The 57,671-nt window shown below is 63.1% G+C and carries 48 protein-coding genes and 1 riboswitch (1 of these 49 running past the window's edge); of the genes, 32 read left to right on the forward strand and 16 right to left on the reverse strand.

From position 1 onward, the window contains the following. The 5 genes from GKC28_RS16570 to GKC28_RS16590 form a co-directional block, all read right to left on the reverse strand. The coding region (locus tag GKC28_RS16570) for a transposase (protein WP_174148107.1) at positions 1–190 on the reverse strand (190 nt) is incomplete at its 3' end. A gap of 113 nt (positions 191–303) precedes the next feature. After that, positions 304–1,173 carry a glycoside hydrolase family 26 protein gene (locus GKC28_RS16575; protein ID WP_368041133.1) on the reverse strand — a complete coding sequence of 290 codons (870 nt, stop codon included), beginning with the start codon at positions 1,171–1,173 and terminating at the stop codon, positions 304–306. Between the two features lie 42 nt (positions 1,174–1,215). Further along, complete coding sequence (locus tag GKC28_RS16580) at positions 1,216–3,033, reverse strand: glycosyltransferase family 2 protein (RefSeq protein ID WP_254604276.1); 1,818 nt, start codon at positions 3,031–3,033, stop codon at positions 1,216–1,218. Next, positions 3,020–4,039, reverse strand: a complete 1,020-nt coding sequence (gene galE / locus GKC28_RS16585) for a UDP-glucose 4-epimerase GalE (protein ID WP_174148110.1) — start codon at positions 4,037–4,039, stop codon at positions 3,020–3,022. Before galE ends, GKC28_RS16580 begins: the two co-directional genes overlap by 14 nt. Then, on the reverse strand, positions 4,039–5,019 hold the full coding sequence (locus tag GKC28_RS16590; protein ID WP_254604281.1) for a UDP-glucuronic acid decarboxylase family protein: 981 nt from the start codon (positions 5,017–5,019) through the stop codon (positions 4,039–4,041). Before GKC28_RS16590 ends, galE begins: the two co-directional genes overlap by 1 nt. An 829-nt stretch (positions 5,020–5,848) precedes the next feature. Here GKC28_RS16590 and GKC28_RS16595 point away from each other — a divergent pair. Then, positions 5,849–6,097 (forward strand): hypothetical protein, encoded by a 249-nt coding sequence (locus tag GKC28_RS16595; protein ID WP_174148112.1) that lies wholly within the window; start codon positions 5,849–5,851, stop codon positions 6,095–6,097. Positions 6,098–6,105: 8 nt separating this feature from the next. Here GKC28_RS16595 and GKC28_RS16600 read toward each other — a convergent pair whose 3' ends face one another. Genes GKC28_RS16600 through GKC28_RS16615 form a run of 4 tightly spaced genes read right to left on the reverse strand, consistent with a single transcriptional unit; the run spans position 6,106 to position 9,806 of the window. Next, positions 6,106–7,443 (reverse strand): NnrS family protein, encoded by a 1,338-nt coding sequence (locus GKC28_RS16600; protein ID WP_174148113.1) that lies wholly within the window; start codon positions 7,441–7,443, stop codon positions 6,106–6,108. Next, a complete protein-coding gene (locus tag GKC28_RS16605) occupies positions 7,440–8,345 on the reverse strand; it encodes a U32 family peptidase (RefSeq protein ID WP_174148114.1) in 906 nt (301 codons plus the stop codon). The genes GKC28_RS16600 and GKC28_RS16605 overlap by 4 nt, the downstream gene beginning before the upstream one ends. Before the next feature lie 4 nt (positions 8,346–8,349). Next, positions 8,350–9,327, reverse strand: coding sequence for a peptidase U32 family protein (locus GKC28_RS16610; RefSeq protein ID WP_174148168.1), 978 nt, complete (start codon positions 9,325–9,327; stop codon positions 8,350–8,352). Continuing rightward, positions 9,327–9,806, reverse strand: coding sequence for an SCP2 domain-containing protein (locus tag GKC28_RS16615; RefSeq protein ID WP_368041134.1), 480 nt, complete (start codon positions 9,804–9,806; stop codon positions 9,327–9,329). The genes GKC28_RS16610 and GKC28_RS16615 overlap by 1 nt, the downstream gene beginning before the upstream one ends. Positions 9,807–10,005: 199 nt before the next feature. Here GKC28_RS16615 and GKC28_RS16620 point away from each other — a divergent pair, with 199 nt between their 5' ends. The 13 genes from GKC28_RS16620 (at position 10,006) to GKC28_RS16680 (ending at position 27,507) form a co-directional block, all read left to right on the forward strand. Continuing rightward, entirely contained in the window at positions 10,006–11,514 is a 1,509-nt protein-coding gene (locus GKC28_RS16620) for a UbiD family decarboxylase (RefSeq protein ID WP_174148170.1), read from the forward strand. Further along, positions 11,511–12,089: a UbiX family flavin prenyltransferase gene (locus tag GKC28_RS16625; RefSeq protein ID WP_174148115.1), complete on the forward strand. Its 579-nt coding sequence runs from the start codon at positions 11,511–11,513 to the stop codon at positions 12,087–12,089. The genes GKC28_RS16620 and GKC28_RS16625 overlap by 4 nt, the downstream gene beginning before the upstream one ends. 381 nt (positions 12,090–12,470) lie before the next feature. Continuing rightward, on the forward strand, positions 12,471–14,042 hold the full coding sequence (locus tag GKC28_RS16630; protein WP_174148116.1) for an SGNH/GDSL hydrolase family protein: 1,572 nt from the start codon (positions 12,471–12,473) through the stop codon (positions 14,040–14,042). Positions 14,043–14,805: 763 nt separating this feature from the next. Beyond that, positions 14,806–15,825 carry a putative 2-aminoethylphosphonate ABC transporter substrate-binding protein gene (locus GKC28_RS16635; RefSeq protein WP_174148117.1) on the forward strand — a complete coding sequence of 340 codons (1,020 nt, stop codon included), beginning with the start codon at positions 14,806–14,808 and terminating at the stop codon, positions 15,823–15,825. Positions 15,826–15,962: 137 nt separating this feature from the next. Next, positions 15,963–17,069: a putative 2-aminoethylphosphonate ABC transporter ATP-binding protein gene (locus GKC28_RS16640; RefSeq protein WP_174148118.1), complete on the forward strand. Its 1,107-nt coding sequence runs from the start codon at positions 15,963–15,965 to the stop codon at positions 17,067–17,069. A 5-nt stretch (positions 17,070–17,074) separates the two neighbouring features. After that, complete coding sequence (locus GKC28_RS16645) at positions 17,075–19,090, forward strand: putative 2-aminoethylphosphonate ABC transporter permease subunit (protein WP_174148119.1); 2,016 nt, start codon at positions 17,075–17,077, stop codon at positions 19,088–19,090. Between the two features lie 197 nt (positions 19,091–19,287). Continuing rightward, entirely contained in the window at positions 19,288–21,186 is a 1,899-nt protein-coding gene (locus GKC28_RS16650; RefSeq protein ID WP_174148120.1) for a PAS domain-containing methyl-accepting chemotaxis protein, read from the forward strand. A 27-nt stretch (positions 21,187–21,213) separates the two neighbouring features. Continuing rightward, a complete protein-coding gene (locus GKC28_RS16655; RefSeq protein ID WP_174148121.1) occupies positions 21,214–22,068 on the forward strand; it encodes a protein-glutamate O-methyltransferase CheR in 855 nt (284 codons plus the stop codon). Then, positions 22,059–22,550, forward strand: coding sequence for a chemotaxis protein CheD (locus tag GKC28_RS16660; protein WP_174148122.1), 492 nt, complete (start codon positions 22,059–22,061; stop codon positions 22,548–22,550). Before GKC28_RS16655 ends, GKC28_RS16660 begins: the two co-directional genes overlap by 10 nt. After that, entirely contained in the window at positions 22,547–24,160 is a 1,614-nt protein-coding gene (locus GKC28_RS16665; protein WP_174148123.1) for a chemotaxis protein CheW, read from the forward strand. Before GKC28_RS16660 ends, GKC28_RS16665 begins: the two co-directional genes overlap by 4 nt. A 198-nt stretch (positions 24,161–24,358) precedes the next feature. Beyond that, positions 24,359–24,551, forward strand: a riboswitch (cobalamin riboswitch). 141 nt (positions 24,552–24,692) lie between these two features. Further along, positions 24,693–25,703, forward strand: coding sequence for an ABC transporter substrate-binding protein (locus tag GKC28_RS16670; protein ID WP_174148124.1), 1,011 nt, complete (start codon positions 24,693–24,695; stop codon positions 25,701–25,703). After that, positions 25,700–26,749 (forward strand): iron ABC transporter permease, encoded by a 1,050-nt coding sequence (locus tag GKC28_RS16675; protein ID WP_174148125.1) that lies wholly within the window; start codon positions 25,700–25,702, stop codon positions 26,747–26,749. Before GKC28_RS16670 ends, GKC28_RS16675 begins: the two co-directional genes overlap by 4 nt. Further along, the gene (locus tag GKC28_RS16680) at positions 26,746–27,507 is read left to right on the forward strand and encodes an ABC transporter ATP-binding protein (RefSeq protein ID WP_174148126.1); all 762 of its coding nucleotides are present in this window, start codon (positions 26,746–26,748) and stop codon (positions 27,505–27,507) included. The genes GKC28_RS16675 and GKC28_RS16680 overlap by 4 nt, the downstream gene beginning before the upstream one ends. 50 nt (positions 27,508–27,557) lie before the next feature. Here the strand turns inward: GKC28_RS16680 and GKC28_RS16685 are convergent, their stop codons facing one another. Further along, the gene (locus GKC28_RS16685; protein ID WP_174148127.1) at positions 27,558–28,442 is read right to left on the reverse strand and encodes a LysR family transcriptional regulator; all 885 of its coding nucleotides are present in this window, start codon (positions 28,440–28,442) and stop codon (positions 27,558–27,560) included. A 104-nt stretch (positions 28,443–28,546) separates the two neighbouring features. Between GKC28_RS16685 and GKC28_RS16690 the strand changes: the two genes are divergently transcribed. From GKC28_RS16690 to GKC28_RS16715, 6 genes are all read left to right on the forward strand, one after another. Next, complete coding sequence (locus GKC28_RS16690; RefSeq protein WP_174148128.1) at positions 28,547–29,992, forward strand: aldehyde dehydrogenase family protein; 1,446 nt, start codon at positions 28,547–28,549, stop codon at positions 29,990–29,992. A gap of 137 nt (positions 29,993–30,129) precedes the next feature. Then, positions 30,130–31,113 carry a membrane dipeptidase gene (locus tag GKC28_RS16695; RefSeq protein WP_174148129.1) on the forward strand — a complete coding sequence of 328 codons (984 nt, stop codon included), beginning with the start codon at positions 30,130–30,132 and terminating at the stop codon, positions 31,111–31,113. 3 nt (positions 31,114–31,116) lie between these two features. Next, the gene (locus tag GKC28_RS16700; RefSeq protein WP_174148130.1) at positions 31,117–32,805 is read left to right on the forward strand and encodes a hypothetical protein; all 1,689 of its coding nucleotides are present in this window, start codon (positions 31,117–31,119) and stop codon (positions 32,803–32,805) included. Then, the gene (locus GKC28_RS16705; protein ID WP_174148131.1) at positions 32,802–33,431 is read left to right on the forward strand and encodes a DUF3726 domain-containing protein; all 630 of its coding nucleotides are present in this window, start codon (positions 32,802–32,804) and stop codon (positions 33,429–33,431) included. The genes GKC28_RS16700 and GKC28_RS16705 overlap by 4 nt, the downstream gene beginning before the upstream one ends. Before the next feature lie 13 nt (positions 33,432–33,444). Further along, positions 33,445–34,455 (forward strand): Ldh family oxidoreductase, encoded by a 1,011-nt coding sequence (locus GKC28_RS16710; RefSeq protein ID WP_174148132.1) that lies wholly within the window; start codon positions 33,445–33,447, stop codon positions 34,453–34,455. Between the two features lie 77 nt (positions 34,456–34,532). Further along, positions 34,533–36,356: a BCCT family transporter gene (locus GKC28_RS16715; protein ID WP_174148133.1), complete on the forward strand. Its 1,824-nt coding sequence runs from the start codon at positions 34,533–34,535 to the stop codon at positions 36,354–36,356. Between the two features lie 186 nt (positions 36,357–36,542). Here the strand turns inward: GKC28_RS16715 and katG are convergent, their stop codons facing one another. Then, positions 36,543–38,759: a catalase/peroxidase HPI gene (katG, locus tag GKC28_RS16720; protein ID WP_174148134.1), complete on the reverse strand. Its 2,217-nt coding sequence runs from the start codon at positions 38,757–38,759 to the stop codon at positions 36,543–36,545. A gap of 208 nt (positions 38,760–38,967) precedes the next feature. Between katG and GKC28_RS16725 the strand changes: the two genes are divergently transcribed. From GKC28_RS16725 to rpsD, 3 genes are all read left to right on the forward strand, one after another. After that, complete coding sequence (locus GKC28_RS16725) at positions 38,968–39,885, forward strand: LysR substrate-binding domain-containing protein (protein ID WP_174148135.1); 918 nt, start codon at positions 38,968–38,970, stop codon at positions 39,883–39,885. 201 nt (positions 39,886–40,086) lie between these two features. Next, positions 40,087–41,148 carry a Hint domain-containing protein gene (locus GKC28_RS16730; protein WP_174148136.1) on the forward strand — a complete coding sequence of 354 codons (1,062 nt, stop codon included), beginning with the start codon at positions 40,087–40,089 and terminating at the stop codon, positions 41,146–41,148. Positions 41,149–41,364: 216 nt separating this feature from the next. Beyond that, complete coding sequence (gene rpsD, locus GKC28_RS16735) at positions 41,365–41,985, forward strand: 30S ribosomal protein S4 (protein WP_174148137.1); 621 nt, start codon at positions 41,365–41,367, stop codon at positions 41,983–41,985. Between the two features lie 89 nt (positions 41,986–42,074). Here rpsD and GKC28_RS16740 read toward each other — a convergent pair whose 3' ends face one another. After that, entirely contained in the window at positions 42,075–42,479 is a 405-nt protein-coding gene (locus GKC28_RS16740; protein ID WP_174148138.1) for a hypothetical protein, read from the reverse strand. A gap of 193 nt (positions 42,480–42,672) precedes the next feature. On the opposite strand from GKC28_RS16740, the gene GKC28_RS16745 reads away from it, so the two are divergent. Further along, positions 42,673–43,242 carry a PA14 domain-containing protein gene (locus GKC28_RS16745; RefSeq protein ID WP_174148139.1) on the forward strand — a complete coding sequence of 190 codons (570 nt, stop codon included), beginning with the start codon at positions 42,673–42,675 and terminating at the stop codon, positions 43,240–43,242. A gap of 43 nt (positions 43,243–43,285) precedes the next feature. Here the strand turns inward: GKC28_RS16745 and GKC28_RS16750 are convergent, their stop codons facing one another. After that, positions 43,286–43,747 (reverse strand): Lrp/AsnC family transcriptional regulator, encoded by a 462-nt coding sequence (locus tag GKC28_RS16750; RefSeq protein WP_174148140.1) that lies wholly within the window; start codon positions 43,745–43,747, stop codon positions 43,286–43,288. Between the two features lie 104 nt (positions 43,748–43,851). Between GKC28_RS16750 and GKC28_RS16755 the strand changes: the two genes are divergently transcribed. From GKC28_RS16755 to GKC28_RS16775, 5 genes are all read left to right on the forward strand, one after another. Beyond that, complete coding sequence (locus GKC28_RS16755) at positions 43,852–45,276, forward strand: aminotransferase class V-fold PLP-dependent enzyme (RefSeq protein ID WP_174148141.1); 1,425 nt, start codon at positions 43,852–43,854, stop codon at positions 45,274–45,276. Between the two features lie 169 nt (positions 45,277–45,445). Beyond that, positions 45,446–47,092 (forward strand): peptidoglycan-binding protein, encoded by a 1,647-nt coding sequence (locus GKC28_RS16760; RefSeq protein ID WP_174148142.1) that lies wholly within the window; start codon positions 45,446–45,448, stop codon positions 47,090–47,092. 122 nt (positions 47,093–47,214) lie between these two features. Beyond that, positions 47,215–48,300 (forward strand): histidinol-phosphate transaminase, encoded by a 1,086-nt coding sequence (hisC, locus tag GKC28_RS16765; protein ID WP_174148143.1) that lies wholly within the window; start codon positions 47,215–47,217, stop codon positions 48,298–48,300. Next, a complete protein-coding gene (locus GKC28_RS16770) occupies positions 48,297–49,217 on the forward strand; it encodes a prephenate/arogenate dehydrogenase family protein (protein ID WP_174148144.1) in 921 nt (306 codons plus the stop codon). Before hisC ends, GKC28_RS16770 begins: the two co-directional genes overlap by 4 nt. Beyond that, the gene (locus GKC28_RS16775; RefSeq protein ID WP_174148145.1) at positions 49,214–50,032 is read left to right on the forward strand and encodes an extensin family protein; all 819 of its coding nucleotides are present in this window, start codon (positions 49,214–49,216) and stop codon (positions 50,030–50,032) included. The genes GKC28_RS16770 and GKC28_RS16775 overlap by 4 nt, the downstream gene beginning before the upstream one ends. 225 nt (positions 50,033–50,257) lie before the next feature. On the opposite strand, the gene GKC28_RS16780 is transcribed toward GKC28_RS16775, so the two are convergent. Further along, positions 50,258–51,256 carry a DUF2125 domain-containing protein gene (locus tag GKC28_RS16780; RefSeq protein WP_174148146.1) on the reverse strand — a complete coding sequence of 333 codons (999 nt, stop codon included), beginning with the start codon at positions 51,254–51,256 and terminating at the stop codon, positions 50,258–50,260. A 67-nt stretch (positions 51,257–51,323) separates the two neighbouring features. Between GKC28_RS16780 and GKC28_RS16785 the strand changes: the two genes are divergently transcribed. The 3 genes from GKC28_RS16785 to GKC28_RS16795 all read left to right on the forward strand — a co-directional run bounded on the left by GKC28_RS16785 (position 51,324) and on the right by GKC28_RS16795 (position 54,968). Beyond that, the gene (locus tag GKC28_RS16785) at positions 51,324–51,854 is read left to right on the forward strand and encodes a gamma-glutamylcyclotransferase (RefSeq protein ID WP_174148147.1); all 531 of its coding nucleotides are present in this window, start codon (positions 51,324–51,326) and stop codon (positions 51,852–51,854) included. A 78-nt stretch (positions 51,855–51,932) separates the two neighbouring features. Further along, a complete protein-coding gene (locus GKC28_RS16790) occupies positions 51,933–53,123 on the forward strand; it encodes a biopolymer transporter ExbB (protein ID WP_174148148.1) in 1,191 nt (396 codons plus the stop codon). 3 nt (positions 53,124–53,126) lie between these two features. After that, positions 53,127–54,968, forward strand: coding sequence for a peptidoglycan -binding protein (locus GKC28_RS16795; RefSeq protein WP_174148149.1), 1,842 nt, complete (start codon positions 53,127–53,129; stop codon positions 54,966–54,968). A gap of 311 nt (positions 54,969–55,279) precedes the next feature. Here the strand turns inward: GKC28_RS16795 and GKC28_RS16800 are convergent, their stop codons facing one another. Both GKC28_RS16800 and clpA read right to left on the reverse strand, forming a co-directional pair. Then, positions 55,280–56,251, reverse strand: coding sequence for a M23 family metallopeptidase (locus tag GKC28_RS16800; RefSeq protein ID WP_174148150.1), 972 nt, complete (start codon positions 56,249–56,251; stop codon positions 55,280–55,282). Beyond that, positions 56,251–57,671 carry the 3' portion of an ATP-dependent Clp protease ATP-binding subunit ClpA gene (gene clpA, locus GKC28_RS16805; protein ID WP_174148151.1) on the reverse strand. Its footprint extends 904 nt past the window's final position, so the window shows 1,421 of its 2,325 coding nt (coding positions 905–2,325); its start codon lies beyond the right edge, outside the window; the stop codon is at positions 56,251–56,253. Before clpA ends, GKC28_RS16800 begins: the two co-directional genes overlap by 1 nt.

A 57,671-nucleotide genomic window follows, 5' to 3' on the forward strand; every position in this document is an offset into this window, starting at 1 on the left:
ACTGCCGCCGCCAGGTGGTCAGCAGCGACCGGCAAATGCCATGCCGCCGCGCTGTGGCAGCCGCTTGTCGGTGGCCGATAAAGCTCTCCTCCACGATGCGCAGTTTATCATCATCTGACCAATACCGGCGGCGATCACCATCGGCAGCGGAAAGAACTTCGATTTGAGGGCGGTTATTGAAGTCGGACATAAGGCCGGACTTACCATCGGATCGATCCCGGGATCAGGCGGCCGCCGCCGGAGCCTTACAGTTCTCCGCGGGAAGCCGACTGTGCGGCAGTCAGAGAGTGCCACGCGGCAAGCCTAGTTTCCGGCCGTATCGATGCGCACTCTGTGTTCCACACGCCAGTCGGGCAGGCCGAATCCATCTGGCCACGGGTAAACTTCCTGCTGATTGAAATAGACGACTCCGGTCAGGGCCGGGTAACCGCTCTTGTCCTGGCGCACGTTCTGCTCCCAGCGCGCGACATAGGCTTCATCTCCGGAATAGCCCAGTTCAGCCACCATGACAGGCTTTCCGTAGTCTTTCACCCGTTCATACCGGGGGGCGAAAATATCATCGAAGCTCATCTCGCCGCCTCGGTAAATCTGCTCCCAGGGCTGGAGGCCGAAAACCGAAAGCCCGATGATATCGACGTAGTCGTCGCCAGGATAATAGTCCTGCAGGTTTTCATATCCCAAGGGTGACCACATGACTGCGATTTCCGGAGCCTTGTCCCGGCAGATGTCAATCATGCGCTTGAAGGCGTAGATATACGTCTCCGGCTGCCACTGAGCCCAGATGAACTGGCCGCTGTCATCGTCCATTTCCTGCGCCCAGCGGACAGTGACCTTGCTGTCGAACTCGTTCAGAACTTCACATATCGCGGCCATGTTACGGTCGTATGTTCCGTCCTGGATACCGCGGATCAGACGTTGCGGTGTGTTGCGGGCGTCGCGGGTCCATGTCCAGGGCTCGATCGTGACAAGCACTTCGCGGTTGCGTTCCTTGGCATATTTGTCGGCTTCTAGCAGTGATCCCAGGAACAAGTCTTCCCAAGGCAGGAAAAGATGCTCAATCTGGACATTCTGTTCGTCAGAGAAATCCCCATGCGGATCATAGACGCCAAAGGGGAAATCTCCCGGCGGCGGCGGGAAGGATTGCAGGGCAGTTCCGCTGAATGCTGCAGCCACTGCAGCGGTGATCAGGAGGTGCCTGTTTAGTAGGGGCATGGTCTACTCCGTCTTCTGCTGGAACAGGGTCTTTCCCGGCCATTCCAGGTTCATTTCGTAGGCAACTGTACCCGGCGGGCCGAGACCCGCGCCGGATACGATGTATTTGGGGGTGTAAGGTGTGAAAACGCCGCTTCCATAGGACAGCGCATACAGGCTGTGCGCGCCCTGGCCGCCAAGTGCGGCAGCAATGGCAGCGACAAGCGCCGCACTGGCTGACGCTTGAAAGGCTGAAGCAACCGGCCACTTGAACGGTGAAATGCGGTTCTCGCGCAGGTGCTGGATCGCGATCACGGTGAACAGCAGCGTGTAAACGGCGGCGTTCAACAGGCTCAGCACCACAAAGCCCGCCGCCTCTTTCAAGTCCTGCACGAAAAGCGGCGGCAGTGCTGCCCCCAGGGCCAGCAGCAGGTAGGGCAGCAGAACCCGCAGCGGCACGGGCGGGGTGGTGCCTCCGCCCTTTGGGGTTACGCGGAAGTCGACAAAGCCGCCGCGCAGCCGGTCGGCGATGGCCATGCTGCAGCCCAGCAGAACCCAGGGCCATTGCGCACAGGGAAACAGGGCGCGCTCCCAGCTGAGCACCTTGGCATCGTGGGGCCTGAGAGTGACCCGCGCCCGCATCAGATAGACAAACAGGATAACCGCAGCAGTCGCAGGCAGCGCGTGCAGAACAAAGCCGATGAAAGTCACTCCCGCGAACCTGATATCAAACAGCAGCGCGGCAATCGGGAACATGTACATCAAGGCCATGAACAGGGCGAACAGCGGATACCACAGCTGACACAGCAGGAACTGAAACCGGAGCCGCGGCGGCAATCCCTTCAGATAGCGGGGAGTATGGGTTAGCAGCAGCGTTGTCAGGCTGCGCGACCATTGGAATTCCTGGGTGGCAAGATCGGCCATGCAAGCCGGGCCGGCGCCATGTGCAATGGCATCCGCGACGTGTGTGCCGCGCCAGCCGGCGGAATTCATCAGCATCGTTGTGGAATGATCTTCCGCCAGCTCCGGTCCCAGACCGCCCGCCTGCCGCAGCGCGCGCGTGCGCACGGCGTAGTGCGACCCGATGCACATTGGCGCCCAGCCGGCGCTGTAACCCAATTGGATGCCTCCATGGAACGGCGCTTCGGCATATAGCCGCATGCGTGCAGCCCAGCTCTCGCTTGCATTGCTGCTGCAAATTGACGGGGCGCTGACATAGCCTGTTTCCGGGTCATCGAAGCCTTCCATGATGGCCTCCAGATACCCGGGCTGCGGCACATGATCGGCGTCAAGCTGGGACACGATGTCGTATGTTCCATAGCCGTAAAAGTCATAAAAATAGGCTAGGTTTCCTTCCTTGCACCGGGTCCTGCGCGGCCATTCTTTGCGGTGGTATGCGTCAATCCCCTTGCGGGTCGAGATCCTGACACCATGAGCCGCGCACCAGGCGCGGGTTTCCTCGTCCGGATCTTCATCGGCCAGCCACGTATCATGCGGCGGTCCTTGCGCCAGCATGGCCGCCAGGGTCTCTTTTAGCACCGCCAGCGGTTCTGCCGGTGTCTTGGTGGTGACCATCGCAACCCTCATTGGCCCTTGCAGCACAGACCGCGGACGTCGGCGGGTGCCGTTCAGGAAGAACAGCATGAAATAAGCCTGCAGGAAGTAGAGCCAAAAAATGGCCAGTGAAACAAAAACATAGCGCCCGGTGCCGATATTGTGGCCTGGCAGCAGCCACCAGTGCCAGAAATAGGCAGCGGCCAGCAGCCACAGGGCAAACACTGCAGCGGCAGCCCCGTCAAAGCCGCGCGTGCGGCGGGCTGAGGCCCGGTTATTCCGCGGCATGGCGCCCATCGCGTGCCTTTCTTGCGTCTGCCAATCCAAAGGACGGCGCGGCGTCGCTGATAATCTGTTCCAGCCCGGAACGTTCAGTGCGGAAGCCCAGCGTTTCTGACGCGAGGGTCGCGTCCGCCGTCAGTGAAGGCGGGTCGCCGGGGCGGCGCCGGGCCTGTTTATGCGGTACCGGTGCTCCGGTTACCCTTTGGATTGCCGCCAGCACTTCAAAGACCGTGTGGCCGGTGCCGCTGCCCAAGTTCAGGGCGGTGCTGGGGCCGCCCGCCGCCAGGTATCCTGCCGCCAGAACATGGCCGCGGGCCAAGTCGCTGACATGGATGTAGTCCCGCTCGCAACTGCCGTCCCGCGTGGGGTAATCCGTTCCGAAAACCTGCAGGGGGCCGCGCTGGCCGGATGCTGCTTGCAGCGCCAGTGGCAGTAAATGGGTTTCCGGGTCATGGCGCTCGCACAGCTCTCCTTCGGGATCCGCACCGGCAGCATTGAAATAGCGTAATGCCGCAAACCGCAGCCCGTGCGCGGCAGAGCAGTCGCGCAGCATCTCTTCGCACATCAGCTTACTGCGGCCATAGGGGTTGATAGGCGCCTGCGGTGTGTTCTCCCGGATCGGGCAGTCCGCAGGGGTGCCGTAGGTGGCGCAGCTGGAGGACAACACGATTTGCTCTATTCCGGTGCCAACACAGGCATTGATCAACGAGATCATGCCACCGGCATTATTGTCGTAGTAGAAAACCGGCCGATCCACCGACTCGCCGACATAGGCAGAAGCGGCAAAATGCATTACAGCTTTGATGCCATGCTCGCGGATGGTTTCGCCCAGCGCTGATTGATCGCGCACATCTGCGTTGACGAAAGGCCCCCATTTTACCGCATCCGCATGCCCGGTGCTCAGATTGTCGACCGTGACCGGCAGATAACCCGCCAGGCTCAGGGCCTTGCATGCGTGGCTGCCAATGAAGCCGGCGCCGCCTGTCACGAGTATGGGAAACAGCCGTGTCATCACCGCGCCGCCGCCGTCAAATGACCTGCTTCCGCCATTTCAGCCTGAAAGTGGCGGATGGTTCGGTGCAGCCCGTCTTCCAAACGCACTTTGGGCTGCCACCCGAGTTTGGACCTGGCAACGCTGATGTCGGGCTTGCGCTGCTTCGGATCGTCCTGCGGCAAATCCTTGAACACCACTTGCGATCTGGTACCGGTCAGGGTGCAGACCTTGCGGGCCAGTTCCAGCACAGTGAATTCGCCCGGGTTGCCGAGGTTCACCGGCGCCGGGGCGGCTTCATTCAGGTCCATCAGCGCTTCGATGGCGTCCAGCAGGTCGCCGGAATAGCAGAAAGACCGGGTCTGCCCGCCGCTGCCATACACGGTTATGTCTTTGCCCCGCAGCGCCTGGTTGATGAAATTGGACACCACACGGCCGTCCTGCGGATCCATGAATGGGCCGTAAGTGTTGAATATCCGGGCGATGGCGATCTGCACGCCGTAGCGATGGTGATAGTCATGAAACAGCGTTTCCGCGGCGCGCTTGCCTTCGTCGTAGCAGGCGCGCGGCCCGAAGGTATTGACGCAGCCACGGTATCCTTCCGGCTGCGGGCTGATCTCCGGATCCCCATAGATCTCGGAAGTGGACGCCTGAAACACCTTGGCACCCTTTTCCCGGGCCAGTTCCAGTGCGTTCATTGCACCCATCACGCTGGTCTTGAAGGTGTGAATGGGGTCTAGCTGGTACTTCGGCGGAGATGCGGGACAGGCCAGGTTGAATATCTGATGCACCGGTCCCTTGAGCTGGTAAGGGGTAATAACGTCATGCTCGATAAAGCGGAAACTGCGGTGCGACATCAGCGGCGTGATATTGCGCATTCTGCCGGTTTGCAGGTTATCCAGGCAAATCACCTGATGGCCCTGCTGCAGCTTGCGGGCGCACAGCTGCGATCCCAGAAACCCTGCTCCCCCGGTAACCAGAACCGTTCTGCGCAAAGGCAGGCACGGTTTCACCGGCGTGTGCGTCACACGCTTATTCCCTCTTGGCAGCGTCATGTACCGAACCCCCATTTGGTACAGCACCGCAATACGATTGCCGGGAAGATTTTCCCTGAATTTCCGCCTGAAACGGCGGTTTTCCTTCTGTCGGCTGGCCTTGCATTTACGCCTATGAACCAGCGCGTTTGGACAAACTTAATTGCGTTGCGTCTTACAATACCCTGCACGCCTCAATAAAAACGATAGGGGCGGGGTAAGCCCCATCAAGAACAGGAAGCGCTTCTAATACTTAATCGTGCCGGACTACCACTTTTGGGAGGGTGCCAAGATCAGGTTTCTATCCTCAGGGGGATTTGAGTCCAAAAATCTCGCCGATACCGTGTCTTGTCATAGTAAGCGCAGCGTACAGTCACATACTGCCAACCCTCGAGGTGCTAATGTTTTTTCTGCGGTTCTTTAGGTTTATCCTGCGCGACAGGCAGGTATTGGGCAGCGTTGTTTCAGCTTTGTTACCCAAGCCCGCCTGTTCTGCTGCCGGGGCGGTTTGCCTGAAGGCGTATTCAAACCGGCGTGGTTATTTTTGCCAGTCCGCTTCCGGAAACTTTCAAAGCACAGGGGCGCGCAGGAGCATCTTCCTTCTTTCACTCCGGCCTATGGTTTGACTTGCCAAAAAAATACACCAGCTAAAATAGAGTATTAAACTGGGCAACGCCGTTGGCCCTTGTTGGTCGGGCATCGCCGGGTGCGTGGTAATTGGCCGCGTTCGAGGGCGCAATTCGACGTGCATCTGAATGGGAATTCGTAATTTCAGGCAGAAGAAAAGGGGCAACAGATGAAACTGGCAAACATTTTGGCAGCCGCCGCAGCGGGCCTAGTTCTGTCCGGGTGCGAGGAATTCGAAGGTGAGCAGGCTCCGGAGGTTACGCCACCGGAATACTATCCGTGCAGGGAATTGCCGCAAGCCCTGGCACAAGCCGACGCGGTCGTCCGCAACCCTGACAGGCTGAGCGGAAATGAGCAGAATTACTGGTTCGATCGCCAGGAGCGCTTGGTCAAGCGTGCCTGGGAATGCAAATCGTAGCCAACCGGTTACGGAGCGGGTTGGAACCTTCGGCGCATGGGGCAGTTGCGGCGCAAATGCCCGGTGCAAGTGGTGCGGTATGAACGGGGCCTGTCCCTAGCCGTCTCGTTCCAGTCTGGGGGTTTTCCGGGACGGGCGACCGGCGGGTCAAAGCGCTGCCCGCTCAGTACCGGACGGCGGACCGGACCGGTCAGGGCGGGCAGGAAACCTGTGATGAAGGCAATCCAGGCGGCGGTCCACAGCAATGCGGAAGAGCTAACCAAAATCTCTGAAAAAGCGGGTACTGCCGGCGCCGCGAGCCGCAGCCAGACCGCTGTCCAGATCAGACCGGCCCCGGCAGAAAATCCAGCGCCAGCGCGCATCTTACCGTCGTCTGAATGGGCCGCGGCACGACCGGCGATGGCCATGATCAGTCCGGTCATTGCGCCAATGGTGATGGCATGAACGGCTGCGGCGGGCGGGTAATCCGCAAGGTTCAGTTCGGAGAACCCGACCGCAAAGGCGCCCAAGGGCAACCAAAGGAAGCCAAGGTGCAGGGCTGCCAGCAGAGGGTTTGACAGGGCTGCTGCAGTTTGCCAGCCGGACATCATCCAGATCATCGGAACGGCCGCCGCCGTCAAAACGGCCTCAGCCGCATGGGAAGCTCCGGCCAGCTGCAATGCCAGCGCCAGTACCAGCAGCACTTGCGCTGTTCCGCGGGTCCGCGGGCGATCCCTGAATTGCAGGTCCGGGTTTCCTGTCTGCGCTAGCCAGTTACGGGTGAAGGCGGGAACGGCCCGCGCTCCAACGCTGAACAGGAGCAGGGCCAGACCGCTGATGACCGTCTTTGCAACTTCCAAACTTCCATAGACGTTTCCAGTCCCGGCTCGTGCAAGGAAAGCGGCCTCCCCCAGCCCCAAGGCCAGGACGGCAGCCGCAAACCCCAGCTTTCGGAAGGTCCGTGCCGCAATTAACTCACTCAGCAAATACCCGGCAAGGCCTAGAGAAAATGCGCCATTCAGCAGCAATGGAACTGCCAACGGCATCGCAGAAAAGGCTGCAATTGCGATCCGGGCCAGCAGCCAGACCGCAACCAGCGCCAAAAGGCCCGCCCCGCGCAGGGGTGGCCGTCCGGTCCAGCCGGGCAGCGCGGTCAGCAGGTAGCCCGCAATGGCAGCTGATGCAAAGCCGAACAGCAGCTCGTGCACATGCCACAAGACAGCAGGCTCCAAAGCCGGCTCCGGCAGCCCCAGCTGCGCGCCCAGCGGCCACCATGCGACAGTCAGAAGCGCACAAAGAAACGCCAGCAGGAACAGCGGCCGGTGCGGGGCGTCCCAGAGGGCGCTGAAGTCCCGGCGGCGGATCACGAGGGTGTTGAATCCGCGGACCAGGACACGCCGCTTGGCCCGGTTAAGAAGCCGTCGCTAAGGCGGGTTTGCGGAGATGCCTGTTGCACTGTTGCGGCAATGGCACCCGCAGGCGCGGCGCCGTCCAGCCGGTCGCGGTATACTTGGCACAGCCGGCTGAAACCCTGGGATTGCGGCGACAGGCGCAGGGCGGATACCCCGGCTTCGGCCAGAGCCTCAATCTGGTAGTCGGCGCAGGCATGGCTGTGCGACAGGGTCTGAACCCCGTTCATCGCCATGAAGGGCTGATCCTCCAGCGTCCGCACCTCAAGCCCGTCGGGGTCATCCTCGCAGGCGAATTGGCAATTGTCCTTGGTCCGTTTGTGAAGCCGGGCATGATAGCAGCGCCCCGAGATCGCCAGCGGCAGCCGTCCGTGGCCCCAAACCTCGATGGCAACACCCAGCTCCTTGCCTGCGCGGCTGAGTGTCTCAACCGACGCCAGCGGCAGCTCCGGCGGCAGGCAGGCACGGGTGGCCCCCAGCGATGCCAGCCAGGCCAAGGTGCCCTCATTATAGACATTGACCAGCGGTCCGACGTGAAAGCCCATGCCCTCGGGCAGATGCGCCAGCGCCGTCAGGTCGTTGATCTCGACCGTCACCCCCATCGCCGCAAGGTCCGCCGTCAGCTTGCGCTCGCGCTTAAGCGTGACAAGGGCAAGGCTCGTCAGCACTGCCTCCTTGCCCGCTTCCGCCAGCAGGGAGAGTGCCTCAGGGATGCGGTCCTGGTAGAAGGGCAGGCGTTTGGAGCAGACCAGCTCGCCCAGAACAACACGGTCAACAGGGGCCTCGGCCAAAGCGCCGTAAAACACGCTCCAGCTTTCGGCCGGCCAGAAGAATTGGTTCGGCCCGACAGTCAGTTCCATTCTGTTATCTCCAGGTTTTCTTGTAGGCGCCTGTGGTCATCGCCTGGCCCTCGGACAGCCGCGCCAGCATGCCCTGCGGCAGCGGCTGGCCTGCTTCCAGCGCATCAACGGCAGCGCGGAAGTTGCGCACCACCTGCGCCACATAGGACTTCGAGCGCTGTCGCCCTTCGATCTTCAGTGCGGTGACACCGGCCTTCTGAAGCTGAGGGATCAGCTGTTCCGCGTTGAGGCTGACCGGGTCTTCAAACAGGTGGCCGGTCTGGCTGCCGGCGGAGAAACACCCTTTGCACAGGGTCGGGTAGGGCGCGGGCTCGTCTTTGGCCACGCGGTGGATGGTAAACCCGCCCAGCTTGGCGTCCAGGGCGCCGTCGTCGTCGCGGTATTCCACATGGCTGGCGGGGGAGCAGACCCCGTTCATGTTCGGAGACAGCCCGGTTGCGAAAGACGAGAGCGAACAGCGCCCCTCGGCCATAACGCACAGCCCGCCAAAGACGAAGACTTCGGTTTCCACTTCCGTTTCTGCATTGATGGCCGCGATTTCCGGCACCGACAGAACCCGCGGCAGCACCACCCGTTTCACGCCGAAAGTGCTTGCGTAGAAATTGATGATGTCGGCATTGGCGGCCGCAGCCTGGACCGAAAGGTGCAGCCGCAGGCCGGGGTGGCTGCGCGCCGCGTAGTCCAGCAAGCCGGGGTCCGCCAGGATCACCGCATCCGCACCCGATTGCGCGGCGTCGTCAATGGCGCGGTGCCAGAGCGACTGATTGCCTGCGCGGGGGAATGTGTTGATCGCCACCAGCACCTTGGCGCCGTGACCGTGGGCAAAACCCGCCCCTTCGCGCATTTCCGCGCGGTCAAAGTTGAGGCCTGGGAAGTTGCGGGCGTTGGTCTCGTCGTTGAAGCCGCAATAGACCGTGTGCGCCCCGGCCTTGACGGCGGCACGCAGGGCCGCGGGAGTTCCTGCGGGGCAGACGATTTCCATCACCATGCCGCTTCCTCCTCCGGCCGGGCGAGCGAAACACCCGTGCGTTGCTCGGCGAAGGCAACGGCCCGCAACAGAAAGCGGGCAAACGGCCCGGACATCGCGGCGATCTCCTGCGACAGATCCAGTTCTGCATCGTCCACCGCATTGCGCAGCGCCAGCGCCGCGGCAGTATCGCCTTCGATCACCAGGTCCCGGGAGAAGAACAGCGCATCCCCGTCATAGGCCCCATGGACCAGCCCTAAAAGCGCAGCAAGGGGGCCGGAAATCCGGGCGTCGCCGTCACCGCTGCCACGCAGGGCGCGGACCTTCGGCTGGCCGCCATTGGGTTCAAGGCAAAGAACAATGGGCAGATCGGCAGGATCCAGGATAAACCGCTTGCAGCCGTGCTCGCCCAGGCGGCGGAACAGGCCCGGGTGACGCTTGGCAATCCGCCGGGAACAGGCCGTGAGAGAAAGCGATACGGGAACAAGGGGCACGACACGCAGCAGCCGCGCAAGGGCCGCCGGGCAAATTGGGATTTGTGGCTGGGCGTGTGGCAAAAATTAATCCTTTCCCGCCGGTGGCTTCATCTGCAGCGGGTGTATGGCCCCGCACGCGGCCGGAGTTTGACGGCGGACAAATTCGCGGCCGGAAACTTTGCTAGGGGTCGGCGGAAATCAGCACTGGAGCGGTCCCATTCGTACTCTTCCGCCATATCCCAGCCTCCGCCATTTCCTGGATTGGTGTGCGTCTAAAGGGCAGTTTCAGAGGATTTCCGATCCGGTTTCCGTGCGCCATCAGATGACAGCGGTGCACCGCACAGTGCTGGAGGCTGGCGGCCCGGTGCTGCAATTCGACCGCCCGGGTCTGGACGGTGGCCAGGTCTCGGGCATCCCGGTCGTGGTGAACCTGTTTGGGACTGCTGAGCGCGTGGCGGCCGGGCTTGGGGTCGCTCAGGACGGCCTGGATGATCTGGGAAGCTTTCTGGCGGCCCTCAGGTCGCCTGCTCCGCCGGGCAGTTTGCGCGATGCCTTGTCCCGCTGGCCCATGCTCAAGGCAGCGCTGGCCACCCGGCCGAAGATGTTGAAAACCGCTCCGGTTCAGGCCGTCACCCGCGAGGGGCCGGATGCCAGCCTTGATGGCCTTCCGGTGCAGACCCATTGGCCGGGGGATGCCGGGCCGCTGATCACCTGGCCCGTTGTGATCACCCGCCCGCATGGCAGCGCGCCGGAAGCAGTCAACAGCTACAATGCCGGGGTCTACCGGTCCCAGGTTCTGGGCCGCTCGCGGTTGATCATGCGCTGGCTGCCGCACCGGGGCGGCGCTGCCCATTACCGCAGCTGGGCCGGGCAGGGAGAGCCGATGCCGGTTGCCGTGGTTCTGGGAGCGGACCCCGCCACGCTTTTGTCCGCGGCGCTGCCCTTGCCGGAAACCGTGTCGGAGCTGACCTTTGCCGGTGCCCTCAGCGGCGCACGCCCGCGCCTGGTGCCCTGCAAGACCATCCCGCTGATGGTGCCCGCCGACGCCGAGATCGTGCTGGAGGGCTGGGTATCGGCATCAGATACCGCACCCGAAGGCCCCTTTGGCGACCATACGGGCTATTACAACCCGGCAGAGCCCTTTCCCGTCATGCAGGTGAGCGCGGTGACCCATCGCGAGAACCCTCGATACCTGTCGACCTATACCGGCCGGCCGCCGGATGAGCCCGCCATCATAGGCGAAGTGTTCAACCGGCTGGCCCTGCCAACGGTGCGGGCGCAAATCCCGGAGATCCGCGACCTGTGGCTGCCGCCTGCCGCCTGTTCCTACCGCATCGCCATTGTCAGTATCGACAAACGCTACCCCGGGCAGGCGCGCCGGGTGATGATGGCGCTGTGGGGGATGCTGCCGCAGTTCAGCTATACCAAGATGATGATCGCCGTGGACGCCGATGTTGATCCGCAGAACTGGGATGACATCGCCTGGGTGCTGGCAACCCGCATGGACCCGTCCCGCGATGTCATGATGCTGGAGAATACCCCGATGGACTACCTGGATTTCGCCTCGCCGCAGGCAGGGCTTGCGGGCAAGATCGGGATTGATGCCACAACCAAGATCGGAAGCGAAACGGCCCGGGAGTGGGGGCAGGTCATGCAAACAGATGCCAGGGATACTGCCTTTGCCGCGGATCTTGTATCCCGGCTGATGCCGGAGTTGCAGGCATGAGCGGGCGCCGGATCGTGCTGGGTGTTTCGGGAGCCTCCGGCGCACTGCTTGGCCTGGCAGTGGCGCGGCACTTGCGCCGGCTGGGGGTGGAGATTGATCTTGTCACCAGCGCCGCGGCGGAGCGGACACTGGCCCAGGAATGCGGCGCCGGCGCTGCGGAAGAACTGAGGGCAATGGCAGCACGCTGCCATCCGGTGCACGACATCGGCGCTGCTATCGCCTCAGGCTCCGTGCCTGTGTCCGGAATGATCGTGGCCCCGTGTTCGATGCGCTCGCTTGCTGCCATCGCGCATGGGCTTGACGACAATCTGCTGACACGCGCCGCTGGCGTGCAGCTCAAGGAGCGCAGACGGCTGGTTTTGCTCGCACGCGAGACGCCGCTCACCTTGGCTCACTTGAGGAATATGGCATCAGTAACGGAAATGGGGGCCGTGGTGATGCCGCCTGTTCCCGCGTTTTACCTCGCGCATGGCACCCTGGCGGAGGCTGCCAGCCAAGTTGCTGCCCGCGCGGTTGACCTGATGGCACTGTCGGACCCTTGCGCCCAGCCCTGGTCGCCACAGCAAAGCGGCTGATCGCGAGCCGGAAGGGCCTGGGCACTTCGGCTATGGAGCGGTGCTCCGGTGAGGGAGCTCCGCTGCAGGAGGGGGCGTATCCCTACTGTTGCAGTGGACCAGTTCAGAGGCGGATGCTCAAGACGGAGTGCTGAGCAAGACTGAGCAGGATTGAAATGGGCTGCATTGGCATTGGCCGTCCAGATTTCTGTGCCTCTCTTTGCCGTAGCATCCGGACTGGCAACCGCCAGGAAGCCTTGCCGTGGCGCTGACTGGCTCCATATTCAGCAGTGGCGCGCACGCGAAGATTGCTGCATGGCACTGGGTTGAAAGTGCTGCGCCTTGTCCTCTTTCGATCCAGCGGGTTTGGGTGACGTTACCCGGCGCCCGGAGGAGGCTATTATGACACCATTCTCGCGGGTCTACTATTTTGGCGACAGCCTGACCGATGAAGGAAACGCCGTGAGCCTTCTGGCTTCGGTGATCGAGCCGGTCATCCTGCTGGATCTGATCGTCAGTTTCGGCGGTTTTCCGTCGTCGCAGGATCTGGACCGCCTGCACAACGAAGCCAAAATCCTGGCCCGGCAGAGGATCATTGACAGCTTTTCCGAAGTCGGCCCGGAAGGCGCGGTGACCAACGCGCTGACCCATGCCAGCTACGCGGCCGCCCTCGGCGGGTTCCAGGTCGTGAACTATGCGGTTGCCACGGCGACGGCTTTGGGGGACAGCGTTCTTGAGGACCTCATCGATCTTGAAGCCCAGGTTGCCGATTTCGCAGAGGATGCCGCCGGTGGGGTGCCGCCGGACTCGGCAGCGTTCTTTCTGATCGGCGGCAATGACTTCATTGATCTTCTGGGAACCGTTCAGGAACAGCAGATTACGACACGGGCTGATTTCCTGGCCCTTGCGGCACCGGTGATGGAGGGCTTGATTGCACAGATCGTTGCCGCCGCTGAGACTGCCAGCGCTGCCGGTGTCGGAACCGTGTTTCTGGCGACACAGCCAGCGGATGGCTTTTATCCGAGATTTGACACGCTCTCTCCGCTCTATGCGGGTTTTGCCGATCTCCTGATCGACACATTCAACGGCATGATCGCAGATAGTGTCATCAGCCTTCGCGCCGCAGGTGTCGATGCCAGGGCTGTTGATCTCTTTGCTGTTTCGGCTGCAATTACGGAAGATCCTGCAGGGTTTGGCATCCTTGCGGACCGGACGGATTACCTGATCGACGGAAGCGCTTTCGACAGTGACCAGGTGCTGGCCTGGGATTCAATCCACCCGGCAGAAACACCGCACCAGATTTGGGGCGCATATTCTGAATTCGTCATGGGCGGCGGCAACACGACCCTGATGGATGATGGTTCCGCATTCGTGAAGAAGGGCGCGGCTGCAGATGCGGTTTTCGCGCTTGGCGGCAATGACACCGTCCAGTCTGGCGGCGGAGATGACGCCGTGGCAGGGGGCAGCGGCAATGACGTGATTCACGGTGGCTGGGGCAACGACATTCTCCTGGGCGGCAGCGGCAGCGACACGGTGACCGGAAACAAAGGCCGCGACATCATCAGTGGCGGAGATGGGGATGACGAACTTCGCGGCGGTGCTGGAAACGATGTGATCGTGGATGGCCGCGGCGATGATCTGGTGTTCGGCGGGGCGGGCGACGATACATTCATTTTCACGGAGTCCAGCCTGATCGGAGGCGGCGGGCCTTCAAATGATATCTTCCGCGGCGGGTTGGGGAATGACACCCTTTATCTTGTCCTGGACGATGCCAGTTACCTCGAATTCGAATCCGGCAACACCGCGGGCGTTCTGAACAATCTTGGCATCACTGTTTTTGGAGTGGAATTCATGCACGCCATAGCCGGCCGCGGCGGCATTGGGCCTGCATTCGACAGCTTCGACTGGTTCCCTGCAGCCGACTACTGGGGGGTCGTTTCTGCCCCGTCATCCGGCGAAGCGCTGCTTCTCTGAGTGCAGGGAAGCTCAAGACAGAAGCCTGCGGGAGTATCAATGTTTCACGTTCCATTTCGAGTCTTCGCAACCCGAATGGGCGAGAGGCTGATCCAAGCGTTTAGCCAGGGTACTCGGCATTGAAAAGCTTGCGCCACCGCTTGTCCCTGTGCGTCGCATCGGCTTGGGACGGTGCACAAAGTGCCGCTGGGTAGCCATGGAGCATAGCACTTGCCAGTCGAAACAATAGGCTAGCCGCCTGACTCGTTTCCAAGGGGCAACCTATCCTCAAACCGCTGAGTTCGCAGTGTTCTTGATTGAATAGGCACCTCTTCGGTGATCCCGCCGGTTTTTAGAGGGAAAGTTCCATTTCCCCACCCGTTCAGGAGGTTCGAAGCGGCTTCTGCTCAAGTGTGACGCCGTCTTCTGAGCTGTAGTGGTATGTGTGAAAATGTTGACAAATTCCATATTATGCAACACTTTCCATCATTATGGGCTTGCAAAACACAAAAATCCACACTTTCGGGCCGCTGCAATGCTTGTAAAGCTCAAGGTCAAAACGCTTGGAGGACTGGCAGAAGGATGAATGGCACCAGCATTGACTTGGACACTCTTATTTGGGCCAGATTCCAGAAAGTGCATAGGTAACGCCTATGATGTAATGGGTATTACCGATTTTTATTGATGGGCAAACCTGTCAAACTGCCAGTCGAAGAAAGAACTAAGACCAAAAAGCCACGTTAGAGGGTGACTAAAAACAACATCCAGCCAACAGAGGAAATCCATGACACAGAAAGCGTCTTTTTTAACCGCTCTGGCCTTTACTATGACGGCTGCCAGCGGGGCCTTCGCCGAAACGGAGCTGACGGTCTATACCGCGGTTGAGGCCGAAGATCTTGCCCGTTATGCGGAGACTTTCAACCAGAGCCATCCGGACATCAAGATCAACTGGGTGCGGGACTCCACCGGGATCATCACCGCCAAGCTGCTGGCAGAGCGGGACAATCCGCAAGCGGATGTGGTCTGGGGGCTGGCGGCAACCTCGCTGCTGCTGCTGAAGTCCGAAGGCATGCTCGAACCCTATGCACCTGCCGGTGTCGAAAAACTGGACCCGAAATTTGTTGATGGCGACAACCCGCCCAGCTGGGTCGGCATGGACGCCTGGGTGGCTTCGGTCTGCTACAACACGGTTGAGGCCGAGAAACTGGGCCTGACGCCGCCCTCGTCCTGGAAAGATCTGACCGATCCCCAGTATGCAGGCCATGTGATCATGCCAAACCCGAATTCCTCCGGCACCGGCTTCCTGGATGTCTCCAGCTGGCTGCAGATGTTCGGAGAGGAGGAAGGCTGGAAGTTTATGGACGCGCTGCATGAAAACATCGCGCGCTACACCCATTCCGGCTCCAAACCCTGCAAGCTGGCAGCGGCCGGCGAAATCCCAATTGGCATCTCTTTTGCTTTCCGTGGTGCCAAATCCAAGGCTGCAGGCGCACCGCTGGAAATCATTGTGCCTTCAGAGGGCGTCGGCTGGGACATGGAAGCTACTGCCATCGTGGCTGGCACCGCAAATCTGGAAGCGGCGCAAACATTGGTCGACTTCACGGTCACCAAGGAAGCCAACGAAATGTACAACACCGGCTATGCGGTTGTGGCTTACCCGGGCGTCGCCAAGCCGGTTGAACATTTCCCCGAAGGGCTGCTGGACGCGATGATCGACAATGATTTCGAGTTCGCGGCCAACAACCGCGCTGCGATCCTCAAGGAATGGCAGGCCCGCTACGACGGCAAGTCGGAAGCGAAATAAGCCTTCAGGGGCGGAGGGTTAACCTTCCGCTCCTCTGCCTTCCTCATCCTCACTGCCCCATGCCCTGAGCCATGCCGCCCGTTGACAAAAGACAGGGTGCCGCGTTGGCATATGCAAGGACCAACGACGTGCTTCAAATGACCCCGCCAAAAGAAACCTACCTGAGCATCCGCGACCTCTGGAAAGCCTTCGGCAGCTTCATCGCGCTGAAGGACATCTCCCTGGACGTGACGGAGGGAGAATTCATCTGCTTCCTCGGCCCATCGGGCTGCGGCAAGACCACCCTGCTGCGCGCCATTGCAGGCCTGGACCTGCAATCCAAGGGCACGGTGACCCAGGGCAGTCAGGATGTCTCCAACCTGCCGCCGTCTGAACGCGATTTCGGCATCGTGTTTCAGTCCTACGCGCTGTTCCCGAACCTCACCATTGAGAAGAACATCGCCTTCGGCTTGGAAAACGCGGGCCGCAGCAAGCAGGAAATCAATGCGCGGGTCGCTGAGCTGCTGGAACTGGTCGGGCTGCCTGATCAGGGCCGCAAATACCCGGCTCAGCTGTCCGGCGGCCAGCAGCAGCGGATTGCCCTGGCGCGCGCTATTGCGACAAATCCCGGCCTGCTATTACTGGATGAGCCGCTGTCAGCGTTGGACGCCAAGGTGCGCGTCCACCTGCGCCACGAGATCAAGGAACTGCAGCGCAAGCTGGGCGTCACCACCATCATGGTGACCCATGACCAGGAGGAGGCGCTGGCCATGGCCGACCGCATCGTGGTTATGAACCACGGCGTGATTGAACAAGTCGGCTCCCCGACCGAAATCTACCGCGAGCCCGCCAATCTGTTTGTGGCCGACTTCATCGGAGAGATGAACCAGATCAGCTCTTCCGTTGCCAAGGGCGGCCGCCTGGCGGTGGGCGAAAAGACCTTTGCCTGCCTGCCGCATGAATTTGCCGACGGCACGCCCGTCATTGCCGCCATCCGGCCCGAGGATGTGATCCCGCATGAGGCCGGCTACCTTGAAAGCAGCGGCAACCGGAACTGTATCGACGTTCAACTGGCGGAAATGGAATTCCTCGGCTCCTTCTGGCGCTGCCGCCTGACCAATGAACGCTTTGGCGGCAAAGAGCTGATTGCCGACTTCTCCATCAACGCGGTGCGGCGCTTGGAGCTGGAGGCCGGCTGCCAGATGGAAATCGAACTGCCCGACAACCGGCTGATGGCCTTTGCACAAGACGGGCAGGGGGCGTGACGCAGATGGCAGATACTACGCAATCCGTCATGCCTGCGGGTCCGATGACCAAGGGCAAGCTCAGCCGCGACGACATCATCATGCGCGGCAGCATGATCATCATCGCGCTTTACCTGGTCGTGTCGCTGGTCTTTCCGCTCTATGCGATGCTGTCGAAATCCTTCTCCACCTACCGGGTGGAGCTGTCGCAGTATGAATTCCAGGTTAGCGACGAGGCGGGCCAGTTCGACGGCACCATCCTGACCGGCGCGGACCTGAACGCCCGCAGCGGCACCTTTGCCGATGCCGACCTGTCCACCGGTGCCGACGGGCGGCTGCCGGTCACCGGTTTCTTCCCGGACTTCAGCTTCCGCAGCCCGGTGATGTACCAGATCCGCAATACCTCCGGCACAGGCCGCTTTCTGATCGGTTCCAACCTGCAGACCGGCACCGAATGGGTAACGCTTGATTCCAACACCTTCCGCCGGGTGCAGCTGCGCCCCGTGCAGGCGCGGGGGCTGGACAACTTCGTCTCCTACTTCTCGACGCCTGCGCTGTTCAACTCGATCAAGAACTCGCTGTGGATCGCGGTCCTCAGTACCGTTGTCACCGTCTCGCTTGCCTTCTGGTTCGCCTACGCGCTGAACCGCAGCTGCATGAAATACAAGGGCGTGTTCCGGCTGATCGCCATGGCGCCGATCCTGGTGCCGTCGCTGCTGCCCGGTATCGCGCTGGTCTATCTGTTCGGCAACCAGGGCATGATCAAGGAGCTCTTGTTCGGCGCCAGTATTTACGGTCCCATCGGCATCGTGATCGGCTCGGTCTTCTTCACCTTCCCGCATGCCTTCATCATCATCTCAACCGCGCTGGCGATCTCTGACGCCCGTCTTTACGAGGCCGCCGCCAGCCTGCGCTCCACCCCGTGGCGCACCTTCTGGACCGTCACCGTGCCCGGCGCGCGTTATGGCCTGATCTCCGCAGCCTTCGTGGTCTTCAACCTGGTGATCACCGACTTCGGCCTGCCCAAGGTGATCGGCGGCCAGTTCAACGTGCTGGCGGTGGACATCTACAAGCAGGTGATCGGCCAGCAGAATTTTGAAATGGGCGCGGTGGTCTCGGTGGTGCTGGTGATCCCGGCAATCCTCGCTTTTGCCATCGACCGCATGGTGCAGTCCAAGCAGGTGGCGCTGCTCTCGGCACGCTCGGTCCCGTATGAGCCGCAGCCGAACAAGAAGATGGATCGTATCTTCTTTGCCTATTGCACCCTGATCGGCATCTTCATCGCCGGGCTGCTGGCAGTCTGCCAGTTTGCGGCGCTGATCAAGTTCTGGCCATATGACCTCAGCCTCAGCCTCAACAACTACCAGTTCGACAAGATGGATGGCGGCGGCTGGGGCTCCTATGTGAACTCGATCAAGCTGGCGCTGATGACGGCTGTGGCTGGCACCGCGGTCGTGTTCTTCGGCGCCTATCTGGTGGAGAAATCCAAGGGCTTCCGCACCGGGCGCGCCATCTTCCAGATGTTTGCGATGCTGCCGATGGCAATCCCGGGCATGGTGCTTGGGCTGGCGTATATCTTCTTCTTCAACAATCCGGCCAACCCGCTCAATGCGATCTACGGCACCATGGCGATCCTGGTGGTCTGCACCGTCACCCACTTCTACACGGTGTCGCATCTGACGGCGGTCACCGCCCTCAAGCAGATGGACCGGGAGTTTGAATCGGTTGCCGCCTCGCTCAAACAGCCCACGATGAAACTGTTTGCCCGCGTCACGGTGCCGGTCTGCCTGCCGGCGGTGCTGGACATCTCGATCTATCTCTTCGTCAACGCGATGACGACGGTGTCGGCTGTGGTGTTCCTCTATTCGCCCAAGACGACGCTGGCGTCGATTGCGGTGCTGAACATGGATGACGCGGGCGACATCGCCCCGGCAGCGGCGATGGGGATGATGATCTTCTACACCAACGCGCTGGCGCGGATCATCCACTTGCTGGCCTCCCGAGGCATCCTGAGAAAAACCCAGGCCTGGCGACACCGCTAGCTGCCGTATGTTTTGCAACGCAGCCAAGTGGGGCCGGTACAGCCAAATGGTGGCGTGCCGGCCCGCATAATACCTTATGGGTTGTATTTTAAAAATAAAGACTCCAGAAAATACACTTAATAAGTGCATTGGTATCGCGTTGTTAACAGCTGTTCCCCAATTTGGCCTGGAATTGTTTATATGAGTGAGGCGAAGCTATGGGTGCGAACGAAAAGGCTGTGGTGCCGGAGGCCGGTCAGGACAGCAGGGATTTTCAGGGGGTCGTGGACGCTATCAACCGTGTCCAGGCCATTATTGAGTTTGAGCTGGATGGCACAATCATTACCGCGAATGAGAACTTCCTGGCAACGGTCGGTTACACGTTAGAGGAGATTCAGGGTCAGCACCACCGTATGCTTTGCGACCCGGCCTATGCGGCGTCCGATGAATACCGGGATTTCTGGCTGCGGCTTGCGATGGGTGAATACGCGGCAGGGGAATACCGGCGGATCGGCAAGAACCGGGCGGATGTGTGGATCAACGCCTCCTACAATCCGGTCTTCAATGCCGAGGGCAAACCAGTCAAAGTGGTGAAATTCGCCACCAACATCACCAAGGAAAAGAGCCGGACGGCGGAACAGGACGGTAAGATCGCGGCGATCAACCGGGCCCAGGCCGTCATCGAGTTTGAGCTGGACGGCACAATTCTGGCTGCGAACGAGAACTTCTTGGCCACGGTGGGGTATTCGCTTGATGAAATCCTGGGCCAGCATCACAGCATGTTCTGCGATCCGGCCTATTCCAGTTCTTCGGAGTACCGGAGGTTCTGGGCTGATCTGGCTGCGGGCGAATTCTCGGCCGGTGAATACAAGCGTTTCGGCAAGGGCGGCGAGGAAGTTTGGATCAATGCGTCCTACAATCCCATCTTCGATGCTGAGGGCAAGCCGTTCAAAGTGGTGAAATTTGCCACCAACGTCACCGAGGAAAAGCTGCGCACCGCAGAGCAGGATGGCAAGATGGCGGCCATCAGCCGGGCCCAGGCCATGATTGAATTTGAATTGGACGGCACGATCCTGACCGCCAACCAGAATTTCCTTGCGACGGTGGGGTATTCGCTTGATGAAATCCGTGGCCAGCATCACCGGATGTTCTGCGATCCGGAGTACACAAGCTCTCCCGACTACCAAAAATTCTGGTCGGATCTGGCCTCCGGCGAGTTTTCGGCCGGTGAATACAAACGCTTCGGCAAGGGCGGCAAGGAGGTCTGGATCAATGCCTCCTACAACCCGGTGTTCAATGCCGATGGCAAACCTTTTAAAGTGGTGAAATTTGCCACCAATATCACCGCTGAAAAGCAGGTCGCACAGGAAGTAACCCGGATCGCCACCCGCTTTGCAGAGCAATCCAAGAAAATCTCGGAACAAGCCCACACGGTGGCCGGCGGCGCCCAGACTCTGGGCTGCACCACTGAGGAAATCAGCGCCTCCGTCGAGGAACTGAGCGCTTCCATCGATTCGATCGCGCAGAACAGCAATCATTCGGACCAGATCGCGCAGAAAACCAAGGAAGAAGCCGACCTGGGGGCAAGGGCGATCGAACGGTCGATTGAAGCCATGGACCTGATCAATGCCTCCTCCGAGGAAATCAGCGAAATCGTCAAGACGATCAGTGAAATTGCCGGGCAGACCAACCTGCTGGCCTTCAATGCCGCGATCGAGGCGGCACGGGCCGGCGAGCACGGCCTGGGCTTTTCTGTGGTGGCCGACGAGGTGCGCAAGCTGGCGGAGCGGTCGTCACAATCTGCGAAGGAAATCAGCAAGCTGATAAATGAAACGGTGAAGCGCGTGACCCAGGGCAGCGAAGTCTCCCGAGAGGCCGGTGCCGCTTTCACAAAGATCCTCACGGGCATCTCGGATACCACCGATTCCATCGCTCAGATTTCAGTGGCCGCAAACGAGCAGCAGACAGCAGCGCGGGACGTCTCCGAAGCCATCCAGAGCATCGTGGACGCGTCCGAAAAAGCTGTCATTGCCTCGGATTCCATTGCCGCTGCCACGGAGGAGCTGAACAGCGGAGCACAGGAACTGAAGACGGAAGTCGGCCGGCTCGGCTGCTGATCCATTGCATTGGCGAAAGGACTGGCGATGAAAAAACCAGACACCGACTTCACCATGAGCGATGGGGATTTTTTCAAACTCCGCGCCATCGTTCACCGGAACACCGGGATAACCATCGGCGAAACCCGCAAGACGATGCTGGTCAGCCGCCTGCGGCGGCGGCTGCGCGAGGTCGACGAGCCGAGCTTTGCATCTTATATCTTCCGGCTCGCTTCCGACCCTGGGGAGATTCAGGAACTGACCAACCGGGTGACCACCAACGAAACCTATTTTTACCGCACGCCACGGGTTTGGGATTACTTCCAGGACGTGTTTCTGAGGGAGTTTCAGGAGCGGGGGGAGAGCCTCCGGATGCGGGTCTGGTCAGCCGCAGCATCTACCGGGGAGGAGGCTCATACCATCGGCACCATCCTGGAGCAGCAGCGGCTGGAAAATCCGGGCTTCGACTATTCCGTCCTTGGAACGGATGTGTCGTCGCGGGTTCTGGATGTGGCGCAAAAGGGGGTCTACAATGGCCGCTCGATCGCCCGCTTCCGCAAGGAACAGCCAGCGCTGTTTGCCAGCCACATGCAAGGCAGCGATGCGGAAGGGTACAAGGCGGTGCCGCAGATCCGGGCCCGCCTGAAATTCAAGCTTCACAATCTTCTGGAAAGGCTCGGCGGCACCAGTCCTTTCGATGCGGTGTTCCTGCGCAACGTGCTGATCTACTTCACCGGCGAAGATCAGGAGAAAATCCTCCGGCATGTCCGGGACCTGATCAAACCCGACGGTGTCCTGTTCATCGGTGAAAGCGAAACTCTGAACAACCTCCGCACCGGGTTCGAGCAGCTGGCACCGATTATCTACCGGCCATCCGCCAGGGTAAGCAGCCCATGTGCGTGAATGAAGTTCAGAAAATCCATGTGCAGATCGGCCAGGTGAAAACCGGCCGGGCCGGGCAGTCGCTGAACGCGATCCTCGGCTCTTGCATCGGCCTGGGGCTGCTGGATCCCGCCAAGGGGGTCTACGGGCTGGCGCATTGCCTGCTGTCCAAGTCTCCCGATCATTCGAAGGCAATCAGCGGCAGGCACGTTGATCAGGCACTCAGCTCGCTGCTGTCCCTGATGGAGGTGTCCGGCAGGGACCTGCGCAGACTCCGGGCGCTTGTCGTTGGCGGCGCCAACATGACGATGCCGGCGGATACGGATCCTGAGCGTCTTGTTGGCAGCATCAATGCGCGTTCCGCCTACCGGGCCCTGCGGGAGGCAGGCGTCCGCAACATCCACGAAGATGTCGGCGGCATGCAGGGGCGGCAAGTGAGCATCGACTGCACCAGCGGCGAATTCACTGTCAAATCCATTCCTCGCTTGGGGGCGCAATCATGAAACCGGATACCTCAACCCCGTTGAAACATGGCGCGCAAGGCCTGCCAGAGGGACAAGCGGCCTGCTCCGCAGACGGAGCAGAGGGCAGCGCCGCAGTGCGGCAGGCCACAGCACCGCCGCCCGCGGCCGAGGTGCCGCGTTATCACACTGAAAAATACGGCTCGCTCCTGATCGGCGACAGCGAGTTTGCGATCCCGGTCGCCGCGCTTCAGGAGATCGTGAACGAACCGGAGCATATTTCACCGGTGCCTCTGGCCCCGGCATTCATGCTGGGTCTGTTCAACCTTCGGGGCAAGATTGTCCCGGTCATTGATTTGCGCCGCCTGCTGGAGTTTCCGGCGTCTGACACCGTGCATGCGCGAAAGGTCGCCATCATTGAACATGGCGAACATTGCATTGGCCTGCTGTTTGACCGGACCGGCGAGGTCCTGAACGGGAAAGGCGTGGCGCGGGTGGATTTCCGCCCCAATGGCGACGGCATCAAGGATGTGGTCATCGACGGGGTGCTGAAATTCGACGGCGGCGAAAGGCTGGTGCAGATTCTGGACCCGCATGAATTGCTGCACCTGGAGAAACTGCCGCGGGCGGCCAATGAGACCGGCAAGGAAGGCGTCAAGCTCAGCAGGGGCAGAAAGCTCGCCTGCGTGTCCTTCCAAACCGGCCACACCACCTGCGCAATTGACCTTCGTTATGTAAAAGAGGTCAGAACCGTTCCGGCGCTGGAGCAGTCTTTGCTGGCGGGCGGTAACGTGATCGGCACCGCCAACCTGCGCGGCGTTATCCTGCCAGTGATAGATTTTCGGGGCTTCATGGGGGATGATGCAAAGTTTGTGCTTGGGGCAACCTTTCCCAAGGAACGCAGAATGCTGATCATCGAAACCAAGGAAGGGCCGGTGGGGCTGATGGTTTTTTCTATCGACAGTATCCTGCCGTACTTCGAGGACGAAGTTCTGCCCTTTGCCAAACTCGCCTTGCCGCGCGGCGATCTGGTGAACGGATGCCTGCTGGACAAGAACAATCAGATCGTCATGATGCTGGATCCGGAGAAGCTTCTGACGGAGCCCAGTTTCCTCGCCGCCGCAAAGTCCTGCCAGGAGGTATTCCCGCCCTCGACAGCGGAGCAAGACGCGGTTGAACTTGAGGCCCGGGCTGCACGTCGCACCTTTATCAAATTCACCTTCGAGAAGAGGTTTGCTCTCGATACGTCGCGAGTCAGCGAGGTGATCAACCGCCCCGGGGACCTGCTTGAGCCGCCGTTTTCTCTCAGCTTTGTCGAAGGCATCCTCAATTTGCGGGGGGAGCTTATCACCCTGTTCAATCCCCGGGTGCTGTACGGGCTGCCGCCGGCGTCCGGACAAGACCAGAAGGTGCTGATTTTCAGCCATGATTCTCAGAAATTCGGCATTCTTGTCGACTCCGTTGACGAAATCATCATCACGACGGAAAACCGGGTGGCTGAGTTGAAAGCCCTGGACCAGCAAAACGCGTCTAGAAGCATTACCGAGGATGTGACCGGCTGCCTGCAGCACAAAACAGCGGACGGCCGGCACGAGTCGATTTTGATCCTAGACACAACCGCTTTGGTGGACCGCTGCTTCCAGTCCGCATAGCGGAGCCTGGAAACTCAAGCGGCAGACCCGTGCCAGGAGCAGCGGCCTTTGGAAAGGCCGGCTGTTCTATAGGCATCTGCTTGCGGGGGCGGCAATTCAGGGATGCTGTCCATGGGCCATCTGTGAGGGGGCAGGAGCTGCCAAGCGTTAAGATTTCTGGCGCCCGTTAAAGTTTTTCTTGCCGGAAGAAAGGCGATGCGCTACCCGCGCCTTATCGGTCCCGCAAGGGCTAAGAGGGAATCCGCGGCGCCTGCGGGCGCCAAACGGAACTGCCCCCGCAACTGTAGGCGGCGAGTGCTGTGCCATGAAGTCACTGGACCACCCGGTCCGGGAAGACGGCACAGGCAATGACCCGCCAGTCAGGAGACCTGCCGGTGAAAACTGAAGCACACCGGACGGGGTTGTCCGGGGAGGTTGCCGGTAAGATGCGCCACCGGTATTGGGGGCTGCAAGAAGGGCAAAGCCCCTTCGCCTGACTGGTCAATGCCCTTTCACCCGTTCTCCGGTCATTGACATATGGAGATCGAAGATCATGTTCCTGCGTTCCGGCCTGATGGGCCTTTCCTTCCTTGCGGCCGCTCAGGCTGCTGCCGCCAGCGAGAGTTTTCCGCTGACCATTCAAAACTGCGGCGAGACCGTCACTTTCGAGGCGCCGGTTGCGTCCTCTGTGACCGTCGGCCAGGCGGCAACAGAGGTGCTTTATGCGCTGGGACTGGGCGGCAAGGTGCTGGGCACCTCGGTCTGGTTCAATGACGTGCTGCCCGAATATGCGGAGCTGAACGACAAGGTCGAACGCCTCGCCGACAACGACCCCAGCTTTGAAAGCGTGGTGGCCAAGCGTCCCGGCCTGGTGGCAGCCCAGTATGAATGGCATGTCGGCCCCGAAGGCGTGGTCGCCAAGCGGGAGCAGTTCCACGACCTCGGCATCCCGACCTATGTGATGCCCGCTGACTGCGTCGGCAAGGACAACACCACCGGCGGCGACGGCACCCGCACCCGGATGTTCACCACCGACAGCCTCTATCAGGGCATTGAGGAACTGGCCGCGATCTTCGGCGAGGCCGAGAAGGGCGCCGAGCTGGTTGCCGACTACAAGGCGCGCGAGGCTGCAGCTGTTGCCAAGGCACAGGAAGTTGCGCTGGAGGATGCCTCGGCGGTGTTCTGGTTCTCTTCGCCCGAAATGGAAAGCGATCCGTTCGTGGCCGGCCAGAAAGGCGCCCCGGGCTACATGATGCAGCAGCTGGGCCTGAAGAACGTCATCGAAACCGACGAGGAATGGCCGACCGTTGGCTGGGAAACCATCGCCAAGGCCAACCCGACGGTGATCGTGATCGCCCGCATGGATCGCCGCCGCTTTGCAGCTGACGACTACGAGAAGAAACTGGAGTTCCTGCGCACCGATCCGGTCGCCAGCCAGATGGACGCGGTGAAGAACGACCGTATCGTGGTGATGGACGCTCAGGCGATGGATGCCACCATCCGCGCCATCCCGGCGCTGGAAGACCTAGCCGCTGAACTCAGCGCGATCGGCAACGGCGAATGAGCGCAGCCGCCGCAGTCGCATGGCAGGGCTTCCGGGGCGCTTGCCTGGCCCTGCCGGTGCTGGCTGCGGCGGTCCTGGCAGGCGCAATGATCGGGGAGACCGCGCTTGCGCCTGACCTTGTCCTGTCCGTTCTGGCCAACAAGCTGGCCGGGGCAGGCCTGCCGGTGGATCCGGTGGACCAGGGCATCATCTGGAGCTACCGGCTGCCGCGGGCGCTGGTGGCTGCGGCCTGCGGTGCGGCGCTGGCGGTTGCGGGTGTAGTGCTGCAGGCCTTGCTGCGCAACGCGCTGGCGGACCCTTACATTCTGGGCATATCGGCCGGCGCCTCGACTGGGGCGGTGGCGGTCACCATTGCAGGGCTTGGCGGCGGCGCCCTGTCGCTGTCCTTCGGCGCCTTCAACGGGGCGCTGCTGGCGTTCGGCTTTGTCGCCATTCTGGCCCGCGCGGCCGGGGCAGGGGGCAGCCGCGCCGCAGCGGCGCAGATCGTGCTGGCGGGCATTGCCGGCTCGCAGCTGTTCAATGCGCTGACCGCTTTCATTATCGCCAAATCCGCCAACGCGGATCAGGCCCGCGGCATCATGTTCTGGCTGATGGGCAACCTCAGCGGCGTGCGCTGGCCGGACGTGTGGCTGGCGGTGCCGCTGGCGCTGGCGGGATGGGTGACCTGCCGGTTTCACGCCCGCGCCCTGGACGCCTTCACCTTTGGCAGCGACTCCGCGGCCTCGCTCGGCATCCCGGTCCGCCGGGTTCAGGTGGTGCTGATCTTTGCCACCGCGCTGATGACCGCGGTGATGGTGTCGATCGTCGGCTCAATCGGCTTTGTCGGCCTGGTGATCCCCCATGCGGCCCGGTTCCTGGTCGGCCCCGGGCACCGCAGACTGATGCCGGCCGCGGCGCTGACCGGCGCCGTGTTCCTGATCGCTGCCGACATCGTCTCCCGCATCATCATCCCCGGCCAGGTGCTGCCCATCGGGGTGGTCACCGCCTTGATCGGGGCGCCGTCCTTTGCGGTGATCCTGGTGCGCGGGCAAAGGACTGCGAGATGAGGATCGAAGCCCGCAACCTGTCTTTCTCCGTGCGCGGCAAAACCCTGCTGCAGGACGTGTCGCTGGCGGTGCAGCCGGGTGAGACGCTGGCGCTGGTCGGCCCGAACGGCTCTGGCAAATCGACCCTGATGCGGTTGCTGTCCGGCCTGGCGAAGCCCTCGAATGGCGAGGTGCTGCTGGCGGACCAACCGCTGGCCAGCCTGACCCGCCGGGAGATCGCCCAGCGGATCGCGATCGTCGAACAGCAGGCCGACACGGCAGAGCGCATCACCGCACGGTCTGTCGTCGAGCTTGGCCGCACTCCCTGGCTGTCGGCGCTGAAACCCTGGAGTAGCGAAGACACCCAGATGGTGGACAAGGCGCTGCATACGGTGGATATGGAGGGCTTCGCGCGCCGCGAGTGGGCCACTTTGTCCGGCGGCGAACGGCAACGGCTGCACATTGCCCGCGCCCTGGCGCAGCGGCCGGGGCTTCTGCTGCTGGATGAGCCGACAAACCATCTGGACATCCACCACCAGCTGTCGATCCTGAACTGCATCCGGAACCTGCAGGTGACAACCGTTGTGGCCCTGCATGACCTGAACCAGGCCCTGACCTGCGACCGTGTGGCGGTACTGTCGCACGGGCGCCTGGTGGCCATTGGCGCGCCAGGGGAGGCGCTGGATCCGGAAACGGTGTCCGGGATCTTCGGGATCAAGGCCCGCTGGGTCCGGGACGGCGAGGGCGCGGATCCCTTCCTGTCCTTTCAATTGGCCTGAGAGGCTATCGGCACAGGTGCCCCGGCCATGCTGCGCCGTGCCGGAGGTTTTCAGCCTGGCGCGCCTGACAGATCGCAGGACTGTATGAAGGCGCAGCACTCCTCTGTCAGCGCGGCAAAGCGGGAGCGTTCGCGCTGATACAGGTAAACCGCCCGCTTGTCGGGCAGGTCGGCAATCGGGCGGAAGGCGGTTGCCTCCGGCATGAACCGGGCAACCGTCTGCGGCAGCACGGTGACCCATTTACCGGTCCGGACCATGGTGATCAGCGAATGGGTGTTGTGGATCGTCACATCCGCATTGCTGCTCGCTTCTACAAAGCGTTCATTGCGGATCAGATCGCACAGGGCGTTGCGGACAAAGGAGGAGCCGGTCACCTCGGCAATTGAGGGGCGCGCGTCCTGCCGGTACAGCGGATGGTCGGTGGAACAGACCAGCCCGAAACGGTCTTCGAACAAGGGCACGGCCCTGACACCGTTCAGCGGGTGGCAGCCGGAGGCGATGCCGATATCCGCCTTGCCCTCCGCCAGCGCATCCAGAACCTCCTGAGTGTCGGTGTCGCGCAGCTCCACCTTCAGGCCCGGATGCCGCGCCGCCATGTGTTCCAGCACCGCAGGAAACACCAGCGCCGCGACCGATGGGACAGAGACGATCCGCAAGAGCCCGTGCGCCGCCTCAGCCGCCATCTCGATGCTCTGCACGGTCTGATCGAACTGCCGCACCTGTTTCTGGGCCAGTTCAAAGACTTGCTCGCCCAAGGGTGACAGCTGGTTCTTGCGCTCGCCCTCGAACAGTCTCTTGCCCAGATGATCCTCCATTTGCTTCAGCGTCATGGAAACGGCGGACTGGGTCCGGCCCAGCCGGTTGGCGGCCTCGGAAAGGTTGCCGGTTTGCGCCACGGTGCAGAAGGCGCGCAGCATTTCGATTTTCAGTGCCAAGTTTCAATTTTCCTGAAGTTTCCTACAGTTTATTGAGTTTGACTGATGCGGGTTGCGGAGTCCATCCTGCTGCAAACCTGAAATTCAGCATCTGGGGCTTTTCCGTGACCAAACTGAACCTGATTGCCGGCGAATGGCTGGCGGGCGAAAGCGAAATCGAAAACCGCAACCCTTCGGATCTGAGCGATCTGGTCGGTATGTTTGCCCAGGCCAGCTCCGATCAGCTGGAGGCGACCCTGGACCAGGCGCAAATCGCACAGCGTGAATGGTCCGCCTACGGGCTGGAGCGCAAGCAGGCAGTGCTGATGAACATCGGCAACGAGCTGATGGCCCGCGCCGAAGAGCTGGGTACGCTGTTGTCGCGCGAAGAAGGCAAGCCGCTGGCCGAGGGCAAGGGCGAAGTCTACCGGGCCGGCCAGTTCTTCACCTATTACGCTGCCGAATGCCTGCGCCAGATCGGTGAAAACGCCGATTCCGTGCGCCCCGACATCGAGGTGGACGTGCGCCGCGAAGCCGTTGGCGTGGTGGCGATCATCTCCCCCTGGAACTTCCCGACCGCAACCGCATCGTGGAAAATCGCGCCGGCACTCTGCTACGGCAACGCGGTTGTCTGGAAGCCCGCCAACATCACCCCGGCCTCTGCTGTGGCCCTGACCGAGATTATCGAGCGCCAGGACATCCCCAAGGGCCTGTTCTCGCTGGTGATGGGTTCGGGCCGCTCGATCGGCCAGCGCCTGGTGGAAAGCCCGAAGGTGAACGCGATCTCCTTCACTGGCTCGGTGCCGGTGGGCAAGGGCATCGCTGCTGCCGCGATCCAGAACCTGACCAAGGTGCAGATGGAGATGGGCTCCAAGAACGCGCTGGCCGTGATGGACGACGCCGACCTGGACCTGGCCGTCTCCCTGGCGCTGGGCGGCGCCTTCGGCGGCACTGGTCAGAAATGCACCGCTTCCTCCCGGCTCGTGGTCCACGCGGCCGTGCATGACGCCTTTGTTGAAAAACTGGTGGCGGGTGCGCAGGCAATGAAAGTGGGCCACGCGCTGGAAGCGGGCGTGCAGATGGGGCCGGTGGTCAGCGAACAGCAGCTGAACGAGAACCTGGCATATGTCGATCTGGGGACATCCGAAGGCGCCGAGCTGGCCTGCGGCGGCCAGCGCCTAGAGATGCCGCACGAGGGTTTCTACATGTCGCCCGGCGTGTTCCTGAACACCACCAACGACATGCGCATCAACCGCGAGGAAATGTTCGCGCCGCTGACCTCCGTTATCAAGGTCGGCAGCTATGACGAGGCGCTGGCGGTTGTCAACGACACCAACTTCGGGCTGACCTCGGGCATCGTCACCCAGTCGCTGGCCCGCGCTACCCATTTCCGCCGCAACGCGCGCACCGGTGTGGTGACGGTCAACCTGCCGACCGCAGGCACCGACTACCACGTGCCCTTCGGCGGCCGCGGCGACAGCTCCTACGGCCCGCGCGAGCAGGGCAAGGCAGCGGCGGAGTTCTATACCACCGTCAAGACGGCCTACATCAGCGCCGGTAAACCGGCCTGAGACTGAAACCCTGGCAGCGCCGGACACCGGCCTGCCAGATTGCGGAAGCGCCCGCCCTCCTCGTTTCCCCTGAAGCGGGCGCCTCCTGCCCGCTGCCTGAGGGTCGGGTGCTGGACTTAGAAAACCGAGGTGCTTGAATGACCGGATACCGTATCGACTGCCTGCAATATGCCAACTGGTCGGAAAAGATCTTCCGCCAGCTGCGCGAGGGCGGCGTGGACGCGACCCATGTCACCATTGCCTATCACGAGAACTTCCGCGAGACGGTTCTGAATTTCGAGAAGTGGAACCGCTGGTTCGAGCAGTACCCGGACCTGATCATGAAGGGGCAGTGGGCCTCTGACATCGACAAGGCCCGCGAAACCGGCCGCACCGCGGTGTTCTTCGGCTTCCAGAACCCCTCGCCGATGGAGGACGACATCGGCCTGGTGGAGATCCTGCACACCCTGGGCGCCCGCTTCATGCAGCTCACCTACAACAACCAGTCGCTGCTGGCCACAGGGTGTTACGAGGCCGAGGATATGGGCATTACCCGCATGGGCAAGCAGGTGATCAAGGAGATGAACCGGGTTGGTCTGGTCGTCGACATGAGCCATTCCGCCGACCGCTCCACCATTGAGGCGGCGGAGATTTCCACCCGTCCGATCGCCATCACCCATGCCAACCCGCATGAATGGTCGCCGGCCCTGCGCAACAAGAAGGACGATGTGATCCGCGCAGTCACCGGCCACGGCGGCATGCTGGGCTTTTCGGTCTATCCGCACCATTTGAAGGACAAGTCCGACTGCACCCTGCAAAGCTTCTGCGAGATGATTGCACGCACCGCCGAGAAATACGGGGTGGAGAATCTTGGGATTGGCACCGATCTCTGCCAGGACCAGCCCGACAACATCGTTGAATGGATGCGCGTCGGCCGCTGGACCAAGGAGGTCGACTACGGTGAAGGATCAGCCGCCGCGCCGGGCTTCCCGGCAATGCCCGGCTGGTTCAAGGACAACCGCGACTTTGGAAACATCGAAGAGGGCCTTCGCGCGACGGGCATGAACGATGACGAGGTCAGCGGCATCATGGGCGGGAACTGGTACCGGTTCTTTGCCGAAAACTTTGGCCCAAAGGGATAGGTCATGGAAACAACCGCGCAGACAACGATATCACGACGGGACCCGGCTCAGGTCATGCGCCTCAGCCGTCTGGGCTCCCTGCACCAGTGCCGCCTCAGCTTCATGCGGGTGCTGACCCGCCGCATGGCCCGGGAAAACTGGAGCTTTGCGCGCCCCAAGTTCGATATCGATGCCAAGGGCGTCGGCGTAGCGGTCTATACCGCTACCGGCCCTGCGCGGAGCTACTCCCTAGTGGCTTTTGCCCACGATCTGCCACCCGAAATGCGCTCGGACCGGGTGATCGCCACCGCCTGGGATGCGACTTTCACTCTGTTCGACGGTGTGCCAACGGACGCCGATATCGAACGCCTGTCCCGGAACGTGCCCCACCAGGAGGCCGGACGGGTCAGCGGCAGCGAGCTGTCGCTGTCGCGCGCCAACCGCTCGGTACGGCTGTGGGCGCATGTGGTGGACTGCCTGTCCGAGGGCCGTCAGCCAGACCCGGCGCAGATCGAGAGCGTCGGCTACCTGATGCGCACCACTGCTGTTTACGGCTCCGGCAAGTTCGGCGCCGCGGACCGGGATGTTATTGCAGACCGCGAGGAGATGCGGGCGCCGTTTCAGGCCGAGATGCTGTCCGTCTACTTGACGCGGGTATTTGTCCGCGACCTAGTGGAGCATATGGCCCGTGCCAAGGGCGGCGATCAGGCGGTGCCGCTGGCGCCGGAAACCGCGCGGCGGCTGGGTATCGGCAACTCCACCGGCCTTGGCATGGCGCCCTACATCGTCAACCACCCGGTATTGTTCAACAACTGGATCATGGCGCGGGAAGAGGCGATTGCCCGAGTGCGCTCGGTTCAAACCGCCTCGGCCGAGGAAGCCGCCTGCTTCCGCCGTATGCTGCGGCGGAGCGAACTCTCGGCAGCGCGCTGGCACTCGGAACACCCGGTGCAGATCGAAAAGCTGGCCAGCCTGCACAAGGATCTTGAGGCGCTGGCGGCCTGGGTGGGCGCAGACGATCTGCTCAACGACCACCCCTGGGACCGGCTAATCCGCTGGAGCGAGACCGCGCTGGGCCTGGAGGGGCAGGAGCTGGCGGCCTCGCTGATCCTGGAACCCTATGCCGAGCTGGTGGACGGGCTGTCCGGCAGCATGGCCGATGCCAACAAGGACGCCTTCATCATCGATGGCGCCATGCCGGTCGCACAGGTGCAGGAGCTGTTAGAAGACAGCTTTGCCTGGGCGCTGGATCTGGACTGGAGCGCCCGCGAAAACTGCGCCCGCGCCTGGTATGTCTCGGAGGAGAAGCTGGAGCCGCGCATGGGCGAGCGTTTTGACGAGCCGATTGCCGATTTTGAGCAGCCGCTGGCCCCGGCGCGCGATGCAGCTTTGGCCCACACTGCGCTGGCAGATTGGGACCGGGACGAGCCGATCGCATCCTTCCTGCTGCGCCACCCGGAACACCGCCACACCGTGCGCCGGGCGCAGATGAGCCGGGTTGCGCCCTATGGCGAAATCCGCAGCAATACCATCAGCGACCGGGTGCTTCCGGTCGATATGCTGCGCGCCAAGCTGTCGTTTTTCGGGGCCACCCATTTCGACCCGCGCTCCGACCGCTGGGTGCGGATCTGCATGTATGCGGGCGCGCCTTATCCCGAAGATCTGACCACCGCCAACGCGGATCTGTGGGTGTACCCGGAGGCTGAGCAATGAGCTATGCACTGAACGAAGTGGAAGCCACCGCCAAACGCGCCGCCCGCGGGGCCGGGTATGACTGGGGCCTGGCCGAGGAAGCCGCCAAGGCCACCCGCTGGCTGTGTGCGCAAGGGTTGGACGGCGCGGCGGTGCTGGCCGGGCTTCTTGAAGCGGGTCTTGCCGCGGACCTGCCTGCCCATGTGCCGCAAGGCTTGCAGGCGGAGTGGCGGGCAGCCGCGCCGCTTTGCCCGCTGGCTGCCGGTGCGGCCCTGTCGGATTGCGCCGCCCGGTTGCAATCTGCGCCGCTGGCCATCGCGCAGGTCGCACATCCCGCAATGATCCTGCCCTTTGCCGCCATGGCCGCCCGCCAGCTTGGCGCCTGCGTCACTGTCGAGGGCGATAGTTTTCAGGCGGTCACCGATGGCATCGGCCTGCAATGCGAAGGCACCCTGCCGGAAATGGCGGACAAGCTGACCGTTCGCGCCGCGGGCAGCCTTGCAAATGCAAACCCAAGCCAATCCCGCGCGGCACCGGAGGAGGCGGCTTGGGCCGTGCTCAACCGTTTTGCCCACAAAACCTACGCTCCGGCCACCGAGGAGTCGCGCTTGCTGGGCGCCGGCGCCGGGTTGTCGGACAACGACTGAAGAGGCCTCTTACATGACCGAATCCAGAACTATGTCCCTCGCCGAGATCGAGGACCTGTCCTTCCGCGCCCTGGTGGCGGCAGGCACGTCTGAAGCCAATGCCCGGCCCCTGGCCGTCGCAACAGCCGCCACCGAAGCGGATGGCGTGGCCAGCCATGGCCTCGCCTATATCCCGATCTATGCCGAGCATGTGCAATGCGGCAAGGTGGACGGGCAGGCGGCACCGGTTCTGACCCGCCCGCGCCCCGGCGTCGTGGCGGTGGATGCCGCCACCGGCTTTGCCCATTCCGCCATCGACATTGGGTTCGAGGCGCTGATCCCGGCAGCGCGGGAGCAGGGCATCGCGGTGCTTGCAATCCGCAACAGCTACAACTGCGGCGTGCTGGGCTACCACACCACCCGCCTGGCCCGCGCCGGGCTGGTGGGTCTGGGCTTTACCAACGCGCCGGCCTCGATCGCGCCCTCGGGCGGCAGCAAGCCGGTGGTCGGCACCAACCCGTTCTCGGTTGCCGTTCCCGGCGAGGATGGCGAGCCGGAACTGCTGATCGACCAGAGCGCCAGCACCATCGCCAAGAGCGAGGTGATGAAGCACGCCCGCGAGGGCAAGGAGATCCCGCTGGGCTGGGCGCTGGATGCCAACGGCAATCCGACCACCGATCCGGACGCGGGCCTCAAGGGTTCGATGGCACCCTCGGGCGGCTACAAGGGCGTGGGTGTTGCGCTGCTCACCGAAATCATGGCCGCCGCGCTGACCGGCGCCACGCTCGGCATCAATGCCTCGCCGTTCTCGGGCACCGCAGGCGGGCCGCCCAAAACCGGCCAGATGTTCATCGCAATCGACCCTGCTGCGACAGCAAATGACGCTTTCGGTGCTGGAATGGCCGGGATCGTGGAAGCGGTGCGCGGCCAAGCCGGCGCACATCTGCCCGGAGACGGGCGGCGGGCAAAACGCTTGCAGGCCCGCCGAGACGGCGTCGCTGTCAGTGTTGCAACGCTGGCAAGGATCGAAGCCCTGCTGGGCTGACGCCAGACTCCGGCGGTTGCGCGAACCGCCGGACAACCCGCACCCCGGTGCGGCACGTGCGAAACGGGAGGAAACGCATGTCAATAAAGCAACCTTTTACGGATCTTGAGATCAAGACCTCAGACGAGGGCTTCTATAAGGGGCACAGCGTCGAGATCGCCTTGCTCAGCAAGGGGATCATGGTCGCCCTGGTTCTCTGGGCCCTGGTCTGGCCGGCTAACGCCACGGGCGTTCTGGGCAGCCTCAACTGGCGGATCCTCGAGGATTTCAACGCCTTCTACATCATCATCGTCGGTTTCTTCGCCTTTTTCCTGTTTGTGGTTGCCGCTTTGCCGCAAACCGGTAAGCGGATCATGGGGGGACCGGGCCAGGGCAAGGAATTCTCGGACTTTTCCTGGTTCTCGATGATGTTCGGCGCCGGTCTGGGCGTCGGCCTGATGGTTTTTGCAACCGCTGAGCCGCTGGGCCTCTGGGGCTCCAACCCGGTGGTTCTGGCGCAGGAAGTGACCGCCAACACCGAGGAAGCCATCCAGTCCGGCTTCCGCTACACGTTCCTGCATTACGGCTTCCACGCCTGGGCAATCTACGTTGTGACAGGCCTGTCGCTGGCCTACTACGCCTATACCCGAGACATGCCGCTGACCATCCGCACCGCGCTGACGCCGCTGTTCGGCAAGCTGATGAACGGCTTCCTGGGCCACGTCGTTGACGTGCTGGGTGTTGTCGCCACCATCCTGGGCGTTTCCGTGACCATCGGCTTCGGCGTTTCCCAGTTCGTGGACGGCGTTTATGCCATCACCGGCATGGAATGGATGATGGACATGAGCGGCGACGCGCCTGCGCCGGGCACAGTTGGCCTGCTGGCCGGCCTGTTCGCGATCATGGGCCTTTCGATCATCTCGGCGGTCTCCGGCGTCGGCCGCGGCGTGAAGTATCTGTCGAACCTGAACCTGGTTCTTTCGATCATCCTGCTGCTGACCTTTGTGGTCTTCGGCTCCTTCATGTTCGCCATGACCACTTATGCCTCGGCTTTCGTGGACTACATCCTGCACTTCACCTCGCTGAGCTTCGGCGCCTACGGCCCGCAGTCGGCAGCGGACTTCGCGGCAGCACTGCCAGCGGAGGCAGCGCCTTACGCAGATGCTCTGCGCGGCGGTGCAACCAATGCCTGGGGCTCGTTTGACGGCTTCAAATCCGGGCTGGAAGGCGAAGCAGCTGCTCTGTCCGACGACGTTCTGGCAGCAACCTATGCAGCTGGTGAAGCACAGCGCCAGTTCGGCTGGCAGGCAGGCTGGACCACCTTCTACTGGGCTTGGTGGATCGCGTTCTCGCCCTTCGTGGGCCTGTTCCTGGCGCGCATTTCCCGCGGCCGTTCGGTGCGTGAGTTCATCCTCGGCTGTGTGATCGCACCGGCACTGGTCTGCTTTGCCTGGATGACCATCCTGGGCGGCACCGCCATCGACCTGGAACTGAACGGTGCGGCAGAAGGCGCTATCATCGGTGCCTCGAACACCGCCAAGCTGTTCGTGACCCTGCAGAGCATGATCGACGGCGGCCTGCTGTCCGGCATCACCATCATGTGCGTGGTGCTGATTATGACCTTCCTGGTCACATCGGCGGACTCCGGCATCCTGGTGATGAACACCATCATGTCCGGCGGCGACCAGAATATCGGCAATAAGCACAAGATTGTCTGGGGGCTGATCCTGACCGCAGTCATTGGCACCCTGCTGTTTGCAGGCAAGCAGAATGGCGGGGCCGACCCGATGGAAGCGCTGAAAAGCGCGATGATCATCGGAGCACTGCCCTTCACCATGGTTATGGGCCTGATGTGCGTGTCCCTGGCCAAGGCGCTGTTCCGCGACGGCCAGCGTGAGAAGGCCGCGGCGCCCGCTGAGTAAAACCAAAACATCAGGCAGCGCTGCGGCGTTGCCTGGGTGTCACACAAACGCCCTTCGGCAGAAGGGCCGGGAAGCCGGAGGAGAGATCCTCCGGCTTTTTACTGGCCGCGCAGCGACGGAAAAAGGCGCGCAAAATAAAGCGCCCCGGACATCCGGGGCGCTGCTCTTTCTTTGCAGTCAGGAGCTTCAGGCCGCCAAATCGAACCGGTCGGCGTTCATCACCTTGACCCAGGCGGCCACGAAGTCGCGCACAAAGCTCCCGGCGCCATCGTCCTGCGCATAAACCTCTGCCAGCGCCCGCAGCTGCGAGTTGGAACCGAACACGAGATCAGTGCGGGTACCGGTCCATCTGACGGCGCCGCTGGACCGGTCGCGGCCCTCATAGGTGCCGTCGCCAGCCGGTTTCCACTCCACCCCCATATCGGTGATGGCGGTGAAGAAGTCAGTGCTCAGAACGCCAACCCGGTCGGTAAAAACACCGTGCTTGGAGCCGCCGTGGTTGGCGCCCAGCACCCGCAGCCCGCCGATCAGCGCTGTCATCTCCGGCGCGCCAAGGGTCAGCAGCTGGGCCCGGTCCACCAGCATCTTCTCGGCCGGCACGGCATAGTCCGCCTTCTGGTAGTTGCGGAAGCCATCGGCCTCCGGCTCCAGCACCTCAAAGTTCTCAACATCTGTCTGCTCCTGCGTGGCATCGGTACGCCCGGGGGTAAGGGGCACCTCCACCGGGTGGCCCGCAGCCTTGGCAGCCTCTTCCACGCCAACGCAGCCGGCCAGCACGATCAGGTCTGCCATCGACACTTTCCTGCCGCCCGTTGCGGAGGAGTTGAACTCGCTCTGGATCTGCTCCAGTGCTTTCAGCACCTTGGCCAGCTTGGCAGGCTCGTTCACCTCCCAGTCCTTCTGCGGTGCCAGCCGGATGCGGCCGCCATTGGCGCCGCCGCGCATGTCGGAGCCGCGGAAGGTCGAGGCCGAGGCCCAGGCGGTGGAGACCAGCTCAGAGACCGAAAGCCCGGTGTCCAGGATCTTGGCCTTCAGTTGCGACACGTCCTGAGCATCCACCAGCGCGTGATCCACCGCCGGCACCGGATCCTGCCACATCAGGTCTTCGGCAGGCACGTCTGGCCCCAGATAGCGCGACTTCGGCCCCATGTCGCGGTGGCACAGCTTGAACCAGGCGCGGGCAAAGGCATCGGCGAACTTCTCCGGGTTGGCATGGAAATCGCGCGAAATCTTCTCGTATTCCGGGTCCATCCGCAGCGACATGTCGGCGGTGGTCATCATCGGCGCGTGCTTCTTGCTGGGGTCGTGGGCATCCACCACCATATGTTCCGGCTTCACGTCCTGCGCCTGCCACTGATGGGCGCCGGCCGGGCTTTTGACCAGTTTCCATTCATAGCCGAACAGCACGTCGAAATACCCCATGTCCCAGGTGGTCGGGTTCGGCTTCCAGGCGCCTTCGATGCCTGATGTGGTGGTGTCACCGCCCTTGCCGGTGCCATGCGCATTGGCCCAGCCAAAGCCCATCTGCTCCATCGCGCCTGCTTCCGGCTCTGCGCCCACCAGCTCCGGGTCGCCAGCGCCATGCGCCTTGCCGAAGGTGTGGCCGCCGGCAACCAGCGCCACGGTTTCCTCGTCGTTCATGCCCATGCGCCCAAAGGTGTCGCGCACGTCCCGGCCGGAGGCCACCGGATCCGGGTTTCCGTCAGGGCCTTCAGGGTTCACATAGATCAGGCCCATCTGCACCGCCGCCAGCGGGTTCTCGAGGTCCCGTTCGCCGGAGTAGCGGCTGTTCGCCTGATCGCTGGTTGCAAGCCATTCGGTCTCGGCGCCCCAGTAGATATCCTCCTCCGGCTCCCAGACATCTTCGCGGCCGCCGCCAAAGCCGAATACCGGGCCGCCCATCGACTCAATGGCGCAGTTGCCCGCCAGGATCATCAGGTCCGCCCAGGAGATCCTGTTGCCGTATTTCTTCTTGATCGGCCACAGCAGGCGGCGCGCCTTGTCCAGGTTGCCGTTGTCCGGCCAGGAATTCAAAGGCGCAAAGCGCTGGTTGCCGGTGCCGCCGCCGCCGCGCCCGTCCTGCTTGCGGTAGGTGCCCGCGCTGTGCCAGGCCATGCGGATGAACAGCCCGCCATAGTGGCCGTAATCGGCGGGCCACCAGTCCTGGCTGTCGGTCATCAGCGCAAACAGGTCCTTCTTCACCGCCTCCAGGTCGAGTTTTTTGAATTCCTCCCGGTAGTTGAAATCCGCCCCCATCGGGTTCGACTTGGGGGAATGCTGGTGCAGGATTTTCAGGTTCAGCTGGTTCGGCCACCAATCCTGGTTGGTGGTGCCGCCGGCATCGGTGTTCAGCGCCGCACCGTGTATCACCGGGCATTTTCCTGCGGGGGTATTTCCGTCCATTTCCATCTCCGATCGTGGCTTCAATTGTTTGAACTGCGATGTGGGGGAAGCCGCCCGGAACTTATCCGCAAAGCCGGGCGCCGCTTGGAAATGCAAGCGGGGCTCAGGCCGCCCGAGCCGGGTCTCCCTGTCTTTCTGCTCTTGAGGCTAGCAGGGAAAATTCATTGGGATAAGTTGCATTTATTCATCGCTCTGATAATAAAATCTTATGATTAACGTGACCCTCCGCCAGATGCGCTACTTTGAGGCGCTGGCCCAGCATCGCCACTTCGGCCGCGCGGCGGACGCCTGTGCCGTCTCCCAGCCTGCATTGTCTGTTCAGATCAAGGAGTTGGAGGAGGCGTTGGGCGTCCAGCTGGTGGAGCGCGGCGCGCGTCAGGTGCGGCTCACCAGCTTTGGCGAGGATCTGGCGTCCCGTGTACGCGGCATTCTGCGCTCGGTGGATGAGCTGGGTGAGCTGGCGCGGGCGTCGCGCGACGGCCTGGCGGGGCGGCTGCGGATCGGGGTGATTCCCACCATCGCGCCTTATCTGCTGCCCTCCATCGTGGGGACCCTCACCCGGCAGTACCCGGAGGCCGACATCCGGGTCCGCGAAACCGTGACCCCCAAGCTGCTGGAAGAACTGGGGGAGGGGCGGCTGGACACTGCCATCGTGGCGCTGCCGGTGTCTGAGCCCGCTTATGAAGAGGTGCCGATGTTTTCAGAGGATTTCGTGCTGGTGCGCCCGGGGCAGGATGCGGGCACCCCGGTTCCCGGCCCGGATGGCCTGCGAGAGATGCGCCTCCTGCTGCTGGAGGAGGGGCATTGCTTCCGTGACCAGGCGCTGTCCTTCTGCAACATGCAATCCGCTGCCCCGCGGGAGCTGCTGGACGGCAGTTCCCTGTCGACACTGGTTCAGATGGTTAGCGCCGGGATCGGGGTGACGCTGATCCCGGAAATGGCGGTGCCGGTGGAAACCCGCTCTGCGGAGGTATCGGTTGCCCGCTTCCGGGAACCGCAGCCCTCGCGCACCATCGGCATGATCTGGCGCCGCAGCAATCCGCTGGCACGGCAACTGATGCAGGTGGCTGAGGTGGTCCGCCAGGCCGCTGACGGCCTGCGGTCCAGCTATGCACCAATGGGCTGACGCGGGGCAGAGGGGGGCGCCGTCGTGATGCCCACTGGCTGCGTGGCCGCGCGGCAGGGCAGATGCATCAGGAGCAGATGTCTTGGGAATGGTGCGTATTCAGCACGCTTGCATGCGTTTTTGCGGCTCACTGTTTCCCGCGGCGCGCTGCTTTGTTAACGTACTATTAATAATCAAAAGACGAAGCAGGCATACAGGCAGATGAAGACGGGCTTTCGTGGCACGTTTGTTATTTCCTGGTCGCAAACCGAGATCGACGGCCTCCCGGCCGCGCCGAAGGACGCCCTTGAAGCGGGGGCCGCTTGGTGCTGGCAAGGAGACGCTGTGCAGGTGGATGGCCCAGCAGGGCTGTTGCGGCTGGATAGGGCAAACGGCGAAGCAGAACTGCGCCGCCGGGCGGCACGCTCGGTGCGCAGGCTGGTGGGGGCTGCGGTGCAGAACCGGACCGATGTCGACGCGGTCGAAATCGAAGAGCCGCTGATGGACAGCTGGTTTGTTGTCACCAATGGAGTGCAAAGCTTCACCGCAACGCTGATCGGGGCAGGGCCGGGTCAGTACCCGCTCTTGATGTTCGTCGATGAACTGCCGCCGCGCAGCACCGACCTATGGGTGGTGCATCATTCACTTGGTACTATTAGCGCAAACCGGCCCCAAGGGGAAACCGGGGTGATCTGTTTTACCCCCGGCACCCTGATCGCCACACCCGGCGGGCCGCAGCGGGTGGAGCAATTGCGCGAAGGCGAAAAGGTGCAGACCCGCGACAACGGCGTGCAGGAAATCCTCTGGATCGGCACCCGACGGATCAGCGGCGCACGGCTTTATGTCATGCCGCAGTTGCGGCCGGTCCGCATCCAGGCGGGGGCCTTGGGCATCGACCGGCCGGAGCGGCAGCTGCTGGTCTCCCCCGATCACCGGATGCTGTTGCGCGGTGCCCGTGTGCGGGCATTGTTCAACACACCCGAGGTGCTGGTCGCTGCTGGCGATCTGGTCAATGGCGCCACCATCCATACCGACACCTCTGTGCGCGAGGTCACCTATATCCACCTGATGCTGGCCGATCACCAGGTGCTCTGGGCAAACGGGGTGGAAACAGAGAGCTTCCATCCCTCCAACGCATCGCTGACCGCACTGAGCGGGTCCGACAGGGAACGCCTGTTCCGCCTGCAGCCGGAGCTGGAGCGCGACCCGCTGGCCTACGGTGCCCATGCCCGTCGCAATCTCTCCCCTTCGGAGGCGGCGATTCTGGCGCATGAAGCAGCCTGAAGACTTTATCCGGCAAGGTCCGAATGCTATTTCGCGGCCCAGACCGGGTTTCGCTGCAGATTTCCTGCCGAACACGCAATCGCCGTGTTGACTCTGCCCCGTCCCCCTATATAAGCGCGGCTTCATTGGTGTTGGTGGCCCCCGCAAGGGGATCCCTGTCATGCCGCAAGGCAAGAGGACAACGCCCTTCGAAACCCTATACGAAGGAGATCAGCCGTGACCAAACGCACGTCTGCCAAGTACAAAATCGATCGCCGCATGGGCGAAAACATCTGGGGCCGCCCTAAGTCCCCGGTCAACCGCCGCGACTACGGCCCTGGCCAGCACGGCCAGCGCCGCAAGGGCAAGCTGTCCGACTTCGGCATCCAGCTGCGCGCCAAGCAGAAGCTGAAAGGCTACTACGGCGACCTGACCGAAAAGCAGTTCCGCCGCATCTACGGCGAAGCCGAGCGTGTTAAGGGCGACACCGGTGAAAACCTGATCGGCCTGCTGGAGCGCCGCCTGGACGCCGTCGTCTACCGCGCCAAGTTCGTGCCGACCGTGTTCGCCGCCCGCCAGTTCGTCAACCACGGCCACGTCCTGGTCAACGGCAAGCGCGTGAACATCCCCTCCTACCGCGTGAAGGAAGGCGACGTGATCGAGGTCCGCGACAAGTCCAAGCAGATGGTTGCCGTTCTGGAAGCCGTTCAGCTGGCTGAGCGCGATGTGCCGGATTACATCGAAGCCGACCACTCCAAGATGACCGCGACCTTCGTGCGCACCCCGTCCCTGGGCGACGTGCCGTACCCGGTTGTGATGGAACCGAACCTGGTCGTCGAATTCTACGCCAAGAACTAAGCCTGCTGCCCGCTGGGGCACACGGCGGAAGGGCTGTCCATTCGGGCAGCCCTTTTTCGTGTCAGCAGGGGCAGATCAGCAGTTTCTCGTCAGTAGGTCAGTTCCCCGGTTGCCTCGCGGATTTTCCACACCGACTTGGCTGCCCGGGCCATCTGGTTCTTGACCGCCTTGTAGATTGTCGGCTGCTTCATCATTTCTTCAAGGTCATCCTTGTCCTTGTATTTCACAAGGTTCTTGCCGGCCCCCTTGAGGAAGGTGGTAATCACCTTCTTCGGCCCGGACGGCACCTTTGCCGCTGCCCGGAACAGTGCTTCGACAAACCCCATGGCGAAACTGGCGTTGAGCATCTCTACCAGCATGGCCTGGGCAAAGCCGCAGTCTTCCTTGCTGAAGTCCTTTGCCGCCACGCTTGTCTTGCCGTAGAGCCAGGTGATGATGGCATGCGCCTGCTGAGGTTTCAGAACAATCTTCTTGGGTTTCTTCAGTCTGGCCATGAGTGCCTCCCAAATGGAACTGCAAAAGCCTATGGTGCGGGCCGTTAAATAAGAAATTCCTAACGGCGATCAGCTTGCACGTGTGGTGCCGCATTTTCAACCTTTGTGTTCCGGACCGCCCTGACGGCATTTCCCGGTATGCGCACCGACGGCGAAGCTTTATGCTGTTGTTGGGAAAAAGAGGGAGATTGAGATGAAAGCTCTGTTCAGCGCAGCCGCGGCCGCAGCTCTGATGCTCGCCGCCGCAGCCGGTGCGGCACCGTTGAAGCTGACGCCGGCAAATCCGCAGCCCTCCAGCGTCAAGCCTGGCTTGGCGGTGGTCTACGCCTATCCGCAGGATGTGAAGACATTGGCCGAAGCCTCCTCCGCGCTGAAGATCGGCAGCGAAACGGGCCGCCCGATTGCCGGGCTGGACAACCGCGACACTGAGGAGGGGCAGAACACCCTGACCGCCAAGCGGCCGATGCATGTGGCGGCGCGCATCACTGGCTATGTAAAGCTGGACACGCCCGGCATCCACAACATCGACTTTCTGACCAACGACGGCCTGCTGGCCAAAATCGGCGGTCAGGTGGTGGGTGAATTCGATGGCCGCCAGTCCTGCGACAGCACCATCGTGACCGAGGTCGAGGTTCCTTCACCCGGCTGGTATCCCGTCGACATCCTCTATTTCCAGCGCCTCGGCACCGCCTGCCTGCACATGCGGATGGGACCGGACGGCAAACGCCCGAAATGGATGAAAAACAGCGCCTTCGGGCACTGACAGCCTTGACCGCAGGGCAGGGGGCTGCCCCCTGCCTCTGCCCTCACAGGGGCAGCGGCCGCCCCTCCGCGATGGCCTCCATCGCAAAGTAGGAGGTCACACTGTCCAGCTCGACGCCTGAAATCAGCCGCTGATAGACCTTGTCATAGCTGGCCATGTCCTCGGTCACCACTTTCAGCTGATAGTCGTAGTCGCCACCGATGCGGTGGAAATCCACCACCTCGGGAATGGTCAGCACATGGCGGCGGAATTTCTGCAGCCAGTCCGCCGAGTGATGCCGGGTGCGCAACAGCACGAACACCACCAGATCCAGCCCCAGCTGCTTGCGGTCCAGCCGCGCGGTGGAGCCTTTCAGCAGCCCGCTGTCGTTCAGCGCCTTCAGCCGCCGCCAGCAGGCGTTCTGCGACAGCCCCACCTTGTCGGCCAGATCCCGCTGCGACAGGCTGGCGTCCTCTTGCAGGGCCCGCAGGATGGCGCGGTCAATATTGTCTGCATTTTTGCTCATTGGTCGATCATATGACACAAAGATTGTGCAATCTACTCAGTAATTGATTAAGTTTTTGCGCCAATTCCCGTTCACCATGCCTCAACAGATTTCGGAGGCGCGACATGACCCTGGCAGCATTCAAACAGACAATCCGGCAAGCAGCGCAGGACGGCACCCTTGGCCGCAGCGTGATTGGCGACGGGGTGATGATCCCCGGCCTCGATGGCGATGTGCCGCTGGTATACGCCGATTACGTCGCCTCCGGCCGGGCGCTGCGCCAGGTGGAGGATTTCGTGGCAGGCCAGGTGCTGCCATTCTATGCCAACTCCCACACCGAGGCATCCTACTGCGGCATGCAGATGACCCGCCTGCGCCGCGAGGCGCGCAGCGAGATCGCCCGGATCACCGGCGCCACGCCGGAGGATGCGGTGATCTTCACCGGCTCGGGCGCCACCGCAGGTCTCAACCGGCTGGTCAGCCTGTTCGGTGTAAACGAGGCCGCCCGCCCGGTTGTCTTCATGGGCCCCTATGAGCACCACTCGAACATTCTGCCCTGGCGCGAGAGCAAGGCCGAGGTCGTCGAGATCCCCGAAGCGGAGGAGGGCGGACCGGATCTGACAGTGCTGGAACTGGCGCTCAAGCAGCACGCGGGCAGCGACCTGAAAATCGGCAGCTTCTCTGCCGCCTCCAACGTGACCGGCATCGTGACCGATCCCGACCCCATCAGCCGCCTGCTGCGTGAACACGGGGCGCTGTCGGTCTGGGACTATGCCGGCGGCGGCCCATACCTGCCCATCGACATGGGCGGCAACGGCGCGGCGCGCAAGGACGCCGTTGTGGTCTCGCCGCATAAATTCCCGGGCGGCCCCGGCGCCTCCGGCGTGCTGATCGTCAATCAATCAGCGGTGCGCCGCCGCTGCCCGTCCTGGCCCGGCGGCGGCACCGTCAGCTTCGTCTCCCCCTGGCGGCATGAATACAGCCAGGATCTGGCCGCCCGCGAGGAGGCCGGCACCCCCAACGTGATCGGCGACATCCGCTCCGCGCTGGCGTTCCTGGTCAAGGAGGCCGTGGGCCAGGAACAGATCGAAGCCCGCGAAGCCAAATCCGCGCAGATGGCCTGGGACGGCTGGTCGGCCAACCCGCGCCTGCGCATCCTCGGCCACCGCGACGCGCACCGGCTGCCGATCTTTTCCTTTCTGGTCTCCGATGGCGATGGAAACCCGGTGCACCAGCAGCTGTTCACCCGCATGCTGAGCGACGTCTACGGCATCCAAGCCCGCGGCGGCTGCGCCTGTGCAGGCCCCTATGCGCACCGTTTGCTGGGTATCAATCAACCGGAATCGGAAACCCTGTTTGCGGACCTGCAGGCCGGTGAAGAGATGAAGAAGCCGGGCTGGGTGCGGCTCAACTTCTCCTATCTGATGGAGGAGGAAACTGCGCAATACATCATCAATTGCGTCAATGAGCTGTCGATGAAGGCGGGGGAGATTGCAGCCCGATACAACGCCGACCCCGCGACCGCGCGGTTCAAGGCTCAGGCGGCCTAACCCCAGCTGAACGGGTGCTTTCCCGCTTCGGGGAAGCACCTCACATGCATGCGACATGTAGGTGCCGGCCCCCGCATTTTAAAGGGGAAAGTCTATTCCAAATCCCCCGCGACCGCAGCGCGCCGCCGTGGCAGGCTTGAACCAGTAGTTAATTGGTTGGAGCAAAGTCATGGCTCTCAAGCTGTCCGCCCCCGTCGGCGACAAGAAACGGATTACCAAGCCGGACCCGAAAACCGGCGAAAGCAAATTCAAACCGGTCAAGAACGCCCCCGCGGATGTCGAACTCGTCCGCCTGATGCTCAAGGCAAACGGCTATCCCGTCGAGATCAGCACCAAATGCGACTCCGGGCTGATCAGCACCATCAAGGATTTCCAGAAGAAGAAACTGGGCTTCAGAAAGCCCGACGGCATCGTTGATCCCGGCATGCGCACCTGGAACGCGGGCCTGCCCAAGCTGGCAGCGATGCATGCCGCCGACACCAAGATTGAGCGGGTCGAGGTGGTCGAGAACGGCAAGACCAAGCTGATCACGGTCGCTGAGTTCGAGGCCGGGCAGGAGGAGTTGCGCCGCAAGCTTCTGGCCAAGGCCAACATGATGTACGGCCAAGCGGAATCCTGGGTGGACTTCTGCAATGAGGTGGAGAACACCCGCCAGGGCAACGAAACCTTTCTGAATGCGCTGACCGAATTTGCCGTCAGCATGGTCAATGACAAGACCGATCCGCCCTGGACCCCGATCCTGAATGCGCGGTCCGAGGCAAGCTTGCTCAAGACATTGACCAGCAAGAAGAAACCGGACTGGAAAAAGGTCTACAAGCAGGACGTCAAGGCGACCAAGGCCTATAACAAGGGCGGCAAGGCCTTCAAGAAGTTCATCGACCAGCGGATCGCCACGGCCGGCGGTATCGTCTGGAAACTGGAAGTGGTGCGCGAGGTTTCCTTTGCCGTGGTCGAAACCTACATGACCGCGCGTCTTGTGGCGACCAAGGGAATGTCACCGGCCAAGGCCCACGCTATCGCCGCTGCCAGCACCGAGGCGCTGAAATCCAGCGCAGGCCAGCTGGGTGAGCATCTGGCAGGCAACAAGGTCACCTGGGACGGGGCCGCCAAGAAAGTCTTCATCGACAGCTTCATCGCTGGCCTCGCGGGCGCAGCGGGCGGCAAGCTGACCGCCAAGCTGTCCGCGGGCCTTGCCGATGACTTGGCCAAGGCCGCAGCTTCCAAGCTGTCGCGCGAGATGCCCAAGAAGGCGGTGAAGGTATTCTTCGAAAAGTTCCTGAAATCCAAGGCTGGTGAAGCCATGGTGACAGAAGCCTTGAAGGAAACCATCGGCCTGGCCAAGCCCCTGATCGAAAAGGGCCGCCCGCCGAACACCAAGGAGATCAAGGAAAGCATCGCCAAGATCCTGACCGCTGGCATCATGTCCGCAGGTGCCGGCAAGGTGCTCGACAAATTCTCTTCCGGTTTCACTTCGGGCGCCGAGAAGTTCCTCAAGACCAAACTGGCCCCTGCCGCCATGGAGGGCGCGGTCAAGAAGGATCTGATCGCCAAATACGGCACCAAGGCGACCGAGGATTTCATCAAGCTGCATGGTGAAGCTGTGTATGGCGAAATCGCCAAGCAGATTTCCGGCAAGACGCTCAGCAAATATGCAGGCGAGGCGCTGAATGGGGCGGATGGCTCGCAATCGGCCTCGACCATGCAGAAACAAGCCAATGAGGCGATGCGCAAGGACATGGAGCTGCGCAAGCAGATCCAGAAGATCATCATGGCAGAGGCCAAACGCAAAATGCCCAAGGGCGCAGCCGCGCATTAACGCGAGCATGCGGCCGGGGCAGGCTGCCGCTGGGGGGTGGCAGCAAGGGGGAAGCGTCATCTTGGTGCTTCCCCGCCAGCGATTGGGCCGTTATGACGGGTTGGAATTAAGGAGCCCGTATTATGACCCAACTCACACCGCAGCCCGGTATCATGGACATCGCCCTCTATCAGGGCGGGGCTGCCCATGTGAAAGGGGTGAGCAATGTTGTGAAGCTCTCCTCGAACGAGAACCCCTTTGGCCCCAGCCCGCGCGCCGTCCAGGCGATGCAGGACGCGGCGGCCAATATGCACCGCTATCCCAGCTCGGACCACGGCGCATTGCGGCAGGCGATCGGCGAGGTGCACGGGCTGGATCCGGAGCAGATCATCTGCGGCGCCGGCAGCGACGAAATCATCGCCTTCCTGTGCCAGGCCTATGCCGGCCCGGGCGACGAGGTGCTGTATACCGAACACGGCTTTGCCATGTACCGCATCAGCGCGCTGGCCGCTGGCGCCACCCCGGTAGAGGTGAAGGAGCGCGAGCGGGTCACCGATGTGGATGCGCTGCTGGCGGGCTGCACCGCCAGGACCAGGCTGGTCTTCATCGCCAACCCCAACAACCCCACCGGCACCATGATCAGCGAGGCCGAGGTGGCCCGCCTGGCCGATGGCCTGCCCGATGGCGCGCTCTTGGTGCTGGATGGAGCCTATGCGGAATATGTGGAGGGCTTTGATGCAGGCGCCGCGCTGATCGCCGCCCGCAGCAACGTCTTCATGACCCGCACCTTCTCCAAGATCTACGGCCTGGGCGGCGCCCGGATCGGCTGGGGTTACGGTCCCAAGGAGATCATCAACGTGCTGAACCGGGTGCGCGGTCCGTTCAACGTCTCCAGCACCGCGCTGGCGGGCGCTGAGGCCTCTGTGCGCGATACGGATTATGTCGATCACTGCCGGTCCGAGAACGCCAAGTGGCGCGCCTGGCTCGCCAATGCGCTGGCCGAACTCGGGGTGCCCTCGGACGTCTCCAGCACCAACTTCATCCTGGCCCGCTTCTCCAGCCAGGCAGAGGCGGAAGCCTGTGATCTCTACCTGCAAGCACAGGGCCTGATCGTGCGCCGGGTGGCGGGCTACAACCTGCCCACCGCGCTGCGTATCACCATCGGCGATGAGGACTCCTGCCGCCGCATCGAGCAAGGCGTCAAAGCGTTCAAAGAGGGGCAGGCATGAGCGAACAAGTCTACGGCCGTGTCGCGCTGATCGGGCTGGGCCTGATCGCGTCCTCGATGTTCTGGGCGATAAAGCGCGCCGGGCTGGCAGGCGAGGTAACCGGCTACGCCCGCAGCCTTGAGACCCGCGAAACCGCCCGCCGCATCGGCCTCTGCGACCGCGTCTGCGACAGCGCGCGGGAAGCGGTGCAGGACGCTGACCTGGTGGTGCTTTGCGTCCCCGTCGGCGCCATGGGGCCTGTGATGGAAGACATCGCCCCGGTGCTGAAACCCGGCGCCACGGTCTCCGATGTGGGCTCAGTCAAACGCCATGTGATCGAGGCGGTGCAGCCGCATATCCCCGAAGGTGTGCATTTTGTGCCCGCCCACCCGCTTGCAGGTACCGAGCATTCCGGCCCCGAATCCGGCTTTGCCGAGCTGTTCGACAACCGCTGGTCGCTGCTGGTGCCGGTCGAGGGCACCGACCCGGCGGCCACCGCCCGCCTGCGCGCCCTATGGGAAGGCATGGGCGCCAATGTCGATGAGATGGACGCCGACCATCACGATCTGGTGCTGGCCGTCACCTCGCACACGCCGCACCTGATCGCCTACACGATGGTGGGCGTGGCCGACGACCTGCGCCGGGTGACCGACAGCGAGGTGATCAAATACTCCGCCGCCGGTTTCCGCGACTTCACCCGCATCGCCGCCTCGGATCCGACCATGTGGCGCGACGTCTTCCTGACCAACAAGGACGCCACGCTGGAAATCCTCGGCCGCTTCACGGAGGAGCTCTTTGCCCTGCAGCGCGCCATCCGCACCGGCGACGGCGCGCATCTGCACGATTACTTCACCCGCACCCGCGCCATCCGCCGCGGCATCATCGAAGCGGGGCAGGACACCGACGCGCCGGACTTCGGCCGGGGCCAGAAAAAATGATCCGCGCGGGCGTGCTGCTGTTGGCGGTGGTGATCAGCGGTGCGGCGCTGGCCGCAACGCCGGACGCCTCACTGGAGCCGCCCGCACGCCCGGGGGCAAACGCTGGGCTGGAGGCCGCCATATCACAGGTATCCGGCATGCACCCGGTGTCCCGTCCGCAATCGGAGCAGCGCCTGGCGGCAGCAGCCCGCCCCGCGGACCTGCCGCTGCTGGCCCCTGGTGCATCCTTGCAGCCTATTGCACGCCCGGACAGCCTGGCAGAGCGGGTGCTGTTCAAGCGCCGCCAGCGTCGCAAGGGCTCGGTCTGCGGCGACATCGATATCCAGGGCGACGACATCGGCCATGTCTCCGGCACGCTGCCCGGCTGCGGCGCCAAGGACGCGGTGCGGGTGCGCGAGATTGCCGGGGTGCGGCTCAGCCAGGCCTCGCTGATGACCTGCAACACCGCCCGCGCGCTGAAGACCTGGATCAACCGCGAGGTCGAAACCGCCTTCGGGCGCCGAGACAAGGTGGTGTCCCTGCGGGTCGCTGCCCATTATGCCTGCCGCACCCGCAACAACCGCCCCGGCGCCAAGATTTCGGAACACGGCAAAGCGCGGGCAATCGACATCTCCGGCTTTACGCTCGCCAGCGGCGAAACCGTTTCCGTTCTGTACGGCTGGCAGAACCGCAAGAGCCGCAAGAAGCTGAAAAAGATCTGGCGCGCCGCCTGCGGCCCCTTCGGCACCGTGCTGGGGCCTGAGGCCGACCGCTATCACAAGGACCACTTCCACCTGGACGTGGCCCGCCACCGCGGCGGCACCTATTGCCGCTGACGGCGGGCTCCCGCGCCTGAAAATGCCCTGAAGGGCACGTTACAGCCTTGGGCCGGGCGCGCTGCGCGCGCAATGAGTTGTTTGCTGAGAAGCGCTTCAGGTGCAGGTCTGCCCTGAAGCGCGTTCGCACCAGCATTGGGGAGTGCCTGTAAAGGGTGAACGGCGCGCTTCGCCGCCGCTGTGTGCGGCCCATGACAGACAGGCGATGACAACCGCGTCTTGCGTTCAGCGGATGATCAGCCGCGGTGCGTGGCCCAGCGGCAGCGGGCCAAGCGTGACATAGCCATCCGCAAAGCCCAGCGTGATATCGAGGTTGTGCGGGTTGCCGCGGGCTTCTGCCAGCAGGCCCAGAACCCGCTCCACCGAACTGCGCAAGGAGGGGGGCAATGCGCCGCTGCGTTCCGCCATCAGCACCAGCCCGCGCCAGTTCTCCGCCTGCAGCGCAATCTCGCCTTCAGGCAGCCCCTGGTCATCGACCGTCAGCGCGCCGGTGGCCTTGAGCCGCAGATCGCCCCAGCGGGCATCGGCCAGTTTCAGTCCGATCCGGCGCGGCTGCGGCCGCCTCTGCTCCAGCGAGTACCTGTCCCAGGGGGCGTCAAAGGCAACCGCCATCTCCAGCTTCAGCGTGTCGAACCGTTCCGGCAGCGGCGCACTGGCCGCGAGCAGCCTGCGCCAGGCAGCGCGGGGGGCAAACTCCCTGGCTTCGGCGGAAATGCGGTAGGTCTCGGGGGCGCCAGTTTGCACCATGCGCAGGTCCAGCGCAGCGCCGCTCAGCACCGCTTCGCCGCCGCGGGCAATCTGCCAGCTGTCCGCCACGGCGGCCATCTGCTCCAGTTCCAGCGCAACCCCCGGCTTCAGATGCAGGCTGGCATGCAGCCCGTCTGCGGTGATCACCGCGGTCCGATCGAAATAGGAAAGCCGCTGCGCCGTCGCCGGGAAGTGCAGCTCCAGCTGCCCGGGCCAGGCTGCCGGGCTGTCCAGCTCCAGCCAGTCCGCCCGCCAGGCGGTGCCGCTGCGGGGATCGGCCAGGGCCGGACGGCTGATCCGGGTCACATGCCGGAATGGATAGCCTTGCGTCTCGAGCCCGGCATGCTCCGCCTGCCAGCCCCGGTTTTCCTGCGCTTCGAACCAGGCGGCAATGCCGTTCTTCAACCCCCAGGCCGCCGCCGCCCAATACAGGCTCCACACCAGAAGGGCAGTAATCAGCAGTTTCGCCAGGCGCATCGGATAGCCTCTTTTGTCCGGACCAGGATTGCTGTTTATAGGGAGCGCAGGGAAAGGGCCAGACGACATGACAATGTGGGTATTCGGATACGGATCACTTCTTTGGAACCCGGGCTTCCCGGTGGCGCGGCGCGAGGTGGCGGTGCTGCACGGTTATGCCCGGTCCTTCTGCATGTCCTCGATCCATCACCGCGGCAGCGAGGAAAAGCCCGGCCTCGTGCTGGCGCTGGACGCGGTCGAAGGCGCTCATTGCAAAGGCATCGCCCTGGCGGTGGAGGCCGGCCACGAGGAGCAGACCCTGGCAGATCTGCGTGAGCGCGAGCTGATTTCATCGGCCTATCTGGAACGGGACCTGGAAGTGGAACTGGCTGATGGATCCCTGGTCACCGCCGTCACCTATGTGATCGACCCGCATCATGTGCAGTATTGCGGCGGCCTCAGCCTCGAGGAGCAGGCCCAGATCATCGCCCATGCGGTGGGCGGACGCGGCCCCAATACCGAATACCTCTACAACACCGCCGAACATCTGGCCGAGATCGGCCTGCACGACAGCGATCTTGACTGGCTGGCAGGCCGGGTGCGGGAAATCACCGCATAAAGCCTTGGCGCTTTTGACACTTTGCCTATAGGCTGCGGACGCAATACGAGCAGTCAGAAGTGTCAGGAGCCAGGCAAAATGGCGCAGCCAGACCGCAAGACCCGGCCGCAGTTCTCCCAGCCGGTGCGGCAGATCATCATGATGCTGATCGCGCTGGGGCTATCGGGGTTCGGCGCCTTTGTGGCGCTGCCGCGGGTGCTGCCGGTGTTCCAGGCCAATCCCTGGCTCAACGGCTTCATCGTCTTTGTCTTCGTGATCGGGGTGCTGGCCTGTTTCTGGCAGGTGGTGCAGCTCATCGGTTCGGTGCGCTGGATCGAACGCTTCGCGGCCGGCGACAGCCAGGACCACCGCCGCCCGCCTTCGATGCTGGCGCCGCTGGCCTCGCTTCTGGGGTCGCGCAGCGCGCGGATGCAACTGGGGTCGGCGTCCACCCGTTCCATTCTGGATTCCGTCGCCAGCCGCATCGACGAAGACCGCGAGATCACCCGCTATATTGTCAACCTGCTGATTTTCCTCGGCCTTCTCGGCACCTTCTACGGCTTGGCCACCMCCGTTCCCGCCGTTGTCGACACCATCCGCAGCTTGGCCCCGCAGGAGGGGGAGGAGGGGCTTTCTGTCTTCAACCGCCTGATGACCGGGCTTGAGGCGCAGCTGGGCGGCATGGGCGTGGCCTTCGCCTCGTCACTGCTGGGTTTGGCCGGTTCGCTGATCGTCGGCCTGCTCGAACTCTTCGCAGGCCACGGCCAGAACCGCTTTTACCGCGAGCTGGAGGAATGGCTCTCCACCATCACCCGCGTCAGCTTCTCCTCTGGCGAGGATGGCGCCAGCGACAGCGGCGTGGTTTCCCAGGTGCTCGACACCATGGCCGAGCAGATGGAGATGCTGCAGGAAATGTTTGTTGAAACCGCCGAGGGCCGCGCCGCGGTGGATCAGCGGCTGACGGAGCTGGTGGAAACCATTCAGGAGATGAACCGCCGCCAGGAGCAGACCGGCACCATCACTGCGGCGCTGGACCGGGTTGCGGTCGGGCAGGAGGCGCTGACCGAGATTCTGCGCAGCCAGAGCGAACATGGCGGCATCGACGCCGAAAGCCGGATGCGGCTGCGCTCGATCGACGTGCAGATGCTGCGCATCCTCGAAGAAATTTCCGCAGGCCGCCAGGAAAGCTTCGCCGAGCTGCGCAAGGATATCGACCTGATGATCAAGGCCTTTGCGCGCCCGCGCGGACTGTCCCGCGGCGGTCTGCCGGACCGGGGCCCGGGGGAGTAACCGATGGCCCTTTCCCGGCGCACAGGACAGCGGTTTCAGGCCTCGATCTGGCCCGGGTTCGTCGATGCGATGACCGGGCTTCTGCTGGTGCTGATGTTCGTGCTGACCATCTTCATGGTGGTGCAGTTTGTGCTGCGCGAGACCATCACAGGGCAGGAAAGCCAGCTGGATGAGCTGTCAGCCGAGGTCAGCGCCTTGGCCTCTGCCCTGGGGCTGGAGGAGCGCGAAAACAGGCGCCTGAACGCCCGGATGGGGGCGCTGACCTCGACCCTCAACACGGCCGAACAGGATCTGGCGCAGGCCCGCAGCCTGATCACCTCGCTGACCGCAGAACGCGACCGCCAGGCCGGAGAACTGGCCGAGGCCGCCAGCCGAATCACCAGTTTCGAGGCCCAGGTCGCCGCCCTGATCGCCAGCCGCGACGCGGCCCAAGCACGGGTTGCGGATCTGAGCGCCGAACGCGAAAGCCTGGAAGCGGCCCGCGCCGTGCTGCTGAGCGAGCAGGAGGCCCTGACCCTGGCGCTGGCCCAGGCCCGCGGCGAGATCGACGCCCAGGCAGAGGCAGCCCGGCTGGCCGCGGCAGAGCGTGAGGCGATGGAGGCGCTGATCGCCAGCCTTGAGGCGGAGGAGGCGGCCAACTCCGAGGAAATCGCCGGCCTGCAGGAACAGCTGAGTGCGGAGGAAGCAGCCCGGATGGTGGAGGCTGCCGCCGCCGAATCCCTTCGCGAAAAACTGCAATCCGCGGACGCGGAACTCACCGCCATGACCCTGGCGCTGGAGGCGCAGCGGCAGCAGGCGGAGGACACCCTGACCCTGCTGGCAGCCGCAGAGGCGGCAAAGCGGCAGCTGGATGCGCAGCTCACGGAACTGGAAGCAGCCCGTGCAGGCTCAGACGCCGAGGCCGGGCGGCTGGCAGCTGAACTGGCCGAGGCCAGGGCAGCTCTGGCCGCGGCGGAAACCAAGGCGGAAGATCTGGATGTCCTGCGCCAGCGGCTGCTGGCCGCCGTGGCTGCGCAGGAGGCGGCAGAGGCCGCCGCAACGGAGCAGCTGACCCAGGCCGAGGAACGCGCGGCGCTGCTGGCGCAGGTGCGGGACGCCCTGTCGCAGGAGCAGGCGGTGTCAGAGGAAGCCCGCCGCGAGACCGCGCTGCTCAATCAGCAGGTCGCGGCCCTGCGCGAGCAGCTCGGCGGCCTGCAGGCGATTCTCGACGATTACCAGGCCCGCGACGCGGCGCAGCAGGTGCAGCTGCAGAACCTCGGCCAGGACCTGAACGCGGCGCTGGCCCGCGCCGCCTCGGAAGAGCGCAAGCGGCGGCTCTTGGAAGAGCAGGAGCGCAAGCGGCTGGAGGCAGAGGCTGAGGCGCTCACCGCCAAGGCACAGGACCTTGAGCGCTACCGCTCCGAGTTCTTCGGGCGGCTGCGCGATCTCCTCGGCACCCAGGAGGGCGTGCGTATCCAGGGCGACCGCTTTGTCTTTGCCTCCGAGGTGCTGTTCCCGCCGGGCAGCGCCACCCTGTCGCCGGAAGGCCGGGTGGAGATCGCCAAGGTGGTGTCGATCCTGCAGAGCGTGGTGACGGCGATCCCGCCGGAGATCAACTGGATCATCCGGGTGGACGGGCATACCGACAGCACGCCGCTGGGGGCGCACCCGAAATTTGCCGACAACTGGGAGCTCAGCCAGGGCCGGGCGCTGTCGGTGGTGCGCTACATGGTCGAGGCGCTGGGGGTGCCGCCGTCGCGGCTGGCCGCCAACGGGTTCGGGGAGTACCAGCCGGTGAACCCGGCGGACACGCCGGAGGCCCGCGCCCAGAACCGGCGGATCGAGCTGAAATTCACCGAGAAGTGATGCCGGTAACTGCCCTCAGCAGGCGCTGCCCCGCTTGAACCGCAGATCCGGTGGGTGCAACCCGCTTCACTAATGGAGACAAGCTACTAGTTACACACGGGTTGCGGCCCCGCCGGGCAGCAGGGCCAGATATAATTTATTGCGGATGCGGGCTTTATCAAATCCGGCCGCCAGGTTTACCGGCCCCGGCATAAGTGCCAAAGGCGGGCGCGGGGGCTCCCGCCCGGCGCCAATCCGCCCTGCAAGGGCGGCTGCGCCCGTTGGGCCGGGCAGCCGCGCCGCGGCTGCAGGACGGTTTCCCGGGCTGTGCGCTATTGGGCCGCGATGGTCATGCTGCGCTGGAAGCGGGCAATTTCCTGCCCGTCCCGGAGCAGGCGGGCCACGCCGGTATAGCTGCCCGCAGGCCATTGCCCGCCGCGCAGGCGCCGCCCGGCGGCACGATAGAATTGCGCCTGGTTCTTTTGAAGCGCCTCGCTGTGAGAGACAAAGTCTCCGCCGGGGCCGGTCACATTCAGTTCTAGCAGGTCGCCGGCCTGGCCGCCAAAGGCGTAGGCCCAGAACACAAAGGCCGGTGCATCCGGCGGCAACGGCGCCTCATCGGCCGTCCCGGTCTTGACGGAGCCGTAGTCAGGGATGGCTGTGCTGAAGCCTGCCCCCAGAACGCCGCCCGCTTGATAGGGCGGAAGGCTGGCCCACAGCGTCTGGCCCGGCAGGTCGCCGCAGGTTTCCAGGGCATCCGGGGAGAAAGGGTCAACGACCGCGCCATCCTTGCGCACCGACAGATGCAGATGCGGGAATTGTGTTTTGCCCGAGAGCCCAACCTCGCCCAGCACATCGCCGGCTTTCACCTTCTGGCCGCTTTCCACCCGGACCGAGCCGCGCTTCATGTGGCAGTACTGGGTTTCCCAGCCGCCGCCGTGGCGCAGCACCACGCCGTTGCCGCACTCCTTGCCGTCGATCTCAGCCGCGTTTGCGTCCGTTGCATATTGATCCGGCATGCTGTTGCGGGTGCCGAGGACAACGCCATCTGCGGCGGCACGAACCGTCGCACCAGCCTGCATGTCGGACAGATAGGGCAGGGCGATGTCGGTGCCCTTGTGCCCGTCATAGCTGAGCGTGCCGCAGGTGAAGTCACGGGCACCCGACCCGGGATCGCGGTCGACGAACTGCTGGATGTGGCAGCTTTCGCCCAGGGTGCAGTCCACCGGAAACCGCAATCGGAAATCGCCCGCCGCGGCGGGCGCGGCGAGCGATATGGAGGTTAACAGCGCTGCGAGGCGCATCAGTCCGCGGTCAGGAGCGGCGGCTTGTCGCCGGAGATCCGCGGCTTGCTGGGGCCTTCCAGGCGCAGGTCCAGCTTGCCGTCCTTGATGCCGACCTGGACCACGCCGCCCTTGGTCAGCTTGCCGAAAAGCAGCTCCTCGGCCAGCGGCTTCTTGATGTGCTCCTGAATGACACGGCCCAGGGGGCGCGCGCCCATGCGGTCGTCGTAGCCCTTGTCGGCCAGCCATTCGGCGGCCTTGCGGGTCAGCTCGATCGACACGTTGCGGTCCATCAGCTGCGCTTCCAGCTGCAGCACGAACTTCTCGACCACCTGCAGGATCACTTCCTTGCCCAGCGGCGCGAAGGAGATCACCGCGTCCAGACGGTTGCGGAACTCCGGCGTGAAGGTGCGCTCGATGGCGGCGGTATCCTCGCCCTCGCGGCGGTCGCGGCCAAAGCCGATGGCGGCCTTTGCCATGTCGGATGCGCCCGCGTTCGAGGTCATGATCAGGATCACGTTGCGGAAGTTCACGGTGCGGCCGTTGTGGTCGGTCAGCTGGCCGTTGTCCATCACCTGCAGCAGGATGTTGTAGACATCCGGGTGCGCCTTCTCGATCTCATCCAGCAGCAGCACGCAGTGCGGGTGCTGGTCGACACCATCTGTCAGCAGACCGCCCTGGTCAAAGCCGACATAGCCCGGAGGCGCGCCGATCAGGCGGGAGACCGCGTGTTTCTCCATGTACTCGGACATGTCGAAGCGCAAGAGCTCGACGCCCAGCTGATCCGCCAGCTGCTTGGCAACCTCGGTCTTGCCGACACCGGTGGGGCCCGCAAACAGGTAGTTGCCGATCGGTTTTTCCGGCTCGCGCAGGCCGGCACGGGCCAGCTTGATGGCGCTCGACAGCGCGGTTATCGCATCGTCCTGGCCGAACACCACGCGCTTCAGCGATTTCTCCAGGTCCTTCAGCACCTCGGCATCGTCCTTGGAGACATTCTTGGGCGGAATGCGGGCGATCTTGGCCACCACGGCCTCGATCTCCTTGACGCCGATGGTCTTGCGGCGCTTGCTTTCGATGATCAGATGCTGCGCGGCGCCGGCTTCGTCGATGACGTCGATGGCCTTGTCCGGCAACTTGCGGTCGTTGATGTAGCGCGCTGACAGCTCCACCGCGGTCTTGATCGCGTCCGAGGTGAATTTGATGCCGTGATGCTCCTCGAAATAGGGCTTCAGGCCTTTCAGGATCTCGATGGAATCCTCCACCGTCGGCTCGTTCACGTCGATTTTCTGGAACCGGCGGGACAGCGCGCGGTCCTTCTCGAAATGCTGGCGGAACTCCTTGTAGGTGGTGGAGCCCATGGTGCGCAGCTTGCCGCCCTGCAGCGCAGGCTTCAGCAGGTTGGACGCATCCATCGCGCCGCCGGAGGTGGCGCCGGCACCGA

The organism is Leisingera sp. ANG59 (assembly GCF_013317235.1).
Classification (GTDB): domain Bacteria; phylum Pseudomonadota; class Alphaproteobacteria; order Rhodobacterales; family Rhodobacteraceae; genus Leisingera.

What these genes read in the sequence shown, in the direction of transcription:
- katG (WP_174148134.1), bottom strand. Translation starts at nt 38,759, where the DNA reads ATGGACGGAAATACCCCCGCAGGAAAATGCCCGGTGATACACGGTGCG.
- GKC28_RS16775 (WP_174148145.1), top strand. Translation starts at nt 49,214, where the DNA reads ATGATCCGCGCGGGCGTGCTGCTGTTGGCGGTGGTGATCAGCGGTGCG.
- GKC28_RS16730 (WP_174148136.1), top strand. Translation starts at nt 40,087, where the DNA reads ATGAAGACGGGCTTTCGTGGCACGTTTGTTATTTCCTGGTCGCAAACC.
- GKC28_RS16800 (WP_174148150.1), bottom strand. Translation starts at nt 56,251, where the DNA reads ATGCGCCTCGCAGCGCTGTTAACCTCCATATCGCTCGCCGCGCCCGCC.
- GKC28_RS16760 (WP_174148142.1), top strand. Translation starts at nt 45,446, where the DNA reads ATGGCTCTCAAGCTGTCCGCCCCCGTCGGCGACAAGAAACGGATTACC.
- GKC28_RS16695 (WP_174148129.1), top strand. Translation starts at nt 30,130, where the DNA reads ATGACCGGATACCGTATCGACTGCCTGCAATATGCCAACTGGTCGGAA.
- GKC28_RS16700 (WP_174148130.1), top strand. Translation starts at nt 31,117, where the DNA reads ATGGAAACAACCGCGCAGACAACGATATCACGACGGGACCCGGCTCAG.
- GKC28_RS16785 (WP_174148147.1), top strand. Translation starts at nt 51,324, where the DNA reads ATGACAATGTGGGTATTCGGATACGGATCACTTCTTTGGAACCCGGGC.
- GKC28_RS16670 (WP_174148124.1), top strand. Translation starts at nt 24,693, where the DNA reads ATGTTCCTGCGTTCCGGCCTGATGGGCCTTTCCTTCCTTGCGGCCGCT.
- GKC28_RS16675 (WP_174148125.1), top strand. Translation starts at nt 25,700, where the DNA reads ATGAGCGCAGCCGCCGCAGTCGCATGGCAGGGCTTCCGGGGCGCTTGC.
- GKC28_RS16770 (WP_174148144.1), top strand. Translation starts at nt 48,297, where the DNA reads ATGAGCGAACAAGTCTACGGCCGTGTCGCGCTGATCGGGCTGGGCCTG.
- GKC28_RS16635 (WP_174148117.1), top strand. Translation starts at nt 14,806, where the DNA reads ATGACACAGAAAGCGTCTTTTTTAACCGCTCTGGCCTTTACTATGACG.
- GKC28_RS16710 (WP_174148132.1), top strand. Translation starts at nt 33,445, where the DNA reads ATGACCGAATCCAGAACTATGTCCCTCGCCGAGATCGAGGACCTGTCC.
- GKC28_RS16580 (WP_254604276.1), bottom strand. Translation starts at nt 3,033, where the DNA reads ATGCCGCGGAATAACCGGGCCTCAGCCCGCCGCACGCGCGGCTTTGAC.
- GKC28_RS16645 (WP_174148119.1), top strand. Translation starts at nt 17,075, where the DNA reads ATGGCAGATACTACGCAATCCGTCATGCCTGCGGGTCCGATGACCAAG.
- GKC28_RS16610 (WP_174148168.1), bottom strand. Translation starts at nt 9,327, where the DNA reads ATGGAAATCGTCTGCCCCGCAGGAACTCCCGCGGCCCTGCGTGCCGCC.
- GKC28_RS16725 (WP_174148135.1), top strand. Translation starts at nt 38,968, where the DNA reads ATGATTAACGTGACCCTCCGCCAGATGCGCTACTTTGAGGCGCTGGCC.
- GKC28_RS16780 (WP_174148146.1), bottom strand. Translation starts at nt 51,256, where the DNA reads ATGCGCCTGGCGAAACTGCTGATTACTGCCCTTCTGGTGTGGAGCCTG.
- GKC28_RS16705 (WP_174148131.1), top strand. Translation starts at nt 32,802, where the DNA reads ATGAGCTATGCACTGAACGAAGTGGAAGCCACCGCCAAACGCGCCGCC.
- GKC28_RS16640 (WP_174148118.1), top strand. Translation starts at nt 15,963, where the DNA reads ATGACCCCGCCAAAAGAAACCTACCTGAGCATCCGCGACCTCTGGAAA.
- GKC28_RS16605 (WP_174148114.1), bottom strand. Translation starts at nt 8,345, where the DNA reads ATGGAACTGACTGTCGGGCCGAACCAATTCTTCTGGCCGGCCGAAAGC.
- GKC28_RS16795 (WP_174148149.1), top strand. Translation starts at nt 53,127, where the DNA reads ATGGCCCTTTCCCGGCGCACAGGACAGCGGTTTCAGGCCTCGATCTGG.
- galE (WP_174148110.1), bottom strand. Translation starts at nt 4,039, where the DNA reads ATGACACGGCTGTTTCCCATACTCGTGACAGGCGGCGCCGGCTTCATT.
- GKC28_RS16740 (WP_174148138.1), bottom strand. Translation starts at nt 42,479, where the DNA reads ATGGCCAGACTGAAGAAACCCAAGAAGATTGTTCTGAAACCTCAGCAG.
- GKC28_RS16650 (WP_174148120.1), top strand. Translation starts at nt 19,288, where the DNA reads ATGGGTGCGAACGAAAAGGCTGTGGTGCCGGAGGCCGGTCAGGACAGC.
- GKC28_RS16680 (WP_174148126.1), top strand. Translation starts at nt 26,746, where the DNA reads ATGAGGATCGAAGCCCGCAACCTGTCTTTCTCCGTGCGCGGCAAAACC.
- GKC28_RS16655 (WP_174148121.1), top strand. Translation starts at nt 21,214, where the DNA reads ATGAAAAAACCAGACACCGACTTCACCATGAGCGATGGGGATTTTTTC.
- GKC28_RS16745 (WP_174148139.1), top strand. Translation starts at nt 42,673, where the DNA reads ATGAAAGCTCTGTTCAGCGCAGCCGCGGCCGCAGCTCTGATGCTCGCC.
- GKC28_RS16750 (WP_174148140.1), bottom strand. Translation starts at nt 43,747, where the DNA reads ATGAGCAAAAATGCAGACAATATTGACCGCGCCATCCTGCGGGCCCTG.
- GKC28_RS16625 (WP_174148115.1), top strand. Translation starts at nt 11,511, where the DNA reads ATGAGCGGGCGCCGGATCGTGCTGGGTGTTTCGGGAGCCTCCGGCGCA.
- GKC28_RS16715 (WP_174148133.1), top strand. Translation starts at nt 34,533, where the DNA reads ATGTCAATAAAGCAACCTTTTACGGATCTTGAGATCAAGACCTCAGAC.
- GKC28_RS16630 (WP_174148116.1), top strand. Translation starts at nt 12,471, where the DNA reads ATGACACCATTCTCGCGGGTCTACTATTTTGGCGACAGCCTGACCGAT.
- GKC28_RS16595 (WP_174148112.1), top strand. Translation starts at nt 5,849, where the DNA reads ATGAAACTGGCAAACATTTTGGCAGCCGCCGCAGCGGGCCTAGTTCTG.
- GKC28_RS16660 (WP_174148122.1), top strand. Translation starts at nt 22,059, where the DNA reads ATGTGCGTGAATGAAGTTCAGAAAATCCATGTGCAGATCGGCCAGGTG.
- hisC (WP_174148143.1), top strand. Translation starts at nt 47,215, where the DNA reads ATGACCCAACTCACACCGCAGCCCGGTATCATGGACATCGCCCTCTAT.
- GKC28_RS16665 (WP_174148123.1), top strand. Translation starts at nt 22,547, where the DNA reads ATGAAACCGGATACCTCAACCCCGTTGAAACATGGCGCGCAAGGCCTG.
- GKC28_RS16755 (WP_174148141.1), top strand. Translation starts at nt 43,852, where the DNA reads ATGACCCTGGCAGCATTCAAACAGACAATCCGGCAAGCAGCGCAGGAC.